Origin of the sequence: Micromonospora sp. NPDC050784 (assembly GCF_044456765.1) — a bacterium.
Lineage (GTDB): Bacteria > Actinomycetota > Actinomycetes > Mycobacteriales > Micromonosporaceae > Micromonospora > Micromonospora foliorum.
Genome location: NZ_JBITGG010000005.1, coordinates 109,799 through 166,474 on the forward strand (window position 1 = coordinate 109,799; position 56,676 = coordinate 166,474).

The 56,676-nt window shown below is 71.5% G+C and carries 50 protein-coding genes, 1 tRNA gene and 1 other RNA gene (1 of these 52 running past the window's edge); 17 read left to right on the forward strand and 35 right to left on the reverse strand.

Annotated elements, in window-relative coordinates:
• The 3 genes from ACIBD9_RS08740 to ACIBD9_RS08750 form a co-directional block, all read right to left on the reverse strand.
• A protein-coding gene (locus ACIBD9_RS08740) for a medium chain dehydrogenase/reductase family protein (protein WP_396715858.1) crosses the window boundary here: on the reverse strand, positions 1–375 show its beginning. The gene continues 657 nt to the left of window position 1, outside the view; the window shows 375 of its 1,032 coding nt (coding positions 1–375); its start codon is at positions 373–375; the stop codon falls past the left edge of the window.
• An 88-nt stretch (positions 376–463) separates the two neighbouring features.
• Positions 464–1,006 carry a TetR/AcrR family transcriptional regulator gene (locus ACIBD9_RS08745; RefSeq protein WP_396715860.1) on the reverse strand — a complete coding sequence of 181 codons (543 nt, stop codon included), beginning with the start codon at positions 1,004–1,006 and terminating at the stop codon, positions 464–466.
• Between the two features lie 58 nt (positions 1,007–1,064).
• Positions 1,065–1,946: a helix-turn-helix domain-containing protein gene (locus tag ACIBD9_RS08750; protein ID WP_396715862.1), complete on the reverse strand. Its 882-nt coding sequence runs from the start codon at positions 1,944–1,946 to the stop codon at positions 1,065–1,067.
• Positions 1,947–2,100: 154 nt separating this feature from the next.
• Between ACIBD9_RS08750 and ACIBD9_RS08755 the strand changes: the two genes are divergently transcribed.
• Complete coding sequence (locus ACIBD9_RS08755) at positions 2,101–2,967, forward strand: oxidoreductase (RefSeq protein ID WP_396715864.1); 867 nt, start codon at positions 2,101–2,103, stop codon at positions 2,965–2,967.
• Between the two features lie 40 nt (positions 2,968–3,007).
• On the opposite strand, the gene ACIBD9_RS08760 is transcribed toward ACIBD9_RS08755, so the two are convergent.
• On the reverse strand, positions 3,008–4,477 hold the full coding sequence (locus tag ACIBD9_RS08760) for an MFS transporter (protein ID WP_396715866.1): 1,470 nt from the start codon (positions 4,475–4,477) through the stop codon (positions 3,008–3,010).
• Positions 4,478–4,703: 226 nt separating this feature from the next.
• Between ACIBD9_RS08760 and ACIBD9_RS08765 the strand changes: the two genes are divergently transcribed.
• Both ACIBD9_RS08765 and ACIBD9_RS08770 read left to right on the forward strand, forming a co-directional pair.
• Positions 4,704–5,183, forward strand: coding sequence for a winged helix-turn-helix transcriptional regulator (locus ACIBD9_RS08765; protein WP_396715868.1), 480 nt, complete (start codon positions 4,704–4,706; stop codon positions 5,181–5,183).
• A 316-nt stretch (positions 5,184–5,499) separates the two neighbouring features.
• A complete protein-coding gene (locus tag ACIBD9_RS08770; protein WP_396715870.1) occupies positions 5,500–6,750 on the forward strand; it encodes a DUF222 domain-containing protein in 1,251 nt (416 codons plus the stop codon).
• Between the two features lie 256 nt (positions 6,751–7,006).
• Here the strand turns inward: ACIBD9_RS08770 and ACIBD9_RS08775 are convergent, their stop codons facing one another.
• The gene (locus ACIBD9_RS08775) at positions 7,007–7,813 is read right to left on the reverse strand and encodes a serine/threonine protein kinase (protein ID WP_396715872.1); all 807 of its coding nucleotides are present in this window, start codon (positions 7,811–7,813) and stop codon (positions 7,007–7,009) included.
• A gap of 222 nt (positions 7,814–8,035) precedes the next feature.
• Between ACIBD9_RS08775 and ACIBD9_RS08780 the strand changes: the two genes are divergently transcribed.
• Complete coding sequence (locus tag ACIBD9_RS08780; protein ID WP_396715874.1) at positions 8,036–11,062, forward strand: S8 family serine peptidase; 3,027 nt, start codon at positions 8,036–8,038, stop codon at positions 11,060–11,062.
• 97 nt (positions 11,063–11,159) lie between these two features.
• Positions 11,160–13,610, forward strand: coding sequence for an ATP-binding protein (locus ACIBD9_RS08785; protein ID WP_396715876.1), 2,451 nt, complete (start codon positions 11,160–11,162; stop codon positions 13,608–13,610).
• A gap of 331 nt (positions 13,611–13,941) precedes the next feature.
• On the opposite strand, the gene ACIBD9_RS08790 is transcribed toward ACIBD9_RS08785, so the two are convergent.
• From ACIBD9_RS08790 to ACIBD9_RS08820, 7 genes are all read right to left on the reverse strand, one after another.
• On the reverse strand, positions 13,942–14,700 hold the full coding sequence (locus tag ACIBD9_RS08790) for a MerR family transcriptional regulator (protein WP_396715878.1): 759 nt from the start codon (positions 14,698–14,700) through the stop codon (positions 13,942–13,944).
• A gap of 50 nt (positions 14,701–14,750) precedes the next feature.
• Positions 14,751–17,006, reverse strand: a complete 2,256-nt coding sequence (locus ACIBD9_RS08795) for a putative bifunctional diguanylate cyclase/phosphodiesterase (RefSeq protein WP_396715880.1) — start codon at positions 17,004–17,006, stop codon at positions 14,751–14,753.
• A gap of 316 nt (positions 17,007–17,322) precedes the next feature.
• Positions 17,323–17,556, reverse strand: coding sequence for a zinc-ribbon domain-containing protein (locus tag ACIBD9_RS08800; protein ID WP_396715882.1), 234 nt, complete (start codon positions 17,554–17,556; stop codon positions 17,323–17,325).
• A 212-nt stretch (positions 17,557–17,768) separates the two neighbouring features.
• Positions 17,769–18,638, reverse strand: coding sequence for an SRPBCC family protein (locus tag ACIBD9_RS08805; protein ID WP_396715884.1), 870 nt, complete (start codon positions 18,636–18,638; stop codon positions 17,769–17,771).
• Complete coding sequence (locus ACIBD9_RS08810) at positions 18,631–19,188, reverse strand: ArsR/SmtB family transcription factor (RefSeq protein WP_387167313.1); 558 nt, start codon at positions 19,186–19,188, stop codon at positions 18,631–18,633. Before ACIBD9_RS08810 ends, ACIBD9_RS08805 begins: the two co-directional genes overlap by 8 nt.
• Positions 19,189–19,288: 100 nt before the next feature.
• Positions 19,289–20,632: a class I SAM-dependent methyltransferase gene (locus tag ACIBD9_RS08815; RefSeq protein WP_396715886.1), complete on the reverse strand. Its 1,344-nt coding sequence runs from the start codon at positions 20,630–20,632 to the stop codon at positions 19,289–19,291.
• Entirely contained in the window at positions 20,629–22,026 is a 1,398-nt protein-coding gene (locus ACIBD9_RS08820) for an FAD-binding oxidoreductase (RefSeq protein ID WP_396715888.1), read from the reverse strand. Before ACIBD9_RS08820 ends, ACIBD9_RS08815 begins: the two co-directional genes overlap by 4 nt.
• A 93-nt stretch (positions 22,027–22,119) precedes the next feature.
• Between ACIBD9_RS08820 and ACIBD9_RS08825 the strand changes: the two genes are divergently transcribed.
• Both ACIBD9_RS08825 and ACIBD9_RS08830 read left to right on the forward strand, forming a co-directional pair.
• On the forward strand, positions 22,120–22,590 hold the full coding sequence (locus tag ACIBD9_RS08825; protein ID WP_387167304.1) for an aminoacyl-tRNA deacylase: 471 nt from the start codon (positions 22,120–22,122) through the stop codon (positions 22,588–22,590).
• Between the two features lie 64 nt (positions 22,591–22,654).
• The gene (locus tag ACIBD9_RS08830; protein ID WP_396715891.1) at positions 22,655–23,368 is read left to right on the forward strand and encodes an RICIN domain-containing protein; all 714 of its coding nucleotides are present in this window, start codon (positions 22,655–22,657) and stop codon (positions 23,366–23,368) included.
• Between the two features lie 19 nt (positions 23,369–23,387).
• On the opposite strand, the gene ACIBD9_RS08835 is transcribed toward ACIBD9_RS08830, so the two are convergent.
• Positions 23,388–24,743 (reverse strand): MFS transporter, encoded by a 1,356-nt coding sequence (locus ACIBD9_RS08835; protein WP_396716185.1) that lies wholly within the window; start codon positions 24,741–24,743, stop codon positions 23,388–23,390.
• 1 nt (position 24,744) lies between these two features.
• Here ACIBD9_RS08835 and ACIBD9_RS08840 point away from each other — a divergent pair, with 1 nt between their 5' ends.
• The gene (locus ACIBD9_RS08840; protein WP_396715893.1) at positions 24,745–25,752 is read left to right on the forward strand and encodes a GlxA family transcriptional regulator; all 1,008 of its coding nucleotides are present in this window, start codon (positions 24,745–24,747) and stop codon (positions 25,750–25,752) included.
• A 128-nt stretch (positions 25,753–25,880) separates the two neighbouring features.
• Here the strand turns inward: ACIBD9_RS08840 and ACIBD9_RS08845 are convergent, their stop codons facing one another.
• From ACIBD9_RS08845 to ACIBD9_RS08880, 8 genes are all read right to left on the reverse strand, one after another.
• Positions 25,881–26,345, reverse strand: coding sequence for a hypothetical protein (locus tag ACIBD9_RS08845; protein ID WP_238662235.1), 465 nt, complete (start codon positions 26,343–26,345; stop codon positions 25,881–25,883).
• Between the two features lie 28 nt (positions 26,346–26,373).
• Entirely contained in the window at positions 26,374–28,326 is a 1,953-nt protein-coding gene (locus ACIBD9_RS08850; RefSeq protein WP_396715895.1) for a VWA domain-containing protein, read from the reverse strand.
• 2 nt (positions 28,327–28,328) lie between these two features.
• Complete coding sequence (locus ACIBD9_RS08855; protein WP_396715897.1) at positions 28,329–29,789, reverse strand: magnesium chelatase; 1,461 nt, start codon at positions 29,787–29,789, stop codon at positions 28,329–28,331.
• A gap of 56 nt (positions 29,790–29,845) precedes the next feature.
• Positions 29,846–30,922: a hypothetical protein gene (locus ACIBD9_RS08860; protein ID WP_396715899.1), complete on the reverse strand. Its 1,077-nt coding sequence runs from the start codon at positions 30,920–30,922 to the stop codon at positions 29,846–29,848.
• 76 nt (positions 30,923–30,998) lie between these two features.
• Entirely contained in the window at positions 30,999–31,649 is a 651-nt protein-coding gene (locus ACIBD9_RS08865; RefSeq protein WP_238666568.1) for a response regulator transcription factor, read from the reverse strand.
• Entirely contained in the window at positions 31,646–32,890 is a 1,245-nt protein-coding gene (locus ACIBD9_RS08870) for a sensor histidine kinase (RefSeq protein WP_396715902.1), read from the reverse strand. Before ACIBD9_RS08870 ends, ACIBD9_RS08865 begins: the two co-directional genes overlap by 4 nt.
• 55 nt (positions 32,891–32,945) lie before the next feature.
• Positions 32,946–33,443: a hemerythrin domain-containing protein gene (locus tag ACIBD9_RS08875; protein ID WP_396715904.1), complete on the reverse strand. Its 498-nt coding sequence runs from the start codon at positions 33,441–33,443 to the stop codon at positions 32,946–32,948.
• 5 nt (positions 33,444–33,448) lie between these two features.
• Entirely contained in the window at positions 33,449–34,429 is a 981-nt protein-coding gene (locus tag ACIBD9_RS08880) for an aldo/keto reductase (protein ID WP_396715906.1), read from the reverse strand.
• A gap of 70 nt (positions 34,430–34,499) precedes the next feature.
• On the opposite strand from ACIBD9_RS08880, the gene mgrA reads away from it, so the two are divergent.
• Entirely contained in the window at positions 34,500–35,495 is a 996-nt protein-coding gene (gene mgrA / locus ACIBD9_RS08885) for an L-glyceraldehyde 3-phosphate reductase (RefSeq protein WP_091393918.1), read from the forward strand.
• A 27-nt stretch (positions 35,496–35,522) separates the two neighbouring features.
• On the opposite strand, the gene ACIBD9_RS08890 is transcribed toward mgrA, so the two are convergent.
• Positions 35,523–36,443: a lytic polysaccharide monooxygenase gene (locus tag ACIBD9_RS08890; RefSeq protein ID WP_396715908.1), complete on the reverse strand. Its 921-nt coding sequence runs from the start codon at positions 36,441–36,443 to the stop codon at positions 35,523–35,525.
• 124 nt (positions 36,444–36,567) lie between these two features.
• On the opposite strand from ACIBD9_RS08890, the gene ACIBD9_RS08895 reads away from it, so the two are divergent.
• Positions 36,568–36,690, forward strand: coding sequence for a 50S ribosomal protein L36 (locus ACIBD9_RS08895; protein WP_030490864.1), 123 nt, complete (start codon positions 36,568–36,570; stop codon positions 36,688–36,690).
• An 87-nt stretch (positions 36,691–36,777) separates the two neighbouring features.
• On the opposite strand, the gene ACIBD9_RS08900 is transcribed toward ACIBD9_RS08895, so the two are convergent.
• Entirely contained in the window at positions 36,778–37,119 is a 342-nt protein-coding gene (locus ACIBD9_RS08900) for a VOC family protein (protein WP_396715910.1), read from the reverse strand.
• 722 nt (positions 37,120–37,841) lie between these two features.
• Between ACIBD9_RS08900 and ACIBD9_RS08905 the strand changes: the two genes are divergently transcribed.
• The 6 genes from ACIBD9_RS08905 to ACIBD9_RS08930 all read left to right on the forward strand — a co-directional run bounded on the left by ACIBD9_RS08905 (position 37,842) and on the right by ACIBD9_RS08930 (position 44,780).
• Positions 37,842–39,590 carry a carbamoyltransferase N-terminal domain-containing protein gene (locus ACIBD9_RS08905; protein WP_396715912.1) on the forward strand — a complete coding sequence of 583 codons (1,749 nt, stop codon included), beginning with the start codon at positions 37,842–37,844 and terminating at the stop codon, positions 39,588–39,590.
• Positions 39,580–40,905 (forward strand): MFS transporter, encoded by a 1,326-nt coding sequence (locus ACIBD9_RS08910; RefSeq protein WP_396715914.1) that lies wholly within the window; start codon positions 39,580–39,582, stop codon positions 40,903–40,905. The genes ACIBD9_RS08905 and ACIBD9_RS08910 overlap by 11 nt, the downstream gene beginning before the upstream one ends.
• On the forward strand, positions 40,895–42,115 hold the full coding sequence (locus ACIBD9_RS08915) for a hypothetical protein (RefSeq protein ID WP_396715916.1): 1,221 nt from the start codon (positions 40,895–40,897) through the stop codon (positions 42,113–42,115). The genes ACIBD9_RS08910 and ACIBD9_RS08915 overlap by 11 nt, the downstream gene beginning before the upstream one ends.
• Before the next feature lie 50 nt (positions 42,116–42,165).
• Positions 42,166–43,131 carry a sulfotransferase domain-containing protein gene (locus ACIBD9_RS08920; protein WP_238662816.1) on the forward strand — a complete coding sequence of 322 codons (966 nt, stop codon included), beginning with the start codon at positions 42,166–42,168 and terminating at the stop codon, positions 43,129–43,131.
• Positions 43,124–44,428, forward strand: coding sequence for an acetyl-CoA carboxylase biotin carboxylase subunit family protein (locus ACIBD9_RS08925; RefSeq protein ID WP_396715918.1), 1,305 nt, complete (start codon positions 43,124–43,126; stop codon positions 44,426–44,428). The genes ACIBD9_RS08920 and ACIBD9_RS08925 overlap by 8 nt, the downstream gene beginning before the upstream one ends.
• 91 nt (positions 44,429–44,519) lie before the next feature.
• Positions 44,520–44,780 carry a YciI family protein gene (locus ACIBD9_RS08930; protein WP_396715920.1) on the forward strand — a complete coding sequence of 87 codons (261 nt, stop codon included), beginning with the start codon at positions 44,520–44,522 and terminating at the stop codon, positions 44,778–44,780.
• A 145-nt stretch (positions 44,781–44,925) separates the two neighbouring features.
• Here the strand turns inward: ACIBD9_RS08930 and ACIBD9_RS08935 are convergent.
• Positions 44,926–44,998: transfer RNA gene (locus ACIBD9_RS08935), tRNA-Ala, on the reverse strand.
• Positions 44,999–45,086: 88 nt separating this feature from the next.
• Positions 45,087–45,677 carry a YqgE/AlgH family protein gene (locus ACIBD9_RS08940; protein WP_112582369.1) on the reverse strand — a complete coding sequence of 197 codons (591 nt, stop codon included), beginning with the start codon at positions 45,675–45,677 and terminating at the stop codon, positions 45,087–45,089.
• A 322-nt stretch (positions 45,678–45,999) separates the two neighbouring features.
• On the opposite strand from ACIBD9_RS08940, the gene mdlC reads away from it, so the two are divergent.
• Positions 46,000–47,595, forward strand: a complete 1,596-nt coding sequence (gene mdlC / locus ACIBD9_RS08945; RefSeq protein ID WP_396715922.1) for a benzoylformate decarboxylase — start codon at positions 46,000–46,002, stop codon at positions 47,593–47,595.
• An 11-nt stretch (positions 47,596–47,606) separates the two neighbouring features.
• Here mdlC and ACIBD9_RS08950 read toward each other — a convergent pair whose 3' ends face one another.
• The 10 genes from ACIBD9_RS08950 to pruA form a co-directional block, all read right to left on the reverse strand.
• Entirely contained in the window at positions 47,607–48,560 is a 954-nt protein-coding gene (locus ACIBD9_RS08950) for a hypothetical protein (RefSeq protein ID WP_396715924.1), read from the reverse strand.
• Positions 48,561–48,605: 45 nt separating this feature from the next.
• Positions 48,606–49,115, reverse strand: coding sequence for a hypothetical protein (locus ACIBD9_RS08955; RefSeq protein WP_396715926.1), 510 nt, complete (start codon positions 49,113–49,115; stop codon positions 48,606–48,608).
• 168 nt (positions 49,116–49,283) lie between these two features.
• Entirely contained in the window at positions 49,284–49,961 is a 678-nt protein-coding gene (locus ACIBD9_RS08960; RefSeq protein WP_396715928.1) for a hypothetical protein, read from the reverse strand.
• Between the two features lie 82 nt (positions 49,962–50,043).
• Positions 50,044–50,419: a transfer-messenger RNA gene (ssrA, locus tag ACIBD9_RS08965) on the reverse strand.
• A gap of 104 nt (positions 50,420–50,523) precedes the next feature.
• Positions 50,524–51,003: an SsrA-binding protein SmpB gene (gene smpB, locus ACIBD9_RS08970; RefSeq protein ID WP_387167238.1), complete on the reverse strand. Its 480-nt coding sequence runs from the start codon at positions 51,001–51,003 to the stop codon at positions 50,524–50,526.
• Positions 51,004–51,221: 218 nt separating this feature from the next.
• Positions 51,222–52,097 carry a permease-like cell division protein FtsX gene (gene ftsX / locus ACIBD9_RS08975; RefSeq protein WP_334497951.1) on the reverse strand — a complete coding sequence of 292 codons (876 nt, stop codon included), beginning with the start codon at positions 52,095–52,097 and terminating at the stop codon, positions 51,222–51,224.
• Between the two features lie 67 nt (positions 52,098–52,164).
• Complete coding sequence (ftsE, locus tag ACIBD9_RS08980; RefSeq protein ID WP_030331491.1) at positions 52,165–52,845, reverse strand: cell division ATP-binding protein FtsE; 681 nt, start codon at positions 52,843–52,845, stop codon at positions 52,165–52,167.
• Between the two features lie 118 nt (positions 52,846–52,963).
• A complete protein-coding gene (gene prfB, locus ACIBD9_RS08985; protein WP_396715930.1) occupies positions 52,964–54,085 on the reverse strand; it encodes a peptide chain release factor 2 in 1,122 nt (373 codons plus the stop codon).
• A 64-nt stretch (positions 54,086–54,149) separates the two neighbouring features.
• Complete coding sequence (locus ACIBD9_RS08990) at positions 54,150–54,665, reverse strand: PadR family transcriptional regulator (protein WP_091393967.1); 516 nt, start codon at positions 54,663–54,665, stop codon at positions 54,150–54,152.
• Positions 54,666–54,841: 176 nt separating this feature from the next.
• The gene (gene pruA, locus ACIBD9_RS08995; protein ID WP_396715932.1) at positions 54,842–56,470 is read right to left on the reverse strand and encodes an L-glutamate gamma-semialdehyde dehydrogenase; all 1,629 of its coding nucleotides are present in this window, start codon (positions 56,468–56,470) and stop codon (positions 54,842–54,844) included.
• Positions 56,471–56,676 lie beyond the last annotated feature (206 nt).

Sequence of the window (56,676 nt, forward strand, 5' to 3'; positions counted from 1 at the left end):
GGTCTCGGCCGCAGCGGGGTCCAGACCCACGGGTACGGGGGCCAGGACGTCGATGTCGACAAGCGCGTACGTGGCCCAGGCACCGGTCTTGGTGACCGCCGCCACCCGGGTGCCGACCAGCGCGCCGTCGCCGCCGGGACCGACCGCCCGGACGGTGCCGACGAGGTCGTAGCCGGGCACGAACGGGAACTTCGGCTGGCCAGGGTAGAGCGCGTGGCGCATCTGCTGCTCGGCGAAGGAGATGCCGGTGGCCTCGACCTGGACGAGCGCCTGCCCCCGGGCGGGGACGGGCATCGCGCGCCGGTGCAGCAGGAGGCCGTCGGGCTCCACCACGCCGGGCAGTACCACTTCGGTGATCGTCGTGTCGGTGGTCATCGGAGCACTCCCTTGTTTGTAAGTGTGCACTCACACACTTATCGGGCTCGAAAAGTGGGCCGCCGAAGCGGCCCGGCAACGGGGTCGGTCAGGGGTGGCGAATGCCGGCGGTCAGGGCGCGAGCCCAGGGCTCCGGAACCTGCTCCAGGCCGGCGGTCACGATCAGGTGACACAGCTGGCCGTACGCGAAGAACTGCTGCACCTGCGCGTCGCTGGCACCGGCCCGACTCTGCACGAAGGTCGCCACCCGCCGGTAGCCGGCCCGCACCGCCTCGGCGACCTCCGGGATGTCCGTGACGGCCTGCGCCTGCACCTGGAAGAGCAGCAGATCGCGATCGGCGATCAGCTTCGCGTAGGCACCGCCCATGGCGTCGAGGATCTCCTCGGGACTGTCACCCTCGGCGCGCTCCGCACCCGCCTCGATCGCGTCGGCGATCCGGTCGAAACACGCTCCGGCTGCCGCCACGAACAAGCCGAGCTTTCCGGAGAAGAGCCGGAAGACGTACGCCTCGGAGATGCCGGCGGCGGCGGCCACGGCGGTGACCGGGGTGGCGTGGAAGCCGGCGCGCGCGAACACCGACACGGCGGTGTTCAGGACGGTGACCCGGCGGGCCTCGGCGGTGGATCGCATGTTTGTAAGTGTGCACTCACAAACAAACGTCGTCAAGCCCACCGCTCAGCTGTCCCGCTCACTCCAGCGGATAGAGGCGGGCCGGGTCACCGGGTCGGAGGCTGTCCGACGCGTCGTCCGCGGCACTGGCGGCGATCGAGCCGAGCAGCGCCAACGAGCGGGCGGACTCCGTACCGGGCTCGGCGTGGTAGATCACCAGAAGCTGCCCGTCGGCGCCCGCCACCGCGAGCTTGTCGCAGTACAGGTCGAGGTCGCCCACCTCGGGGTGGTGCAGCCGGCTGACCACGCCCTCCCGGCGACGCACCTCGTGGCGCGCCCACAGCTGTCGAAAGCAGTCGCTCTTGAGGGACAACTCCCCCACCAGCGCCGCCAATCGTGGGTCGTCGGTGGCCGCGACCGAGTCGGCGCGCATCTGCCCCACCACGCTCTGCATCGCCTGCCGCCAGTCGCGGAACAACTCCCGCTCCGCCGGGTCGAGGAACACCGCGCGCAGTCGGTTTGCACCCGGGGCGAGATTGGGCGACAGCGCCCTCGCCATCGGGTTCGAGGCCAGGATGTCGAGGTAGCGATTCTGCACGAACGCCGGCATGGAGAGCTCCCGCAGCAGGTGCAGGATGCTGGCCGGCACCCGCTCGGCGGCCGGTCGGGCCGCCCGGCGCGACCGCGCACGGCTCAACCCGATCATGTACGCGGTCGCCTCCGGGTCCAGCCCCAGCACCCCGGCGAGGGCATCGAGGACCTGCACCGAAGGGTGCCGCTCACGACCCTGCTCCAACCGGAGGTAGTAGTCGGCGCTGATGCCGGCCAGCATCGCCACCTCCTCGCGCCGCAGCCCCGGCACCCGGCGCAGGCCCACGCCCGGGCCGAGCCCGACGTCCTCGGGCCGGGTCTGCTCCCGGCGGGCACGCAGGAAGTCGCCGAGCGGGTTCGTTGCGTCCATGCCACGACGGTAGATCGCCGGGCGGCCCGGTGACTGGCTGTGTCACTACCAGGAACAGCTCGCCCTGTCGCCCGGGCGGATGCCGGCGCACAGTCGTCGGAGGGCCGGTTCCGAGCGGCCCCGGATGTCACGACGACGACGGACAGAGGATGACATGAGCGAGAACCTTCCCGGCGGTGCCCTCACCCCCGCTGACGGCCTCACCCTGAGCCGGATGGGCTACGGGGCGATGCAGTTGGCCGGCCCGGGTGTCTTCGGCCCGCCCCGCGACCCCGAGCAGGCGCTCGCCGTGCTCCGCGAGGCCGTCGACCTGGGCGTCCGGCACATCGACACCAGCGACTTCTACGGACCTTTCGTGGTCAACGAGCTGATCCGCGAGGCGCTCCACCCGTACCCCCAGGGTTTGCACCTGGTCACCAAGGTCGGTGCGCGCCGCGGCGCCGACCGCTCCTGGATCCCGGCTCTGGAGCCGGACGACCTCAAGGCCCAGGTCCGGGAAAACCTGGAACACCTCGGCCTGGACGTGCTCGACGTGGTCAACCTGCGGGTAGGCGTCGCGGAGGGCACCAGCGGCGAGCCGCTCGGCGCGCAGTTCACCGCTCTGGCCGAACTGCGGCAGGAGGGCCTGATCCAGCACCTCGGGCTCAGCAACGTCACGCTCGACCAGCTCACCGAGGCCCAGGCCATCGCGCCGGTGGTCACGGTGCAGAACCTCTACAACGTCGCCAACCGGCAGGACGACGCCCTGGTCGACAGGTGCGCGGCGGAGAACATCGCGTTCGCGCCGTTCTTCCCGCTCGGCGGGTTCACGCCGTTGCAGTCCGACACGCTCGACAGCGTGGCCGCCCGGCTGGGCGCCTCGCCGCAGCAGGTCGCCCTCGCCTGGCTGCTCCAGCGCTCCCCCACCATCGTGCTGATCCCCGGCACCTCCAGCGTGGCGCACCTGCGGGAGAACATGGCGGCGGCCGACCTGAAACTGCCGGCCGACGCCATCGAGGAGTTGGATGGGCTGGCTTCCTAGCTAGTGCTGGTGCGGCCTCGCAAGTGCTGGTCCGGCCTAGCTAGTGCTGGTGCGGCCGGTTGCGGATGAGGGTGAGCGCCAGCACTGCGGTGACGAGGAAGACGACGCCGTTGATCCGCAACCCGGCCTGGACACCGGAGGTCAGCGCCTCGGCGATCGCCGCCCGGACCGGGTCGGGCAGCGGTTGGTCGCCGTTGGCGCCGGAGGCCACCGCCGCCCGCACTGCGGTACTGGTGGGTTCGCCGACCCGGTGCGCGGCGAGCCGGTCCGGCAGGTCGGCCACCATCGTGGTGGTGAGCAGCGTGCCGAGCAGGGACGAGCCGAGCACCGAGCCGACCTGGCGTGCGGCGTTGACCGCACCGGAGGCCATGCCGGCCTGGGCGGGCGCGACGCTTGCCAACGCCGCCGCCGTCGCCGGGGCCACCACCAGACCGCTGGCCGCGCCGAACAACGCGAACAACGCCCAACGGTGACCGAACGACGTGGTCGGCCCCTGGTTCGCCAGCGCGAAGCTAGCGACCGCACCGACGACCAGGCCGAGGGTCAACGGCAATTTGAATCCGGTACGACGGATCGCGCGCCCTGCACCGAAGGCGACAAGCACGTAGGCGCCGAAGAGCACCAGCATCCGCCAGCCGGTGTCCAGCGGGCTGAGCGCCTGCGCACGTTCGTGGAAGAGGACCAGCAGGATCGCCACGCCGGTGAAACCGAACAGCGACACCGCGCCGACGACCATGACAGCGCTGAACGATGCGGACCGGAACAGCCGTACGTCGAGCATCGGCGCGCTGGTCCGCAGCTCGACCAGGACGAACGCGACAAGTGCGACGATCGCGACGGCCCAGGCCGTCGACACCACCGGGCTGGTGTAGCCGACCTTGCCGCCCTGGATCAGCGCGTAGACGGCGGCCGCGATGGCGACGGTGCCCAGCAGCAGGCCGGGCACGTCGAGTCGGGCGGCGTTCGGGCGGGACTCGGCTACTCCGACGATGGCGACAACGAGGGTGACCAGGCCCAGCGCGATCGTCGACAGGTAGACGCTGTGCCACTGGTAGTGCCGCAGCAGGGTGCCCGCGATGAGTGGGCCGATCGCGAGCCCGATGCCGGACGCGGCCGACCAAGCGGTGATGACCTCGGTCCGTCGGTGCGGGTCGGTGAAGGTCGCGCCGAGGATCGCCAGGCTGTTCGGCAGGATCAGGGCCCCACCGAGACCGGCCACCAACTGCCCGACGATCACCCAGGCCACGGTCGGAGCGCCGGCCACGACGCCTGCGCCGACGATCATCGCGACGACCCCGGCGCCGAACATGCGCTTACGCCCGTAACGGCTGCCCAGGGTGGCCGCGGACAGCACGACGCTCGCCACCATCAGGGTGTAGGCACTAGGGATCCAGACCACTGTGGTCGGGTCGACCCGCAGGTCCCGCTGAATCGTGGTCAGCGCGGAGACCGTCGCGGTGATCTGCAGGAACGTGATCATCGCGCCCAGACACATGGCGATCAGGGTCACCGGGCGGGAACCGCGCAAGGATGAGCGGGCTGTGCCGGCGGGTCCGGGTGCTGCCGGTCCGGGTGCTGCCGGTCCGGGTGGGGTCGTGCCCGGTGGAGTCGGGGCTGTGGCGCTGGTGGTCACTGAAGATCCTTCAGGGTGATGGTCTGACTTGCGTTTGCTGAAGTCAGCACGTCCCAGTGAAGCACCTGGCTAGCCCTCACGCAAGTCAGGTACGCTGGACGGCATGGAGGACCTACGAGACGACCGCGAATCCTGGACGAGCGAGAACTGCTCGGTGGCTCGGGCGATGGACATCGTGGGCAGCCGGTCGACGGTCCTGATCATGCGCGAGGCCCTGCTCGGCACGCGCCGCTTCGACGACTTCGTCCGCCGGGTCGGCGTCGGCGAGCCCGCCATGGCCGCCCGACTCAAGGAGATGGTCACCGCCGGGCTGCTCGAACGAATCCCCTACCGGGAGCCCGGGCAGCGCACCCGCCACGAGTACCAACTCACCCGCAAGGGCCGCGAACTCCTGCCCGTCATCACCGCACTGCGCAACTGGGGCGACACCTGGGCCACCACCGACACCGGCCCCTCCATCGTCGCCACCCACCACGACTGCGGCGAGCCGATCCGCGCGGTGCTCCGCTGCGCCGCCGGCCACGAGATCGCGGACGGCGACATCGACATCATCGCGGGCCCGGGCCTCGTCCGGCGCGACTGACACTCCAGTTCACGGCCGGGAGCGGCGCCCCTGCTCACCCAGGTCGCGCGGTAGCCCCACGTCCGACAGTTCTGCCTGACCACGCATCTTCGCCGCACCCGCCCGCCCCGGGAGCACGCCGCCTCGCGGGAACGTTTGCCGTAGGGCTGCCCGAAGCCGTAGCGGAAGGGCCGAGCGGTGACGGCATTCACCTGCGGCCAATCGCCGAAGCCGAACTCCCGGCATATCCCCCACCCGGCCAACTCAACGTCGGCCACCGCCAAGCCAATCGATCATGGCGACTGGAATTGTCGTACACCTGTTCTAGTCTCGGGTCATGGTCGAAGAGTTGGCGCTGGCAGAAGACGCGGTCGCCGCCTGCGTCGACGCCCCCGCCTGGGCCCTACCGGAACACGAGCTGATCGCCGCGCTCGACGTCGCGCACCGCCTTCAGCAACGCCTCGCCGCCGTCACCCTCACCCTCATTCGCGAGCTCGACGGTCGCGGCACCGCCCGCACCCAGGGCGCCTCCTGCACCGCGGTGTGGCTCCGCGAGCGCCTGCGACTCACCATCCCCGCCGCCCGCCGGCTGATCGACCTCGCCACGGCTCTCGACGCCGGCAACCCGGGAATACGACAAGCGCTAGCCGACGGGCACATCACCCCCGACCAGGCCCGGGTCATCTCCGACACCGCCACCACCGTCCAGACCACCGCTGGCACCGAAGCCGCCGACAAGGCCGTTGGTGTGCTCACCGACTGGGCCCGGCAGTTCGACCCCACCCTGCTGCGCAAACTCGGCACCCGCATCCTCGACCACGTCGCCCCCGACATCGCCGACGCCGCCGCTCAGGCCGCCCTCGAAGCCGAAGCACGCCGCGCCACCCGCGACCGGCACCTCACATTGTCCGAGCAGACCGATGGTCGCCTGCGCCTCACCGGCACCCTCGACGCGGAGGCCGCCGGCCTGTTCCGCGCCGCCATCGACCCACTGACCTCCCCGTCCGGACCGGACGACTCCCGGTCCCCCGGTCAGCGACGCCACGACGCCCTCGCCGAGGTGTGTCGACTCGCCCTCCGGACAGGCGAGCTGCCCGACAGTGGTGGCGACCCGGCGCAGATCGTCGTCACCACCACCTATGACGCGCTCACGGCAACGCTCGGCGCCGGCACCCTCGACACCGGCCTCCAGCTCACTCCGGAAACGGTGCGTCGACTCGCCTGCGACGCCACCCTGCTGCCCGCCGTCCTCGGCGGCGCTGGCCAGGTCCTCGACGTCGGCCGACAACGCCGCCTCATCACCGGACCACTGCGCCGCGCCCTCGTCCTGCGCGACCGCGGCTGCGCCTTTCCCGGCTGCGACCGCCCGCCCCGCTGGTGCGACGCCCACCACATCCGCCACTGGGCCGACGGCGGCCCGACCAGCCTCACCAACGCCGTCCTGCTCTGCGGCCACCACCACCGCCACCTGCACCACAGCGACTGGACCGTCCAACTAGCCGGCGACGGCCACCCCGAATTCATCCCACCCGCCTGGCTCGACCCCGAACAGGTCCCCCGCCGCAACCACTACCACCGACGAACGTAGGAGCAGCCAGCCGATGCGGCCAGCCCCTCACGCCGGGCAACCACATCCGCACGTTGTTCCGAGTTAGAGGGCTTGCTCCCAGATTGCCGGGCCTGGACCGGCGCTGCGCTCGGTCTGCTCGACGGGGCACATGGGTTGCTGCGCCTGCTCAGCGACTCGCAACGCTCCGGGAGCTCCGCGGCGCCCGAAGCTGCCCGACGCCCGCCCGCCGAAATCCGACGTAACTGCACGCCTGGGCCACCTGGCAAACGCGCCACTACCCGTTTCGGGGCGTCGCCAGCCGCCAGGCGCGGACCAGTGCCGGCACGTTGGGGTACCGGGCGGCCGGCACCAGCCTCGTCGCTCGCTCCACGACCCGACGCTGGTCGCTGGTGCCCCGCCACGCCCCCGCCGCATCACGCCGGCGCTTGGGGGCATCCCCTGCGGCGTGCGGCGAATCGAGCAGGTGGTGCAGGGTACGGCCGAGGGCGTGCACGGTGGTCCGTTCGTCGATGACCGAGCCGCGGGTGAACTCCTCCGGTGCCATGTAGCGACGCGACCCGGGCAGCCGATCCGCCGCAAGTACGAACGGACCGGGGCGGTACTCATCGAGGTCGATCAGCCGCATCCGGCTGGCGGCGAAGTCGTACAGGAAGCAGCCGTCGTAGAGGTCCACCGCGACCAGGCCGGCGGCGCTGACGGCGAGGTGGGCGTCGAGGATCGCGTCTAGTGCCACCTCGACCTGCGGGACCGGCAGGTGCTGGAACCGGGTCAGCCCGCTGCGGTCCGCGCCGTGCACGGTGGCGTGGTTCAGGACGGTGCCTTCGTGCCAGGGGTAGAGGAGAGTCGGACCAGCCGCGCCGTGGATCGTCCGGTTGGGACGGACGATGGCCGGATGGCGGACGGCGGCGTGCACCGCGACTGCCCGGTCGAGGGATGCTTGGCCCTCGACTGTGGCGGCCGTCTTGACGAGCCAGCGGCGGCCCGCCTCCTCGACCCCGTAGGACAGACATCCGGAATCCTGGGCGTCGAAGACCACGAAGGCCGACTCGACCGACGGCACGGGCAACCGACCAAATGGCATGGATCCCCCAGGTCGACGCTCCCAAATGACGCGCAAAGTACCCGTTGTGTTACGAGCTTGTTTCCAAGATGACAGTCAGGTTACGGGTGCTTCTCGATGATCGGTACCGATCCTAGGTTTCGGCCACCGTCATCAGTCGTGGCGGCCGGCACCGAACGTGGAGGCAACGACGTGCCACAACCGAACGCACATCGGACCGGACGGGCCAGGTACGGGGTCAGCATGCTGGCCGCCGTGGCGCTGACCGCGGCCGGCCTGACCAGCCTGCCTGCCAGCGCCACCGCTGCGCCGGCAGGCAGTGGGCCGACGGCCCGATACCTCGTCCAGCTCGCCGAGGAGCCGCTGGCCACCTACACCGGCGGGGTTCCCGGGATCGCGGCGACCAAGCCGGCCGACGGGGCCAAGCTGAACCGCACGTCCGGCAACGCCAACGCGTACCGGGATCACCTGCGCCGGCAGCGTAAGTCGGTGCTGGACCACGTCGGTGTGCCAGCCGAGCGCACCCGCGTGACCATGGAGACCGCGTTCAACGGCTTCGCCGCCGACCTGACCGGGCCGCAGGCCGCCCGGCTGCGCGCCACCAGCGGTGTCCGAGCGGTGTACGAGAGCCAGAAGGTGCACGCCGCCACCTCACACACCCCGGACTACCTGGGCCTGACCGGCCAGGGCGGGGTGTGGAAGAAGGAGTTCGGTGGAGACTCCCACGCCGGTGAGGGCGTGATCATCGGGGTCATCGACAGCGGTTACTGGCCGGAGAGCGCGAGCTTCGCGCCGCTGCCCAGCCCGCGCCCGGACCAGGCCATCATCGACGCCAAGTGGAAGGGCACCTGCGACGTCGGCGTCGAAGCGCCGGTCACCTGTAACAACAAGGTGATCGGGGCGCGTTGGTACAACGACAGCGGCATCGCCGAGGCGTTCCCGGACGACTACTCCTCGCCGCGCGACCGCAACGGCCACGGCACCCACACCGCCAGCACCGCGGCCGGCATCCACGGCGTGCGGGCCACGTCGGGCACCCAGGACCTGGGCATGATCTCCGGCATGGCGCCGGCCGCGCGGTTGGCGATCTACAAGGCGCTGTACGACAACGGTGCGGGCGGAGCGACCGGCACCGACATCGACATCGTGCACGCCATCGACGATGCGGTCGCGGACGGCGTCGACGTGATCAACTACTCGATCGGTGACGACACCGAGCGGTTCGGGACGGTCGACGCGACGTTCTTCAACGCGGCCGCCGCCGGGGTGTTCGTCGCCGCCGCCGCGGGCAACTCCGGCCCGTTCGCCAACACCGTCGACAACTCGACGCCCTGGCTGACCACTGTGGCGGCGAGCACGACCGACCGGCAGAACACCCGGAAGCTCACCCTCGGCAATGGCACCACCATCGCCGGTGTGGGCATGGGCGAGACCGGTGTCGGGCCGGCCCGACTGGTCTTCGCGAAGGACAGCGCAATCGACCCGGATGGCGCCTACGGTGCCGGCCTCTGCGCCGACGACACGTTGGATCCGGCCAAGGTCAAGGGCGCGATCGTGCTCTGCCTGCGCGGCGAGATCCCGCGTACCGACAAGAGCATCGAGGTGGCGCGGGCTGGCGGCGTCGGCATGGTGCTGTACAACGACGAGCTGAACTCCCTGAACGCCGACGTGCAGGCCGTGCCGACCGTGCACATCAACGAGGTCGACCTGGCCACGGTCACCGCGTACGTCGCCAAGGGCAACGCCACGGCGACCATCTCGCCGAGCGAGCTGGAGACGGTCGAGGCGCCCGCGGTCGCCGCGTTCTCCTCGGCGGGCCCGTCGAACCTCAACGCCGGTGAGCTGCTCAAGCCGGACATCAGCGCGCCCGGTCAGGACATCGTGGCCGCGTTCTCCCCGTCCATCGGCGGCAACGACTTCGCGCTGGAGTCGGGCACCTCGATGGCGGCACCGCACATCGCCGGCATCGCCGCCCTGCTGCTGGCCAAGCACCCCGGCTGGTCGCCGGCGGCGGTCCGCTCGGCGCTGATGACCAGCGCGGTGGACAAGACCGACAAGGGCAACCCGATCAAGATCGGCACGTACGACGCGACTCCGCTGAACTACGGCGCCGGCCAGGTCGAGCCGGGCAGCGCCTTCGACCCGGGCCTGGTCTACGACTCCAACCAGCAGGACTGGATCCAGTACCTGTGCGGGGTGTCCGCCGACCGTGGCAGCGACTACGGACTCGGCGACCTGGACGGCTGCGACACGGCCGGCGCGATCGACACGGCACAGCTCAACTACCCGTCCATCTCGCTGGGCCGGATGGTGGGCAAGCAGACGGTGACCCGCACGGTCACCAACGTCAGCGACAAGACCAGCACCTACTCCTCGTCGGTGCAGGCCCCGCCGGGCTACCAGGTCAAGGTCACCCCGAAGAAGCTGCAGATCCGGCCGGGCAAGAGCGCCCGTTTCACCGTTGAGGTCACCAACACCGGTGGCGCGTTCGACACCTGGGCCGACGGTTCGCTGACCTGGCGCGACCAGTACAAGCACGCGGTACGCAGCCCGCTGGTCGTGCACAACTCCGGGCTGGTCGCCCCCGACGCCATCACCGGCAAGGGCACCTTCGGCAGCGTCCGGATCGCCGCCGAGGTCGGCTACCAGGGTCAGCTGATCTCCCAGCTCTCCGGCCTGACCTCGGGCACCAGCAACGTGGTCACCCTCCAGGGCGACGGGCCGAGCTGGGACTGGAGCACGTCGAACAACCTGCCGGTGCCGCTTCCCGCGTCGATCAGCAAGACCACCCTGCACGTGCCGGCCGGGACCCGCAGCCCTCTCGTCCAGGTGACGTCGCAGCGGCCCACCTGCTCCCACATCGACTGGGACGACGAGGAGGGGGTGATGGAGTGCACCGAGTTCAGCCTCAACGTCTACGACAAGTTCGGGAAGTTCGTCACCGCCACGGCCAGCGGCCGGGACGGCGCCAAGGTGACCCTGCCGGACGGCGCCGGGGACTACATCGTGGTCGTCGAGCAGGAGTTCACCGAGAACATTCAGGACGGCGCTAACGCGTACACCGTGACCAGTTACCTGCCGGGCGCGCCGAACACCTCCACCGGCCGGTTCACCATCGACCCGAAGCAGCGCAGCGTGCAGCCGGGCGCGACGGCGAACCTGACCCTGCGGTGGTTCGGTCTCGCCCCGGGTCAGCGCTACCTCGGGGTGCTGGAGTTCCGCAACGGCGACGGCTCGCTGAAGACGGTGCCGGTCACTGTCCAGTCCTGACCGTGTAGATGGGCCGGCGGTCCGGCTTATGACCCAGGTCACCGCCGGCCCGCCGGACCACAGCCGCGCTGGACAGAGGTGATCTGCTCGGCCCACGGTGATCGACGGCGACGAGGACAAGAGACGGGGCGGCGGGAGCCCAACTCCCGTCCGCCCCGAACGTCTGCGCGGGCCGGTCGAGTTCGTCGGCCGAGCGGCGGAGTTGGCCCAGCTACGCCGGCTCGTCGCAACCCCACCCTGCCTGATCCTGCTGGAGGGTGAGCCCGGGATCGGCAAGAGCCGACTCGTCGCCGAACTGCTCGCCGAACTTCCCGGCCGGCACCTCATCGGCGAGTGCGACGACGTGCCCGAGCCCTTCCCACTCGGCGTGCTGCTGGACGCGATCCGGGGCGGCGCCGACCAACTCGGTCCGCTCAGCCCGGTGGCTGGCGCCCTCGCGCCACTGCTGCCCGAACTGGCCGACGTACTGCCGGACGCGCCGCCCCCGTTGACCGACCCGGCGGCCGAGCGACACCGCCTGCTCCGCGCCGTCGCGGCGGTGCTCGCCGCGCTGAGCCCCGCCACCCTTCTGCTGGAGGATCTGCACTGGGCGGACCCGGCGACCTGCGAACTCCTCCGTTACCTGAGTACCCACCCGGTGGAGGGGCTGGCCGTGGTGCTGACCGCGCGTACGGCGACGCCGGGAAGCAGTACGCCGATCCACGACGCCCTGGCGCGGACTCCCCCGTGGAGCGTCACGCGCGTTGCGCTCAGCCCGCTGGACGCCGACGACGTACGCCGGCTGGCGGCCCGCACCCTGCGCCTCGATGATCCGCCGCAGCAGCTGACCGCCACCCTGCTCGACCGCACCGCCGGCATCCCGTTCGTGGTGGAGGAGGTGCTGCGGACGCTCGCCGAGCGTGGCGGCGACCCGTTGGCCGACGACAGCGTCCCGTTCCTCCTCCGTGACGTGCTGCTCTGGCGGCTGCGCCCGCTCGACGAGGCCACCCGGGAGGTGCTCGGCGCGGCGGCCGTACTGGGGATGGCGCCCGATCAGCGCATCCTTGCCTCGGTGCTCAGCCTGGACCGGGTGGCGATCGGCGCCGCGTTGACCACCGCGCACCGGGCGGGCCTGCTGCACGACGCCGGGGACGGCCTGCGGTTCCGCCACGACCTGGCCCGACAGGTGGTGTACGACCTGGTGCCCCGGGAGAACCGGGAGTGGCTGCACCTGCGGGTGGCGCGAGTGCTGGAACAGGAACTGCCGAGGCCGGTGGCCCAGCTGGCGCACCACTACCGTCGGGCCGGCAGCGGGGCCGACTTCGTCCGCAATGCCGAGGCCGCCGCCGACCTGGCCACCGAGCGCGGCGACGACGCGACCGCCGCCAGCTTCCTGCTCCAGACGATGGACATCGCCGAGCTGCCCCGACCGGTACGGGTTCGGCTCGCCGCGAAGCTGGGCCGGTCGGCCATCGACGGGCTCAGCCAGGCCGAGGCGATCCCGGTGCTGGAACGGCTGCTCGCCGATCGACGGCTGCCGCCGGGCGCCCGAGGTGAGCTGGGTCTGGTGCTCGGGCGGATGCTGCGCCAGCAGGGCGAGGCGCTGCGCGGGTACACCGAGATCGAGCGTGCCGTGCCGTACCTGCGCGCGCCGCGCCGCAAGGCCCCGGCGCTCGCGGTGCTGGCGGCCCCCGACACCGTCGTCGGCCGGCACGTCGACGACCACCTGGCCCGGTGCGCGGAGGCGGAGACCGCCGCGGCGGCCAGCGGGGATCCGGCGGCGCACCTCGCGGTCCGCATCGCCCGAGCCTCGCTGCTGCTGGAGTTGGGCGACCCGGCGGCCTGGGCGATCATCTCCGAGCTGCGCGCGTCCGCCGAGTTGGCCGACCGGCCCCGCGAGCATGCGCGGGCCTGCCTGAACTGGGCACAGGGCGCGCTGCACGCCGGCCACCCGGAGCAGGCCGACGCGCTGCTTGCGGCCGGTCGGGCGCTTGTCGACGAGACCGGGTACGAGCGGCTGACGTCCCTGGTGGAGGCGACCGAACTGTCACTGGACCGGGCCGCCGGCCGACTGGACGGGCTCGCCGAACGACTCAGCCGTTTGGTCGCCACCAGCGAGCGGATGCCGGTCACCCTGCTGGACGCGCGGGTCGAACTGGCGACCGTGCTGGCCCGTACCGCCGGCACCGCAGGCGGCGGCAAGGCCGAGGGGCGCGACGAGGTGGAGGTGGCCGAACGGGCGCTGCGGGAGGTGGTGGCCGATGCCCGGCGGGTCGGTGCGATCTGGCCGCTGGTGCAGGCGCTCTCGGCGCTGGCCCGGCTCACCCTGGCCGGGCGTCCGGACGAGGCCACCCGGCACGCGGCGGAGGCGCTGACGCTGGTACGCGGAAAGGGCATCCTGGCGTGGGCCGCCGAGGCCGTGTTGGTGCTGGCAGAGGCGGCGGCCGCAGCCGGTGATCCGGAGCGGGCCGCGGGAGCGGTAGCCGAACTGGAGGCCGGGATCGCGGGCCGGGACGCGCCGCTGGCCCAGGCTGCCCTGCGCCGATGCCGGGAACTCGTCCCGGCCTGAACCAGGCTGACCAAGTGGCGGGGGGGGGGGGGGGGGGGCCGCCCCCCCCCCCCCCCCGGGGGGCGGGGGGGCCCCGGCGGCGCCCCCCCCCCCCCCCCCCCCCCCCCCCCCGCGGGGGGCGGGGGGGGGCCCCCGCGGCCCCCCCCCCCCCCCCCGGGCCGGCCCCCGGCGGCTACCGGTTGGTGGGGGGGGGGGCGGGGCCCCCCGGGGGGGGGGGGCCGGCCCCCCCCCCCCGCCCCCCCCGCGCCGCTGTTCCGGGTCGGCCTCCCGGCCGCTGCTGTTCCCGGTCGGCCTCCCGGCCGCTGCTGTTCCCGGTCGGCCTCCCGGCCGATCAGGCCCGACTGATCGCGTTGGCGTGGATCGCCTCGTGCAGATACTCGGCCAGCCCCGGCGCGATGTTCTCGTAGTACGCGGTGAACCGCTCGTCGGCCAGGTACATGTCGGCCAACCCGGTCTGCACCTCGTACGAGCACTCGTAGAACCAGCGGCTGATGAGCTGCCGGTGTTCCTCGGCCAACTCCATCGCCTCCGGGCTGTCCGCCGGTGCGCCCGAGGCCATCAGCGCGACGATCCGCCGGCCCCAGTCCTCGTTCTCGGCCTTGATCCGCAGCCAGTCGTCCTTGGTGTAGCGGGAGGCCCGCCGGTTCGACTCCCGGTACGCGTCGGTGTCGCCCCACCGCCGCTCCGCCTCGGCCTCGTGCTCCTCCGGGCTGAAGTCGCCGAAGACCTCGAACCGCTCCTCCGGTGTGAGTTGGATGTTCAACTTGCTCGCCTCCATCGCGAACTCGATCGCCGCGACCATCTCCTGCAACCGCTTGAGCCGTACCGTCAGCAGTTCGTGCTGTCGGCGCAGGTGCGCGGCCGGATCGGCCGCCGGGTCGTCGATGATCGCGGTGATCTCCTCAAGCGGGAAACCCAGCTCCCGGTAGTACAGGACGAGCTGCAACCGTTGCAGGTCCGCGTCGTCATAGCGGCGGTAACCGGCCGAGGTGCGCCCGCTGGGCGAGAGCAACCCGATCTCGTCGTAGTGGTGCAGCGTCCGCACCGTCACGCCGGCGACCTTCGCCACCTGACCCACCGTGTACGCCATGGTTCCCCTCCCTTCCGGGAACCAGGCTCCTGCCTGCCGTTACGTGAGAGTCAACTCCGATTCTGGCCCACCATGGCGGGGCCGTCCGGCCGCCCGTACAGATAGCCCTGGCCGCGTGGGCAGCCGATCGCGGTGACCGCCTCGTGCTGACGCTCGGTCTCCACCCCCTCGGCGACCACCGCCAGGTCGAACGCGCCGGCCAGGCGGGTGACCATCTCCACCGTGGCGTACGCCCGGTCATCGGTGCCCAGCCGGGCCACGAACGACCTGTCGATCTTCAGCTCGGTGGCCGGGATGCGGTGCAGGTAGCTCAGCGACGAGTAGCCGGTGCCGAAGTCGTCGATGGCGATCCGGATGCCCAGCTCCCGGAGCTGGTGCAGCCGCTCCAGCACCGCCTCGGTGCCCTCGATCAGCGCCGACTCGGTCAACTCCAGGGTCAACGCCCGCGGCGCCAGGCCGGCGGCGCTGGTGGCCGCGGTGACCGTGGCGATCAGGTCCGGCCGACGCAGGTGCGCGGCGGCGATGTTCACCGCGACGGTCGCCTCCGGCACCCGGCCCCGCCAGGTCGCGGCGGCCCGGCACGCCTCGTGGATCACCCAGCGGTCGATCGGCAGGATCAGCCCGGTCTCCTCGGCCAGCGGCAGGAACCTCGCCGGCGGCAACATCCCCAGCCGGGGGTGCCGCCAGCGCACCAGCGCCTCGGCGCTGCGCACCGCACCGGTGGCCAGGTCGACGATGGGTTGGAACTCCAGGTGCAGCTGGTCCTCGTCGACCGCGCGGCGCAGGTCGGCGATCAGCTCGGCGCGGGAGACGGCCGACTCCCGCAGCGCCGGCGTGCACGTGCGGTACGCGGACTTCCCGGCCGCCTTGGCCGCGTACATGGCGATGTCGGCGTCGCGCAGCAGGTCGGTGTGGGAGGCGTGCTGCGGGCCGAACTCGGCGATACCGATGCTCGCCGACGGGTGCACCCCGACGTCCTCCTCGTCGTCGGAGGGCCGCAACGCGTCCAGCAGCCGCTCCGCGAGCCGTTCGGGAGACACCGGCCCGTCGCCGTCGACCAGCACCGCGAACTCGTCACCGCCGAGCCGGGCGATGGTGCCGTCGCCGTTCACGGCGGCGTGCATCCGGGCCGCGAGCCCGGTCAGCAGGGTGTCGCCGGTGGCGTGCCCGAACCGGTCGTTGACCTGCTTGAACCCGTCCAGGTCGAGCAGCAGCACGGCCACCGATCGCCCGTCACGCAGGGCCAGACGCAACCGCCGGTTGAACAACAGCCGGTTGGGCAGCCCGGTGAGCTGATCGCCGTACGCGAGTCGGCGCAGCCGGGCCACCAACCGGAGGTTCTCGTTGGCGGCCAACCCCTGGCGGACGGCGAGGGCCCCCAACAACACCATCATGGTCACGAACACCAGCTGTGGGGTCTGCCCGGTGGGCCGACGGGCCAGCACCACCGCGATGATCGCCCCACCCACCGGCAGGTACGGCAGTGCCACCCGCCACCAGGGCGGCAGCGGCGACTCGGCGGTGTCGTCGGTGCCGTCGCAGTCCGGTGGCGGCGGGTTCCGGGTGGCCAGGCCGATCAGCAGGTAGCTCAACGGCCAGCACAGGTCGATCGGGTGACCGGCGGCGTAGTCGGCGCGGGCGACCAGCGACACGTAGACGACGTCGGCGACGACCCGCAGGGTGAGACTCGCCGCCAGGATGGTCATCGGCCGCCACATCGGCCGGGCCGGACCGGAGACCGCGACCAGGATGGTGAGCTGCATCAGGTCGAACATCGGGAAGAGCAGCCCCAGCGTGCGCGCCGGGTCGGCAAGCTCGGCGGCGGCGACCCCACGGAAGACCAGCACCCAACCGATCGGCACCAGGGCCAGGGCGACGATCACCCCGTCCAGCAACGTACGGGCCCGCCCGACCGCGGTCCGTGGCGCGGACGGTGAGCTGAGCAGCGCGGCCGTGCCGGTGAGGATGCCGGCGGTGAAGACCACCCCGACCACCGGCGTGTGCGGCAGGTCCCCGCCGACGAGCCGCTGCACCGTCCAGATCGCCCGCCCGATCGCGGCGAGCGCCATGGTGACGGCGAGCAGCGTCCAGAACCGGCGCAGCGGCACCGGATGCCGACGGGCCACCCCGACGCACGCGAGCGTCGCCCAACCGGCGACCAGCATCGCGCCGACATCGCTGACCAGCGCGGCACCGGGCAACGCGGCGACCAGCCAACCCGCCTCCAGCAGGATGACCGCAGCCGCGACGAACGCACCAGCGGGGTTCAGCGTCCCCGCAGCCTGCTTTCCGTCCTGTCGGGACACGGTCGCTCCGGCTCTTTCGTCGTGCGTGCACCCTCGGCAGCACCGGTCCACGGCAAACCCCGAAAGCCTAACCAGCGCTCAGAAACGCCGCCAGAGCCGAACGTGCACGCCGTCCCCGACCCCGGCCCCGGGTCAACGACCCGCGGATCGGTTCCAGGGTGAACGGGGCAGCGCGGTGCCGGCCAGCGGACGGCGTGCGCGCCGGCGTCTGCGCCGGCCAGGAGTGCAGGGCGGGCGGGCCACGGTGTGCACCGCCACGTCGGCCGAGGACGTCGGTCGGCCGATCAGCCAGCAGAGGAAGCGTTCCATCGTCGGATCAGCCGACCGGGAGGCGCTCGGCGTCGGACTTGGAGATCTCGTACTCCGCCCCGCAGAACGTGCACTGCTGGGCGTACCGGGTGCGGATCGGAATGAGGGGAATGAAGAAGAGGGTGAATTTCGTCGAACGGCGGGTGACCACCTGGGCGGCCTGGTTGCCGCAGTGGCGGCAGACCTGCTGCACGACACCGGACCGGTCGACCTTGGTACGCAGACCAAAGATGAAGAACATCGCCCGCCAGTACCCACTCAACCGCGAAAAGTCACCAAATCCCGCCAGCGGATCAGGACAGGTCCGCCCCGCACGCATGCACTAACGCTCGCTCGCACGCACGCACGCACGCACGCACGCACATACAAGATCGTGCTCGATCCAGGATGTAGTGGCCTCCGGGGTGGACGAGGCCACTACATCCTGGATCGAGCACGATCAAGGCGAGACGATCAGCTGGCCGGCGCGGGCTCCAGGCCGGGGATCTCCTCGGAGATCCAGATCGGCTGCCAGTTCGGCACCTCGTGGAAGCGGCGCAGCTCGAACAGCCCGGCAACCGACCCGCTCCAGGCCCCGTACGGCGGGTTGGCCTCGTCGAAGCCGCTCTGCACGAAGGTCAGCGTGGTCTTGCCACCGGACTCGGCCAACTCCCAGTTCGTCACGCCGGTGGGGCCCCAGTCGACGGACATCCGCCGGCCGGGCTCCAGGTCGACGATCTTGGCGGCGTAGCCGTTCTCGAAGCCGCCCATGGCGTACCGGCCGCCGACCCAGGGCTCGATGCCGATCGGGTAACCGAACCAGGCGCTGGCCTGCTCGGAGTCGGTCAGCGACTCCCACACCTTGTCGGCGGGGGCGGCGATGACCAACTCACCGCGCAGGTCGGCGGAGGTGAAGTCGGTGCGGGGCAGCAGCGGCTTGCCCTCCAGGTGGGCGGCCAGGTTGGCGATGGACAGCGCCCAGTACGTCTGGAGCACGCCCCGGATGCTGGAGCCGCTCATCGCCTCGGCGAAGTCGAAATGGCTCTGCGTCAGCGTCAGCACGGTGGCGTCGGTGCCCTCGGCGGTCAACTGGAGCTCGGTGGTGGTCTCCACCCCGTCGAGCAGCCAGCTGAAGCGCAGCGTGTCGTCGTCGGCGTGCAGCAGCCGCTGGTGCGGGGCGTCACCCTCGGGCGTGTAGCGGCCCCAGAACTCGTACCGCTGCGGCAGCTCGACCTCGGCGTGCTCGGCCAGCCAGAGACGCAGCTCGGCCGGGTCGGTCAGGGCCTGGCGGACGCGCCCCACGGGCGCGGAGAGACGGGCCTGCACCTTCATCGGCTCACTCATTGTCGTTCCCTTTCGGATAGCAGGCGACGGCCAGCTTGAAGGCATCTCCTTCGCTGCCGCCGTAGCGGGTGAACAGGTCCTGAAGTGCGGTTTGCAGGTCGTGCAGGAACTGCTGGCGCTGCTCGGCCGGCACCCGGATCTCGCCGGAGACCCCGATCGAGGGCAGCTCGGGTGCCGCCCGGTCCAGGCCGGCGATGTCGGCCTGGACCTCCTCCATCAGGTCGAGCAGGTAGCCGAGGCTCAGCTCGTCGCGGGCCCGGCGCAGGCCGATCCGGCCGACCAGCCGCGGGGAGAGCCAGTAGGACCGGGCGGCGGCCTGGTAGATGCCTTCGGTGATGCCGCGGACCTTGCGTTCGTTGACCAGCTCGACGAGGCCGGCCGCGACGAGCTGCTTGACGTGGTAGTAGACGCGCTGTGGCGTCTGGTCGAGTCGGGCCGCGACCTCGGTGCAGGTGCGCGGCTCGGCCAGTTGCCGCAGCACCTCGACGCGCTGCGGCTTGAGCAGGGCTTCGGCCTGCTCAATCTGCTCCAGGTACAGGACTTCTCTCATGGCAAAATCAGTTTGTACGTACAAAACTTCTTTGTCAATCGCTTCGCGAGAAGCCGCGCCGACTTTTTCGACGCGGCTTCAGGCGGCGTTCAGCAGGTGATCAGGGCAACCAGTCCGGCCGCAGCGGGTAGCCGCTCACACCGTTCGGGCCGTTGTGGGTGGCCAACACCTGGTGCAGCTGGATGCCGTTGCGTTCGAACGCCATCCGCGACCCGGCCATGTAGAGCCCCCACACCCGGGCGGTGCCCGCGCCCACCTCGGAGACGCAGAAGTCCCAGTGCTCGACCAGGTTGCGGCACCAGGCGGCCAGCGTCAGCGCGTAGTGCTGGCGCAGGTTCTCCTCGTGGTGCACCTCGAACCCGGCGTCGTGCACCTCACTGATCAACCGGCCCGGGCCGGCCAGCTCACCGTCCGGGAAGACGTACCGGTCGATGAACGCGCCCGAGCGGTGCGGCGCCCGGTTGTCCGCGCGGGTGATGCAGTGGTTGAGCAACCGCCCGCCCTGCCGCAGCCGGCTGCGCAGCGCCCCGAAGTAGGCCGGGTAGTTGCGCACCCCGATGTGCTCGGTCAACCCGATCGAGGAGATGGCGTCGAACTGCTCGGCCGGCGCGTCCCGGTAGTCGAGGTGGCGCACCTCCGCCAGCTCGGTCAACCCCTCCCGCTCGATCGCGGCCTGCGCCCACTGTGCCTGCGCCTTCGACAGCGTCACGCCGAGGGCCTTGACGCCGTACTCGCGCGCGGCGTGGCGCACCATGCCACCCCAGCCGCACCCGACATCCAGCAGCCGCATCCCCTTCTTCAGCGCCAGCTTGCCGGCGACCAGGTCGTACTTCGCCGCCTGGGCCTGCTCCAGCGTGTCGTCCGGAGAGCGGTAAACCGCGCAGGTGTACGTCATCGACGGGCCGAGCACCTTCTCGTAGAAGGCGTTGGAAACGTCGTAGTGGTGCGAGATGGCCGTGCTGTCGCGCACCCGCGAGTGCCGCAGCCCGTTCATCACCCGCTTCCAGCGGGGCTGCGCCTCCTGCGGCGGTGCCGGCGGCGGCATCAGCCGCTCCCAGCCCAGCCCACGGACCAGCGCCAGCCCCTCGGCCAGCGACGGTGGGCGTAACCGCAGCTCGTCCTTGAGCACCCGCAACGCCTCGTACGGGTCACCCGGGTGCACGCCCTGCAACGCCAGGTCACCACTGACGTACGCCCGGGCCATGCCCAGGTCGCCGGGAGCGGTGAGCAGGTACGACAGCCCACGCTCCGATTGGATCGCCAGGGTGATGCCGGCGTCGGACGGGCCGACGGCGCTGCCGTCGTACCCGGTGATCCGCACCGGCAACGGCCCCGTGGTGACCGCGCGGATGACATCCGCGACGGTCGGACCCGTGTGCCGGCCCCCCGCCGGCGGGGTGGCGGGGACGCTCGCCGCCCCCTGATCTCTGTCGGTCAGGCTCATGCTCGTGCTACCGCCTTTTCGTACAGTCCCGTCAGCCGGTGGTCCGGGTCGTAGCGGTCTTTCACCGCGCGCCACGTGTCGCCGCCGTAGAGGCGATCGAAGGCGTCCCGGTCGTAGTACGCGTCGGAGTAGAGCGACTTGTGCCCGCCCAACTCCGACACCCTGCGTTCGATCGTGCGGTTGACGTCGCCGTCGGCGGCGCCCGGCGCGATCGGCACGCTCCCCCAGAACCCGATGTTGACGTAGTCCTGCCCGGGCCGCAGCGGATACAGCGGCCACGACCGCGCCGAACCGGGCCCCGCCGGCTCACGCAGTCGCAACGGGCACAACCACACCGGGTTCATCCCCACCGCGCCGGCGAACCAGCGCAGGAAGTCAGCCGTGCGGTCCAGCGGGATCTCCACGTCCTGCACGACCCGCTCCCGAGCCGGTTGCTTGCGCAGCCGGTCGATCCGGGCCGCCACCTGGTGGCGGTGCTCCAACCGGACCAGTCGGTGGTAGAAGTCGCTGCGCCGGTAACGCGCCGGCCAGAGCCTGCGCACGACCGGGTGCTGCGCGCCGAACGCCGCCGAGCACCAGAACCAGTCGGTGTCCCAGCGCCACAGATAGTCGTACGCGGTGAGCACGTCGCGGGTGCGCTGGCGCAGCGACCGGTAGTAGATCGCCTGACCGGTGTAGTCGCTGGGCGGGTCGGCCGCGTCGGTGAACGTGGCGAACACCAGGTACGCCTCGCCGGGGCTGAACATCACCCCGTCCATCGCGTCCACCGGCTCGCCGGCCCAGGACCGGGTGGCGGTCACCTCCGCGATCGCGTCGGTCAGCGCCTCCAGTTGGGTGAACCGGACGTTGCGCAACGCCACGTACCGGCCGACCGGTTGCAGCTCGATGCGCAGCCGGGTGGCGTAACCGAGGCTGCCCAGCGAGTTGGGAAACGCGGTGAACAGGTCGGCGTGCTCGCCGTCGGGTCGGGCGGTGACGATCTCGCCGGAGCCGGTGAGCACGTCCAGCTCCCGGACCGACTCGTGCGGCAGGCCGTTGCGGAACGAGGTCGACTCGATCCCGAGGCCGGTCACCGCGCCGCCCAGCGTGATGGTGCGCAACTGCGGCACCACCAGCGGCATCAGCCCGTGCGGCAGCGTCGCGTCGACCAGGTCCTCGTAGGTGCACATGCCCTGCACGTCGGCGGTGCGGCCGGCCGGGTCGACCGACAGCACGCCGTTCAGGCCACTCACGTCGAGCCCCGGGGTCCGGGGAGCGGACCGGGGGCGGAACAGGTTGGAGGTGCGTTTGGCCAGCCGGACAGGCTCGCCCGTGGGCACCGCGGCGTACGACCGCCGCAGCGTGTCCACCGCTTGATCATGGTCAATCGGTTGATCCACACGCTCAGCGCGCATGTGATCACCTTACGCTCGCCGTTTGGAAACGGTGGGATGTCGGCGCCGGCAGTTTCCCGTCCGGTGGCACGCCCGACGGCTACCGTGGCGGGCATGCCATCGCCAGCGATCACCGCCCTGGACGCCGCCCAACTGCCGTATCGGCTGGTCAGCCACGGTGCGGTCGGCAGTCTCGCGGAGGCCGCGGCCGCCCGGGGCGTGGCCGTCCCCGACGTGGTCAAGACGATCGTGGTCCGCCGCAGTGAAGCCGATCACCTGTTCGTGCTCACCCCCGGCGACCGGGTCATCTCCTGGCCCAAGCTGCGCGCCCTGCTCGGGGTGCACCGGCTCTCCATGCCGGACGCGGCGGGCGCCCTGGCCGCCACCGGCTACGAACGCGGCACCATCACCCCGTTCGGCGCGAGCACGGCCTGGCCGGTGGTCGCCGACGAGCGACTGCGCGGCCGGGAGATCACGCTGGGCGCCGGCGAGCGTGGTCTCGCCATCGCGATCGACGCCGACGCCGCGATCGCCGCCCTCGACGCCACCGTGGCCGACGTCACCGACCCGCAGCCCACCCGCTGAACCGCGGCGACCGTCGCACCGCCGGGCTGGCTCCGGCGCGACGTCGTGGGTGAGGATGGCGCGTATGTCCGCGCCCGAGGAACGCCCCGACCCCGCCGGCACCGTCTACGGCGGTCACCGGGCACCGCGCTCCGGCCCGCTGGCCGATCCGTTGCTGCGGGTCGCGTTGGCGGTCGGGGTCGTCGGCGTACTCCTCGGGGTCGTCTTCGCCACCGGGCTGCTCGACGGCGACGACGAGCCGGCCGTGCCGGCGTCGGTCGGTACGCCGTCCAGCGCAGCCCAGCCCAGCGACCCGGCCGGCGAGCCGAGCCCGACCGCATCGGCCGAGCCGTCACCGACCCCTTCGGCGAGCACGCCAGCCGCTCCACCCACCGGGCCCCGGGTGCTGCGCGCCGCCTCGGGCCTCTGCCTGGGGCTCGACGGTGACGGTAAGGAGGCCGAGGCCGAGTTGGCCGTGTGCACCGGCGGCCCGGAGCAGCAGTGGGTGGTCAACCCGGCCGGAGCGGACGTGCTGACGTTGACCAACGCCGCGTACGGGCAGTGCCTCGACGTCGAGGGTGGCAGTCGGGACGACGGCGCGCGGTTGCTCCAGTACCCCTGCCACGGTGGGGCCAACCAGCAGTGGCGGTTCGGTGGGACCGGCACCAGCGCGGTGCTGCTCGTCGCCGCGCACAGCAACAAGTGCGCGCAGGCCGACGACGACGCCGTAGAGGCCGGCGAGGCCATCCGGCAGCGACCCTGCGACGGCCGGCCGGCCCAGCAGTGGACCCTGGGCTGACCGGCCCACGCGCCGCCGTTCAGCCCCGGAAGCTCCACGCCCTGGGCGCGGTCGCGACGACCAGCACGGCCTCCGGCACTCCTCGGCCCGGCCGGCGGCGCAGCAGCAACGACAGCCCGGCGGCGCCGATCGACAGCGCGCCCGCCACGTACCAGGCCATCGCGTAGTCGCCCAGCCGGTCCCGGACCAGCCCCGCACCGGTGGCGGCGACCGCCGCGCCGAGTTGGTGCGCGGCGAACACCCAGCCGAACACCACCGCCCCGGCGCCACCGAAGTACTCCCGGCACAGCGCCACGGTCGGCGGCACGGTGGCCACCCAGTCCAGGCCGTAGAAGACGATGAACACCAGCATGCTCGGCTCGGCGGTACCGGAGAACAGGCTCGGCAGCACCAGCAGCGACAACCCGCGCAGCGCGTAGTACATGCCGAGCAGCAACCGGCTGTCCACCCGGTCGGTGAGCCAGCCGGAGGCGATCGTGCCGACGATGTCGAAGAGCCCCACCAGGGCGAGCAATCCGGCCGCGGTGGTCTGGGCCATGCCGTGGTCGTGCGCGGCCGGCACGAAGTGCGTACCGACCAGACCGTTGGTGGTCGCCCCGCAGATCGCGAACCCTCCGGCGAGCAGCCAGAAGGGTCGGGTCCGGGCCGCGGTGGCCAGCGCGCCGAGCGCCCGGGTCGCCGCGCCGCCGGTCGCCGGCGGCGCCGCGACGACCTCGGTCGCGCCGTAGGCGGGCAGGCCGAGATCCGCCGGGTGCTCGCGCAACAACCACACCACCAGGGGTACGACCGCCAGCGCCGCCGCGGCCACGACGAGTGCGGCGGTACGCCAGCCGTGGTCGCGTACCAGGATGGCGATCAGTGGCAGGAACACCAACTGTCCGGCCGCCCCGCCTGCGGTCAGCACTCCGGTGACCAGGCCCCGCCGGTGGACGAACCAACGTCCGGTGACGGTGGCCACGAACGCCAGCGCCATCGAACCGGTGCCCAGCCCGACCAGCACACCCCAGCAGAGCAGGAGCTGCCAGCTGGCGGTCATGAAGACCGTCAACCCGCTGCCCGCGGCGACCAGCAGCAGTGCCACCGAGACCACCCGGCGGATGCCGAACCGGTCCATCAGGGCGGCGGCGAACGGCGCGGTGAGCCCGTAGAGCAGCAGGTTGACCGAGACGGCCGCGGAGATCGTGGCCAGCGGCCAGCCGAACTCCTCGTGCAGCGGGTGCAGCAGCACCGACGGGGTGGCGCGGAAGCCGGCCGCGCCGACCAGCGCCACGAAGGCGACGGCGGCGACCAGCCAGGCGGGATGCAGACGGCGGTTCTTGGTCACGGGACAAGTCTGAGCTGGCCCACTCACCTCGACGAGTGGCCGGAAAGCCATCATGCGCAATAATCGGGCCATGACCGCTCGCCCGCACCGGATCGCCGTACTCGCTCTGCACCAGGTGGTTGGCCTGGACCTCGGCACCCCGTCCCAGGTCTTCAGCACCGCCCGGGCCACCGACGGGACACCGTTCTACGACGTCCGGGTGTGCACCCCGGGCGGGCAGCCGGTGCGTAGCACCGCCGGTTTCCAGGTGGTCCCCGACCACGGTCTGGAGCTGCTGGACACCGCCGACACGGTGATCGTCCCGGGCATCCACGACGGCACCCCGTTGACCTCGGGCACCGTCGAGCCGGAGGTGACCGGGGCGCTGCGCGCGGCGTACGAGCGGGGTGCCCGGATCATGTCGATCTGCACCGGGGCGTTCGTGCTCGCCGCCGCCGGGCTCCTCGACGGGCGGAGGGCGACCACCCACTGGGCGTACGCCGAGCGGTTCCGCCACCTGCACGCCCGGGTGGACCTCGACCCGGGTGTGCTCTTCATCGCCGACGACCGGGTGCTCACCTCGGCCGGAGTCGCCGCCGGCATCGACCTCTGCCTGCACGTCATCCGCCTCGACCACGGCAGCGAGGTGGCCAACCGGGCGGCCCGCCGTTGCGTGATGCCACCGTGGCGGGACGGCGGCCAGGCGCAGTACATCGAGCAGCCGGTGCCGAAGGCGACCGACACCAGCACGGCGGGCACCCGGGAGTGGGCCCGGCAGCGGCTGCACGAGCCGATCGCACTCCGCGACCTGGCCGAGCAGGCGCGGATGAGCGTCCGGACCTTCACCCGACGCTTCCGGTCGGAGACCGGCCTCAGCCCGGCCCAGTGGCTGCTGCAACAGCGCACCGACCACGCGAGACTGCTGCTGGAGACGACCGACCTCACCGTCGACCAGATCGCCCACCGCTCGGGTTTCGGTACCACCGCCGCCCTACGCCAACAACTCCACCAACGCATCGGCGTGGCCCCGTCCACCTACCGCCGCACCTTCCACCCCCGCCCCGAGTTGGTCGAAACCTGATCCGCCAGCGGCCCTCGCCCTCGCCCTCGCCCTCGCCGATCTTGCACTTTGGGTTGCCCGAAAATCCCTTACGTCTATTTTTGTCGAGACAGAAAGTGCAAGATCGACGAGGGCCTCGGGGCCGCGGGTCACGAGCGGAGCAGGTGCAGTTGGGACTGGTGTTTGGGCAGGTGCACCCGGGTGTGCAGGTCCAGGGTGCGGGACCAGGGCAGCGGCTCGTCGACGATGAGGTCGAAGCCCTCGCGAAGGTGCGTCTCGACCGGGGTCTCCGCGGCCAGGCCGAGCTGGTCGACCAGCCCGCACAGCCGGTCGCTGGTGCCGTGCAGCAGCGCGGTCAGGCCACGCAGACCACCCTGCTCGGCAGCGAGCGCGTCGAGCTGCGGACGGTGAATGTCCTCTTCCAACTCGTAGTAGGCGAACGGCGACCCGGCCAACAACGCCTCGGTGGCCTGGATCATCAGCTCGTCGTTGGCGACCAGATGCGCGACGATCTGCTCGGCGCTGAGCTGCCCCTCCGGAGCCGGACCGAACCCGCCAGCGTCGACCTCCGCGAACAGGGCACCGTAAGCCCGCCGCAATCCCCCGCTCTCCATCCCCCCAGTCAACCCGCCCCGCCGGCGGTTAGCGGCGGGATTGGCGGGAGCGGAGGTAGTCGCTGACCACGTACTCGCCCAGGTCGTCGGTGTCCGGGGTGAACATGCGGCCCCGGCTGCGGCGGGCCACCGCGTCTACGAAGCGCCGCAGGCCCGGGTCGTCGCCGAGCATGAACAGGTTGAGCGTGGCGCCGTAGCGGCTCAGCCGGTCCACCTCGCGGACCGTCGCCTCGATCGTCTCCGGCAGCGGTGGCCAGTGGAACAGCGCCTCGCCGTCGTCCGGGTCCAGGTGGGCGGTCGGCTCGCCGTCGGTGACCACCAGCACGATCGGCTCGGCGTCCGGGTGGCGGCGCAGGTGCCGGCCCGCCAACCGCAGCGCGTGCTGGAGGTTGGTGCCCTGCTCCATGTCCGGCTCCACGGCCGCCAACTCCTGCTGGGTGAGCGTCATCGCCTCCCGGCCGAAGCCCACGATCTGCAGCGCGTCCTGCGGGAATCGCGTCTCCATCAGGTGTGCCAGCGCCAGTGCCGTCTGCTTCATCGGCCCCCAACGACCCTGGGAGATCATCGAGTACGACAGGTCGACGCAGAGCACCACCGCGGCCGAGGCCCGCCTCTCGGTCTCCACCACCTCGAAGTCGTCCACCTCGAGCTGCACCGGAACGGTCGGCCCGGCCCTACTGACCGCCCGGGTCAACGTCCGGACCACGTCCAACGGTTGCTCGTCGCCGTACTGCCAGGGCCTGGACGCACCGCTGACCTCGCCCGCCGCACCGGCCGAGCGCAGGTCGTGCTGGCCGCGCGGCCCGGCGGTCAGCTCGGCGAAGACCTGCCGCAGCGCGGTCCCGCCGAGCCGGCGCAGCGCCTTCGGGCTCAGGGTGAGCCCTTCCGCGTCCCGGCTCACCCAACCCTGGCGGCGCAGCTCCCGCTCCAGATCGCGCAGCCGGCGAACGTCGTCGGCCGCGTCCCGGCCCAGCGTGCGGGCCACCGCGTCGACGTCCACGTCGTCGAGGGTCGCCCCCGGGTGTTCCTGGTCGAGTTGGTCCAGCAGGTCGTCCAGATCGCCGATCTCACCCAGCGCGCCGGCCGCGTCCGCGTAGTCCAACGGCTGGTCGCCGCGGACCCGCTCGCCCCGTCCCCAGCGCAGATCGGGTCGCAGGGCCCGCAGGTTCGCGTCGAGGGCGGACAACTCCCCCGCGAGGCGGTCGCCGAGCGACTGCTGCATGAGGCCGGCCAGCTCGGCGCGCTGCCGCTCGGAGAGCGAGTTCATCAGCCGCTCACCGGCAGCCGCCCGACGGGCCAGCACGTCGATCAACTCGTCGACGGTCTCCGGCTTCTCCGGGAAGAAGTCGCCGTGCCGGCGCATGAACTCGGCGAACGCGTCGGTGGTGTCCTCCGCGCGACCGTGCCGGGCGAGCAGGTCGTTCAGGTCACCCATCATCTCGGCGAGCCGCTGCTGGGCGGCCGGGTCGGCGGAGGCGCGCACCGCGTCGCGCAGCCCGGCGAAGCGCTGACCGAGCACGTCGTCGCGGAGCTGGTCGAGGATCTGCTGGTACGAGCGGCGGGCGTCGTCGCTGACCCACTGGTAGCCGGACAGCTCCTCCACCGCCCGCGCGGTCGAGCGGGGCAGATTGTCCAGTACCGCCTCGGCGAAGCGGGCGGCCTCGTCGTCGCGACCCCGCAGCTCGTCCCGCTCGGCGGCGAGGGCCTGGTCGAGCAGGGCCTGGGCCCTGGTCACCGCGCCGTCCAGGTCGCCCCGGCGCAGCGCCTCCCGGCGTAGCCGCCGAGCCCGGGCGGCCAGGTCGTCCAGGCCACCCCGCCCCTGCGGGCCACGGCGCAACAGGTCGCGCAGCGCCTCCCGGAGGCTGCCGCCGGCCAGCACCTCCGCGCCGACCGCGTCCACCGCCTCGCGCACGTCGTACGGGGGTGCGAGCGGGTCGGGCCCGCCGTTCCACTGCCCGTAACGGAACCGGTTGCCGGCCACGGTCAGCCCCGGCCGCCGTAGACGGTGCGCCCCGAGTCGGTGACGTCCTTGCCGAGCCGGCGGGTCAGGTGCAGCCCTTCCAGCACGAACTCGACGGCCGCGGCGGCCTCCTCCGAGGTGGGCGCGTCGCCCAGGTCGAGCCGGTCCAGGACCTTCGCCAACCCGGGTACGGTGCCGACCTGGCGCAGCAGCTCGGCGGCGCTGACCAACTCGCCGGTCTCGATCGCGGCGCCGTCTTCCACCAGGGCGGTGAACCCGGACAGGTCCAGCCCGGCGAGGTGGGCGCGGAATGTCTCGGCGGTCGCGGTACGCAGCAGGTGCGCGAGGATCTCCGTCTCCCGGCCCTCCTCGCCGCTCTCGAACTCGACCTTGCCGCGCAGCGTGCTGGTCACCGACACCGCGTCACCGACGCGGGCGACAGCGGCCTCGGGGCGTCCCTCCGGGGTGCCGGAGGCGGCCAGCAGCCCGGCGCGACGCAGCGCGGCACCGGCGACCGTCTCGGCGGCGGCGATGGCGAACCGGGCGGAGACACCGGAGCGCGGGTCCACCGACGGCGACTCCCGGACGGCGCGGGCGAAGCGGGCCAGCACCTCCAGCACGTGCTCCGGTACGTCGGCGACCAGATCGGCCTCCTGACGGATCAGCGCCAGCTCCAACTCCAGGTCGACCGGGTAGTGGGTGCGGATCTCCGCGCCGAACCGGTCCTTGAGAGGAGTGATGATGCGGCCCCGGTTGGTGTAGTCCTCCGGGTTGGCGCTGGCCACCAGGAGCAGGTCCAGTGGCAGGCGCAGTTGGTAACCGCGAACCTGGATGTCCCGCTCCTCGAGCACGTTGAGCAGCGCCACCTGGATGCGCTCGGCCAGGTCGGGCAGTTCGTTGACGGCGAAGATGCCCCGGTTGGTGCGCGGTACCAACCCGAAGTGGATGGTCTCCGGGTCGCCGAGGGTACGACCCTGGGCGATGCGGATCGGGTCGACGTCACCGATCAGGTCGCCGACGCTGGTGTCCGGGGTGGCCAACTTCTCGCCGTACCGCATCGAGCGGTGCAGCCAGCCGATGGGCAGATCATCGCCGGCCTCGGCGACCTGGGTGCGGGACGCCGGGGTGAGCGGATGCATCGGGTGCTCGTTGAGCACCGAGCCGGGGATGACCGGGGTCCACTCGTCGAGCAACGCGCCCAGCGCGCGGATCAGCCGGGTCTTGCCCTGGCCGCGCTCGCCGAGCAGCACCATGTCGTGCCCGGCGAGCAGGGCCCGCTCGACCTCGGGCAGCACGGTGTCGTCGTAGCCGACGATGCCGGGGAATCGGGTCTCGCCGGAGCGCAGCCGGGCGAGGAGGTTGTCGCGGAGTTCCTGCTTGACGGTGCGGTACTGGTGACCGGCCGCCCGTAGCGCGCCGAGCGTGCCGGGCAGGTCGGCCGGTGGAACCGGGATTACCGGGGTAGGCGCAGTCACCCGACCCACGCTAGCTCACTTTCGCGGGGGTGCCCCGGGCATAAGGGGCACCCCCGCTACCACCCTCAGCCCCGGTCGCAACGCTGGCAGGCGCCGCGGCGGCGCAGGTGGTACGCGTAGGTGGCCGCCCCGAGCGCCACGCCCCACGCCGGCCAGAGCAGCATCGGCGCCCCGGTGATGCTCAAGCCGCCGGTCAGCCGCCAGAACTGGGGGTTGCTGAGCAGCCCCAGCGAGGCCGCGGTCACGGAGATGGCTACCAGGGTGGCCGGCACCACGGCCAGCTTCACCGGCACCCGCCGGCCGGCGAGCCCGAGCATCCAGCGCGGGAACCGCTCGCCCCAGCGCTGCACCAGGCCGAGGGTGAGGATCGCGCCGACGGTGGCGAACGCGGCCAGCCCGAACCCGGCCCAGACCAGCCCGGTGTCCTGCATCTCGGTCAGGAACTCGCGGGAGATGCCGAGCGGGATGCCGGCCGCCCAGGCAAACCGGGTCAGCGCGTACGTGAACGGGATGGCCGCGGCGATGCCGACGGCCCACCGACCCCAGCGGGTGGCGGCGGCCGGGGTGGTCCACCCCTGGCCGGTGTCGGCGCGGCCGCAGCCGACGCAGGCCCCGACGGTACGGCGCTGCCAGGTGAGCACCGCCCCGACCAGCAGCAGTCCGCCGGCCAGCGCCGCGAACCGGCCGAACAGCGCCCAGTTGAAGATGTCGGAGTAGTCGACCGGCGGCCAGCCGAACGGCGCACCGACGATCAGGATCGGCAGGTAACCGAGGACGATCAGCACCCGGACGTCCGGCACGACCAGGACGAGCACGAACGCGACCGCCCAGCCGTAGCCGGCGAGCAGCGTCCGCAGCGGGCCGGGTGGGCGCGCCGCCGGGCGGCTCATGGCCAGCGCGGCGACCGCGGCGGTGAGCAGTACGCCGGCGAAGAGCGGGGTGGCCACCTCCACCGGCACGAGGCGCAGCAGGCTGACGTCGCCGCCGTGGGGGTCGTTCGGGCCGAACGGGTAGCCGGCGCCGGTGAGTGTGCCGACCAGGGCGAGTACGCCCCACAGGCCGAACCATCCGGCGGCCAGTGGGGCGAGCCGGTCCGGCCAGCGGGAGCCGGCGCGGGGTCGGGAGGCAGTGATCGTTGTCATGCTCTCAGCCTGGTCCGACAGCAGGTCGGTGCCCTCCCGGCCGGCGGTGAACCCACTCCCCCGGTCGAGGGACCGATCAGCCCGACGGGGTGACGAAGCCGGACTCGTAGGCGGCGATGACCGCCTGGGTACGGTCGCGGACGCCCAGCTTGGCCAGCACGTTGCCGACGTGCGTCTTCACCGTCTCCACCCCGACCACGAGGTGCGCGGCGATCTCCGGGTTGGACCGGCCGGTGGTCATCAACCGCAGCACCTCGGCCTCCCGTTCGGTGAGCCGGGCGGCGCTCAACCGGTCGCCGCCCGCCGGCCCGTACGCCCCGACCAGCTGGCGGATCGCGGCCGGGAAGAGCAGCGACTCACCCGCCGCGACCACCCGGACCGCCTCCACCACCTCGGCGGGACGGGCCCGTTTGAGCAGGAACCCCGAGGCGCCGGCGCGCAGCGCCTCGTAGACGTACTCGTCGTTGGCGAACGTGGTGACCACCAGCACCCGGGGCGGGTCGGCGGAGGTGGCCAGCAGGTGCCGGGTGGCCTGGATGCCGTCGATGCCGGGCATCCGCACGTCCATCAGCACCACGTCGGGCCGGTGCCGGGCGACCAGCGGCGGCACCTCGGCCCCGTCGGCGGCCTCGGCGAGCACACGCAGGTCGGGTTGGGCGTCGATGATCGCCCGCAGCCCGATCCGGATCAGCTCGTCGTCGTCGACGATGAGGACGCCTGTGGTCATCGCGTCTCCTCGTAGGGCAGGCGGGCCCGGATCAGCCACCGGTCGCCGTCCGGGCCCACGGTGAGCCGGCCACCGAGCAGCAGCACCCGCTCCCGCATGCCGTCCAGACCTCGACCGCCCCGCCCCAGCCGGGCCCGGGCGGGGTGGTTCACCGCGTTGACCAGTTCCAGCTCCAACGCGTCCCGGTGCAGGCTGAGGCGTACCGTCACCGGCCCGTGGCCGTGCCGGGCGGCGTTGGTCAGTCCTTCCTGGACGATCCGGTAGCCCTCCCGGGAGACCGCCGCGGGCACCCGCGTCGGGTCGCCGGCGCGATGCGCGTCCACGGCCAGGCCGGCCGCGCGGGCGTCGGTGACCAACCGGTCCAGGTCGGCGAGGGTACGCTGCGGCGCCACCACGGGCCGGTCGCGTCCGTTCTCCCGGAGCAGCCCGAGCACGTGGTCGAGGTCGTCCATCGCGGTCCGTCCGACGTCCTCGATGGCGGTGAGTGCCCGCCGGACGAACTCCGGGTCGGTGTCGAGGACCTCGCGGGCGGCCCCGGCCTGAAGGGTGGCCACGGTCAGCGCGTGACCGACCGAGTCGTGCAGCTCCCGGGCCAGCCGGTTGCGTTCGGCGAGCCGGGTGGCCTGTGCTTCGAGGGCGGCGATCCGCTCCGCCTGGGCCGGGCCGAGCAGCACCGGCGCCATGGACCCGGCGAGCGCGCCGAGCCCGGCGACGGCGTAGCCGAGGCCGACCAGCAGGAGCACCCCGGTCAGGGTCAACCATCCGCTGTCCTGTCCGTCCAGCGGCCCGAACCGTTCCCGGCTGGTCAGCTCGGTGCCGACGCCGAACTGTTGGGCGATGAACGCCAGCGCCATCGGTAGGGCGCTGAACAGCGCGAGCATCACCAGCGCGCCGACGATGAGGTGGGTGGCGATCCAGAGCGCGCTGCGCAGCCGGGTCTCCCGGTCGCCGTGGTGCCCGGGCGCGGGTTCGGGCAGGTCGACACCGAGCAGGGCCCGGACGGCGGCGATCTCCAGTGCTCGACTGCCGTCCAGCAGCAGCGGGACGACGGCGATCAGCACCGCGATGACCAGCAGGACGTACACAAGTGGGCGCGGGATCGCCGAGTCGGCGAGCAGTTGGGCGAAGGTCACCACGAGGAGCCCGTACGGCAGCGCCAGCACGCCGCCGAGCAGCAGGAACACGCCGCGTCGCCAGGTGGTGCCGGCGACCAGCGGGGCCAGCGCCGCTCGGAGGTTCACCTCGCCATTCTGCTGCCCGGATCGGCCCCGGCAACTCCCCCGCGTCGGGGAGATGTCAGCGGTGGTCGGCGACGTACTGCTGCGGGTCCTTGTCGCGGAAGGGCAGGTTGCGGCCGTTCTTGTGCTCGCCGTAGAAGGTCAGCCAGCGTTGGCCCAGCTCGGCGCGGAGTTCGGTGCTGGCGTGCCGGCGGAAGTCGGGCAGCGCCTCGTCCTCCTCCTCGGCCAGGTGTTCGCTGTTCTCCCGGCGGGCCGTGCCGACCGCCTCCCACCACTGGTCCGAGCCGACCGGGTGCAGCTTCGCCTCGGCGATGGCGTCGCGGATCTTGTTGTGGTCACCGATCGCGTCTTCGGTCTCGTCCTCGCCGTCGTCGCCGTGCTTGACCAGGTGCGGGTAGAGGATCGCCTCCTCCGCCTCGGCGTGGATGTCCAGGTGCAGGGCGAGGGCGTCCCAGATGGCGAGCATCTCCTGCTCGTCGCGGGCGTCGTCGAGGCGGGCGAAGCCACGCCGGAAGGCGGCGTGGTCGTCCAGGATCAGCGTGGTGATGTCGTCCACTGTGCTCACTTTCCCGTTGCGTTGGCGAACCGGGCCCGCAGCATCGCGGGCATCGCGGCGAGTCCGGTCGTGGGGCGGAAGCGTTTCGCGGCCTCGGCCAGCGCCGCGTACTCGTCGTCGGCGAGGTCGATGTCGGCGGCGGCGGCGTTGCGTTCCATCTGCTCGACCCCGGACGCGCCGGGGATGGCGAGCACGTTCGGGTGGCGCAGCAGGTAGGCGAGCGCGATCTGACTGGGGGTGGCGTCGTGGGCGTCGGCGACCTGGCGCAGGGTGTCGATCAGCGCCGCGCCGCGCTCCAGGTTCTCCGGCAGGAAGTACGAGTTGGCACGCCGGACCGCGCCGGTCGGCGGGTTCTTGGCGTCGTAGCGGCCGGAGAGGAAGCCCTGCGCCAGCGGGCTGTACGCGATGACCACCCGACCGGCCTGCCGCGCGTACGGCAGCAGGTCCTGCTCGGGCGCGCGGTCCAACATGCTGTAGCGGACCTGGTTGCTGAGCACCCGCCGGCCGAGCGCCGCTTCGGCGACCTGCCAGCGGCGCAGCCCGTAGTTGCTCACCCCCACCTCGCCGACCAGGCCGACATCCTGCAGGGTTCGCATCCCGCGCATGGTGGTGTGGTCGGCGACGAGCGGGTGGGGCTGGTGCACCTGGTAGAGGTCGATGCTGGTGACGCCGAGCCGGGCCGCCGAGGCGACCGCCCGCTGCTGCACCACCGCGGCCACCGGCAGCACCGGCAGGATCTTGGTGGCGACCACCACCTTCGGTCGGTCGTCGCCGAGGGCCGCGCCGAGGATGCGTTCGCTGCGCCCGAAGCCGTAGACCTCCGCGCTGTCGAAGACCGTCACGCCCAGCTCGACGGCCCGACGGACGATCTGCGCCGCCTGCCGCTCGAAGTCCGGGCCGTACCCCCATTCCCGGGAGCCGAACTGCCAGGTGCCCAACCCGATCTTGGACAGCGGTTTGGGGGTGTCGAGCGCAATGAAACGCATGGCGTCGAAACTACCCCGATGTCCCGGTTTCCACGCCCGATCGGCAGCACGCTGGGCCGGAGCTAGGCTCATGATCGTGACCTACCTCGCCGCGGATGACCGCTACGACACCATGACCTACCGGCGCAGCGGACGCAGTGGCCTGCGGCTGCCCGCCGTCTCGCTCGGGCTGTGGCACAACTTCGGTCCGGACCGCCCGTTCGAACGGCAGCGCGACATCGTGCGCCGCGCCTTCGACCTGGGTGTCACCCACTTCGACCTGGCCAACAACTACGGCCCGCCGCCCGGTTCGGCGGAGGAGAACTTCGGCCGGATGCTCGCCACCGACCTGAAGCCGTACCGGGACGAGCTGGTCATCTCCAGCAAGGCCGGGTACCTGATGTGGCCCGGCCCGTACGGCGAGTGGGGCTCGCGCAAGAACCTGATCTCGTCGCTGGACCAGTCGCTGGGCCGGATGGGACTGGACTACGTCGACATCTTCTACTCGCACCGGTTCGACCCGGACACCCCGCTCGAGGAGACGATGGGGGCGCTCGACGCCATCGTCCGCTCCGGCAAGGCGCTCTACGTCGGCATCTCGAACTACAACTCGGAGCAGACCACCCGGGCCGCCGCGATCCTGCGCGAGCTGGGTACGCCGCTGCTGATCAACCAGCCGTCGTACTCGATGCTCAACCGCTGGACCGAGTCCGACGGCCTGCTCGACACGCTGGAGCAGGTCGGCGCGGGCTGCATCGCGTACAGCCCGTTGGCCCAGGGCCTGCTGACCGACCGTTACCTGGGCGGCATCCCGGCCGACTCGCGGGTTCGCACAAGCGTCTTCCTCAACGAGAGCGACCTCAGCGAGGAGAAGATGGCCACGATCCGTGGGCTCGGCGCGGTCGCCGAGCGGCGCGGCCAGTCGCTGGCCCAACTCGCGTTGGCCTGGGCGCTGCGTGACCCGCGGATGACCAGCCTGATCATCGGGGCGAGCAGCGTCGAGCAGTTGGAGACGAACATCGCCGCGCTGGACAACCTCGACTTCACGGCCGACGAGTTGGCCGAGATCGAGCGCCACCTCGGCTGAACGCCGCCGGGCCCCGGGCGGGCCGGGTCACCAGATCCGGCGCCGCCCGGCCCGGTGGTTGCGCACCTCGCACTGCCGGCCCACCGGTGCGGCGGCGCCGCGACGTCGCCGTCCGGCCCCGATCAGCAGCGCCAGGACCAGCACGGCGGCGGCACCGGCCAGCACCGGCCACCGGCCGCCGAGGTCGGTCACCGAGGCCACCGGCACGCCCGGGTCGGCCGCCGCCGGCGCCGCCGACTCGGTGGCGGTCGACACACTGGCGGCGGTACGCGGAGCAGCCGGCGCGCTCTTCGCCGCGCCGGCCTTCGCGGGGGTGGCGGTGGCCTTGGCACCACGGAACACCACGTCCGAGCAGGAGTAGTAGGTGTCCGGGGTGTTGGAGTTCTGCCAGATCGTGTAGATCAGGTGCCGGCCGCTGCGGCCCGCCGGCAGCCGGCCCGCCAACTGGTACGCCCCGGCCCGCACCGGCGGGTCGGTCAGCGTCAGGAACGGGCGCGACTCCAGATCCGCCCAGGTCAGCTTCTTGCGGGGGTCGTAGTCGGGCGTGGTGACGTAGAGCCGGAAGGTGCCCCGGTGCTCGATGGTGGTCCGGTACCGGAAGGTGAACGTGGCGCCGGTGGTCAGCTCGGTGCTCGGCCAGTCGGTGCGGGGCAGGTCCAACCCGCGGTACGCGGACAGCCCGCCGCTGCACAGCTCACCGTCCGGGATCCGTTCCCGGTCTCGCCCGTTGATGGCGGCGACGCGTACGTTGTCCCATTCACGCACCGCCGCGCCGGCCTGGATCGCCGCCCGGCAGGCGCTGGTGGTCGCGTAGCGGCCCTCGGGTCCGCAGGCCGCCGCGCGACTGACCGGGTCGGTCGGGGCACCGTGGGCGACGGCGGGCGTGGCGGCCAGGGGCACGGTCGCGGCAGCGACCAGTACCGTGGCGAGGAGCCGGCGTACGGGCATGAGGATGACCTCCGCCCACTGGTACGGCTGCGAGGCGGCAAAGGTTCGACGCTGACCGGCCGGGAATCCGGCGGGTGGGTGTGGCGTTTCGATACACGGAACCGCTTGCACCGAGGAGGCAGAGATGAAGGTACGTAGCTCGTTGCGTGCACTGAAGCAGAAGCCGGGTTCGGTGGTGGTCCGCCGTCGCGGCCGGGTGGTCGTGGTGAACCGCGCCAACCCGCAGTGGAAGAGCCGTCAGGGCTGATCCAGCCCTTAACGGACATACCGTCTTTAACGCCCTGACCGGGTCATCCGGTCAGGGCGTTTCGCGTGTGGCGGGTCGAGCGCCCGGTCAGGCGGGCGCGCCGCCGAAACCGATCTCGTTGCCGTCCGGGTCACGGAAGATGGCCTTGCGGACGCCGTTGTCGTAGGTCTCGCGTTCGGTCGGCTTCAGGCCGCGCTCGGCGATCTGGGCGAGCCGGGCGTCGAAGTCGTCGACGAAGATGGTGTGCAGGGCGTGCCCGGCGTGCTCGTGCCGCACCTCGATGAAGACGTACCGGTGCTCGGCAAGCTCCCACACCGCCTCGGTGTCGTTGGGCAGGAACGCCGGCGGGGCACCGAGTAGTTGCTCGTACCAGGCCGCTGCCGGGCCGTAGTCGTGGACGGGGATACCCGCGAAGAGGTCAATGGCCATCGGGCCATGGTAAGGGCGCGGACCGACGCACCGGCCCGGACAATGAAAAGACACGGACAGGTGCTTTTCTTGACCCGAAACCGCTGGTGGCGCGTGCCCGATGCGGGACGCCTAATCACGCCTGTTCATTGTTGCCGCGACGGCACGATGGACGGCTTGAGCAATTGTCGGATCGGAGAATCTGGCTCTCGCGACGCGCTCGGCGCGCCGCAGTTCCGAGCCGAGTCGGAGTGGATGCGTCGATTGCAGGATATCCCGTATCCATCGCTCAAGATCCGCTTCGTCCACCGGGAGGCTCCCGGACCGCGCGGCACCCCCGGTCGAACATAGACGCCAACTGGCCTCATCGCCACTCATTAATCCCCCATGCACGTCACAGCCACACTGAGCTGCTGAGATGCCGCCCGAGACAGCGCAGGCGGCGATCGGGCTCGCCACCAACCCTGGCAGCCGGCATCGCTGAGTTACCAACTCGTAACACGCGAATTTCAGATGACGGAAATTCCATATCCCATTACGCCGATAGGCATTGCGGGATCTCGGGGATGGCTCTCGACAACCCCTTCCTGGCATGACGCCGGTGACGCACCACATCGATCGACACCACTCCTCTTCGCCCAGCCGACGGCCACCCTGACCGGTGTCGGCAATGGCCGAGGGGTTGACTTGCCGGTGGAACATCGATAGGACTTTGACGTCGCCAAAAACGGGGAGAGGCATCTATGCGTATTACGTGCGGAGTAAAGCTCACCCAGAGCGGGGGCGTTGCTCTCTTCCAGGACGACGTGTTGGAGTTCAACGTCGAGGCGCAAAAGCTGGAGAACAACCGCCGATACAGCGACGTGGACGACCTCACGCTGATCGCCCGGATCCTGGGCGACTTCGGGTACAAGATCTCCGACGTCGACCAGTGGGCACTGGACGGCTGGGACGGCGCCATCCACGGGCAGGCCCACCGGCTCAACAACGGCAGCCCGGTCGACGTCCGCCTGGCGCCCTACCGGGAGACCGAGCGGGTGCCGAATCCGGCACAGCCGGGCCACCGTGGCGAGTTGCCCATCGGCGACGCCACCGTCCCGTACGTCAGCCACGTGCACGTGGCGAGCCACCTCGCCGCCGCGTACAGCACCAGCCCCTTCGCCCGACGGGGCGAGCCGAGTCTCGTCCTGGTCTGGGACGGCGGTTGCTTCCCCCGGCTCTACTCGGTGGACAAGGACGGCCGCATCGAACCCGGCGGCGAGGTCTTCCCGCTGATCGGGCACTTCTACTCGATGGCCTCGCAGCACTTCGGGCCGTACCGCCGCGACAAGCTGTCCCGCAACGTCGACGACCTCTCGGTGGCCGGGAAGCTGATGGCCTACATCGCTCTCGGCACCGCCCGGGAGCCGATCAAGCAGGTCCTCGGGGAGCTGTTCCACGAGCACTTCGAGGCCAACAGCCCGGCCGTCCGCAAGTACCGGGAGGAGATCATCGGCTGCGGCAGCACCGGCGAACCCTCCCACGCCTACGTCCACGCCTATCTGGAGGACGTCCGTCGGCGCACCGACCAACTGGGCGTCTCCGACGACGACGTGCTCGCCAGCGTGCACGAGTTCATCGAGGAGTTGCTCGTCGAGCGGCTCGTGGCCAAGGCCCAGTCCTGGAAGGGCGACGGCCCCTGGAACCTCTGCTTCGCCGGCGGCTGCGCCCTGAACATCAAGTGGAACAGCGCCATGCGGGCGCACAAGGCCATCCGCGAGATGTGGGTGCCGCCCTTCCCGGACGACTCGGGTTCGGCCGTCGGCACCGGCGCCATCCTGGTCAGCGGAGAGCAGCGATTGGCGCCCATCTCATGGAACGTCTTCGCCGGCCCCGACCTCGTGCACAACTCGCACGTACCGGCGGGCTGGACGGTGGCCCCCTGTCGACCGGAGGAGCTGGCCCGGCTGCTGCACCGCACCGGTAAGCCGGTGGTGGTCCTGCACGGCCGTGCCGAGTTGGGCCCTCGCGCCCTCGGCGCGCGCAGCATCCTCGCCCCGGCGGTGGACCCGGCGATGAAGGACGAGCTCAACCGGATGAAGCGTCGCGAGAACTACCGGCCGGTCGCCCCGATCTGCCTGACCGATCACGCTCCGACGGTCTTCGACCCGGGCACTCCGGACCCGTACATGCTCTTCGACCACCGGGTGCGCCCGGACTGGGTGGACCGGATTCCGGCGGCGATCCACCTCGACGGGACCGCCCGGTTGCAGACGGTCAGCGCGGAAGACAATCCGATGCTCGCGGCCGTCCTGCGTGAGTACCACAAGTGGAGCGGGATCCCGGTGCTCTGCAACACCAGCGCGAACTACAACGGCCGCAGCTTCTTCCCCGACGTGGTGTCGGCGATGGAGTGGGGCCAGGTCGACCTCATCTGGAGCGAGAACGCGCTGTACCGCAGAGTCACCTCATCGGACGCGTCAGCGAGCGTCGCCGGCACCGGTGTCAGCTGACATCCGGCGCCTGCCCGAGGGTACGGACGTCGGCGCACCGCCGCGCCCGCCGCTGCGGGAGCCCGCCTTCCGTACCCTCTGGCTGGGCGACCTGGCCGCCCGGTCGGCACATCAGATCACCGCCTTCGGGCTGCCCCTGCTGGTCGTGACGTTGCTCGCCGGCAGCGGCACCCAGGTGGGGTTGGTCGGCGCGGCCCAGTTCGTGCCGGTGCTGGCGTTCTCCCTACTCGTGGGCACCTGGACCGCCCGTACCTCGTTGCGCTGGATCCTGGTCACCGGCAACGCGGCGCGCGGCGTCGTGCTGTTCGGCATCGGGGCCCTGGCCGCCACCGACCGCCTGGTCTTCACCGCGCTGTTGGTGGGTGCGTTCCTCATCGGCTCGGCGGCGGTGCTGCACGACATCGGGTCCCAGGTCACCGCCCCCCGGTTGCTGACCGGCGACCGCCTGGTGGCCGGCAACGGTCTGTTGCAGGCCACCACGTCGGTGACCCAGATGGCCGGGCCGGCGGCGGCGGGGTTCATCGTGCAGTCCGCCGGCGCGTCCTGGGCCGCGGTGGTCACCGGGGCACTGTTCTGCGCGGCGGCGATGGCGATGGCGGCCCTGCCGGCGCGGGCGCTGCGGCCGGCGACCGACCGGGGCGACGCGCCCACGATCCGGGCCGGGCTGGCCTACGTCTGGCGGAGTCGACCAATCCGGGACCTGTGCGTGCAGTCGGCCCTGTTCAACCTGCACGAGCAGGCCTTCGCGACGGTCTTCCTGGTGTACGGCGTGCGAACCCTCGGGCTCTCCGGTGGCCTGATCGGCCTGGTCATCGGGCTCGGCAGCGTCGGGGCGCTGGTCGGCTCCCTCGTCGCCGGGCGGGTCGGGGCCCGACTGCACCTCGGCCGGGCGCTGACCGTCTCGATCACGGTCGCCGCGCTCGGGTTGCTGCTGGTGCCCGGGCTCGCCGCGGCCGGCACGGCGACCCTGCTGCTCGGGGCGGGCTTCGTGATCAACGGCGCGGCTCTGGCGGTCTACAACGTCCTGGCGGTCACCGTGCGCCAGCAGGTTCCGCCTCCGGTGCTGCTCGGCGCGGTGACCGCGAGCTACCGCATCGCGGCCTTCGGTTCGCTGCCGGTCGGGGCGCTGCTCGGCGGGGTGTTGGCCGACGTGGCCGGGGCGACCACGGCGGTCTGGGTGGTGGCCGTCTCGCTCACCGTCTCCTCGCTGCTGCTGTACGCCTCTCCGCTGCGTACGGCGGCCCAGATATCCGAGGTGCAGGCCCTCGCGGACACGACGACCCGGAAGGAACGGTCCACCCGGCATGGCGACTGACGTGACCGACGGCATCGCCGCCGTCGACGAGGAGACCTGGGCCCGGCTCGCCGCCGACGCCGAACCCGACGCGGCCCATGGCTACCTGCTGTTCCGCGAACGGCTGGAGCCGGGCACCGCGGTGCTGGTCACCGCCGACGACGACCGGGGGCCGGTGGCGGCGATCCACGCGGTCACCGCCGTCGCCGGGACGGGCCTGTTCAGCCACCCGTGGAAACTCCTCACCGAGGAACAGTTCCTCCGGCTCACCCCGGACGACGACGCGACCCGGATCCGCGCCGAGCACCGGGCCCTGCTCGGCGCGCTCGGCCCGGACGTACCGGAGTCGGGCGATCTCGCGGACTGGCTCACCACCACCGTCGGTGAGCCCCTCGTCGTCCGTACCTACGACCGCAGCCCGCTGTTCACCGCCCCCGACGTCGACACCGACCGTCGACGGCAGGCCGGCCGGGAGGCGGTGGCGGCCCTGCAGGAGCTGGTCCGGCAGGGCCGGGCGGGAGCGGTGGTCCTCCCGTACGTGGCCACCGACGACGACCTGCTGCGGGGCCTGCTGGAGGCCGCTGGCTTCGTCCGGGGCTCGGTCACCGCCGCGTCCGCGCTGCACCTGGCCGGCTACCCCACCTACCAGGCGTTCCTGGACGGGCAGAACGCCGAGACGCGCCGCAACTACCGGCTGGCCGAGCGCGAGGTGACCCGCGCCGGGCTCCAGGTCCGCGAGGTGCCGCTGGCCGAGCACGTCGACCGGATCGTGGACCTGGAGGCCCGCACCGGCGAGCGCAACGGCGCGGCACCGAACCGGCCCCAGCTGCGGGCGGCCCGCGCGTACCTGGCGGCGGTGCTCCCCGGGGCGATCCGGGTGGCCGTGGCGGGCCGTTCCGACGCGGAGGTCCTCGCCTGCACCGTGCAGATGTACGGCCGGCACGGCTGCTGCACCCTCGGCTACGGCAGCGACTACGACGTCACCGGTACCAGCGTCGCCTACCACCACCTGGTGTTCGGGCAGCCGGTCGAGTCGTGCATCCGGGCCGGCGTACCCCGGTACCGCCTCGGGTTCGAGGCGTTCGCCCCGAAGTTCCGCCGGGGTGCCCGGGTCGCCAAGCGGGAGCTGTGGCTGTGGACACCCGATGAGCGACGGCGGGAGTCGTTCGCCCGGCTCCTCCGATTCCTCGACGAGCGCACCACCGGCCACCTGGCTGCCTTCGTCCGCTGATTCCCCTTCACTCCGCGTCGCATCCGACGCACGACCACCGGGAGACCGACATGCCGCTGGCCCCTCGTGCCATGGTGATCTCGCTGCAGAAGACCGGCACCCACCTCATGCAGGGTCTGATGACCAATCTGGGGTACAAGATGGCCGGGGTTCCCAGGCCGACCCCGCGCAACACCCCTGAGTTCACCGACGCGCAGCGGCGTCAGATCGCCGCGCTCACCCTGTCCAAGTCCGACTACGACGAGCTGCTGGAGCTGGAGGGCACGGAGGAGTACCTGCTCCGCACCCAGGAGGCCTGGTCCGCACTGGGCTGGCACTGGCAACGCCGGCTGGGCCAGCACGTCGTCAACCGGTACGGGCAGACCCGGTTCGACTTCGCCGACTCGGTGATCACCAACCCGCACCTGCCGTACTCCCGGTTCGCGGACACCCCGGCCGGGCTCTGCTGGATCTTCCACGAGCTGGACATCAGCAAGGTGGACGGGTCCTTCTTCGCCGAGTGGGTGGAGACCGCCACCCCGCCGCTGGTCTACAACTACCGCGACCCCCGGGACGCCCTGGTTTCCATGGTCAACTTCCTGGAGGGGCGGACCCGCGAGGGGTACGGCAACTTCTACGAGTTCGACATCTTCCACCGCATCCTGACCTCCCTGCCGACCTGGGAGGAGAAACTCGACTACGCGATGCGTGACACCTCCTTCCTGGGCCGCGACCAGTTCGAGAGAGGGCTGTGGCTGTTGCGCCACCCCGACGTGTGCAAGGTCAGCTACGAGGATCTCGTCGGCGAGCGCGGCGGCGGATCCCGGCAACGCCAGCTCGAGGCCGTGGACCGGTTGCTGAGCCACGTCGGGTCCACCGCGGACGCCGAGGAGGTCGCCGGCAAGGTCTACGACCAGGGTTCCTGGAGTTTCTTCCGGGGCACCACGGGCACCTGGCGGGAGCGGTTCACCAAGCGGAACGAGGCCCGCTTCACCGAGCTGTTCGGCGACATCCTGGAGCAGTACGGCTATGAGTGAGGCCCGTGCCTTCCTGCTGCTCGGCGGCTACCGGGTGATCGCCCGCAACTGGGGCTTCCTCGCCGACCTCGCCGGTCGAGGGCTGCGGATCCTGCTGATCACCTCGGAGCATTGGCGGGCCGACACGACGGCCGCCATGGCCCGGGGCGAGGGCCCCGGGACGTACCTCACCGACGCGGCCTTCGTCACCGGTGAGGTCGGCATCGAGGGGAGCTTCACCTCCGGTGTGGTCGCCCACGTCCAGCGCTGGCAACAGGAGTACGACATCGTCGGGGTCTACGCCGCAGGCGAGATGCTCGTCGAGCAGACCGGGATCGTGGCGGATGCCCTCGGCCTGCCCGGGCCGGGGGTACGCGCGGCGCGGGTGTGTCGCAACAAGTACCTGCAACGGTTCTACCTGGCGCAGTGGAGCCCCCGGCTGGTCGTCGTCCCACCGCAGGGGCGCGCCGGGCTCGACGTGGGTTCGGTGCGGTTCCCGGCGGTGCTGAAACCCTCGGGCCGGCGGTCGAGTTCCGGGGTCCAAGCGGTGCGCGACCCCGCGGCACTGCCCGCGCTGCTCACCGAGTATCCGGCGGCGGAGACCCTGCTGGTCGAGGAGTACGTCACCGGCGCCGAGTACTCGGTGGAGGCGGTCGTCCAACACGGTCGGGTCATCTTCGAGTCGGCGACCCAGAAACGGACTACCGAGGACGACTCGGACTGGTTCGTCGAGATGGCCCACACCGTGCCCGCACCGCCCGGCGCGGAGCACGAGAGGTTGCTCGCCGCCAACCGCGACATCGTGGGCCGGCTCGGTCTCGTCGCCGGCATCGTGCACACCGAGCTTCGCCTCGACCGGGACGGCCGGCCGGTGCTGATGGAGGTGGCCGCCCGTACTCCCGGCGATGGCATCATGCCGCTCTACCACCTGGCGACCGGTCGGGCGCTGGAGCAGACGATCATGGAGGTGGCGCTCGACGAGCCGGCGGCGCACCCCGCACCCCGGCGGTACGCCCGCCAGGTCTACCTGCCCCAGCCGACCGGAGTGTTGCAGGACGTGAAGCTGCGCTGGCCGGGCGTGGAGCCGCAGTGGGTGCCGGAGGGGCAACCGTGGCCGGTCATCACACCGGGCGAGGCCGACGACCCGCCGGCCCTGCGGCACGTCATCGTGCTCAAGGAACGCGGGGCCCGCCTCGGTGAGCTGCGCGAGTCCGGTGACCGCGGGGTGACGTTCCTGATCGACGCCCCGACCCTCGACGACCTCGACGAACTGGAGCGCCAGGTGAGCGCGGCGATCGACGTCATCGTCGATCCCTGACCACCGCCGACGGGCGTCCGCGACAAGACGGTGGTGACGCTCCGGTTCGACTAGGGTGCTTCGAGAGATCGCCCCCGATGAGGAGGAATTGGTGTTCATCTTGGAGTTGTCCTTCGGCGACGAACCCGACCGGCTCGCCGCCCGACCGGCGCACCGGGAGCGTCTCCAGGCCCTGCACCAGGAGGGCCGGCTGGTCATGGCCGGGCCATTCGCCGACGACTCCGGAGCACTGCTGGTCTTCGACGTCCCGGACGCCGAGGCGTTCGCCGCGATCGTCGCCGACGACCCCTACTACCGCACCCCCGGCGTGACGATCGCCAGCCAGCGGGAGTGGTCACCGATCGTTCGGTAGCCAGGCGATCTCATGATCGTGGTGGTCGGCACCCCGGGACTGCGGGGTGCCGGTCCACCGACGGCCGCGGGGACGCTCTGGACGGCACCGCCAGCAACAGCAAACGCCCTGGTCGGATTATCCCGACCAGGGCGTTTCTCAAGGGTGGAGCCGAGGGGACTCGAACCCCTGACCCCCACACTGCCAGTGTGGTGCGCTACCAGCTGCGCCACGGCCCCTTGCTGTCGTCCCGGTCGCCCGGGCACTGGGAAACTATACACAGACCGGCCCGCATGGTCATCTCGCGGGGTCCCCCGCCGAGCCGGGTCAGTTGAGCGCCACGTCCGGCGGGAAGTGCGCGACGGCGGCCATCATCCCGCCCTGCCGGCGCAGCACCATCGGCCACAGGTCGTCGGGCCGGTCGACGAAGGCGTCCCCCGGCAGCCCGTCCAGCACGAACCAGGACCCGTCGGCGATCTCCTGCTCCAACTGGCCGCTGCCCCAGCCGGAGTAGCCGGCGAAGACCCGGATGCCGCCGATGCTCTCCCGCAGTCGTTCCGGGTCGACCGAGAGGTCGATCGTGCCGACCGCCCCGGAGACCTGGTGGAAGCCCTTCACCCGGCGCATGGGGTGCCGCATCCGGGCGAGGCAGATGGCCGAGTCGGGCTGCACCGGGCCGCCCTCGAAGAGCACCGCCGGGTGGCGGGCCAGGTCGCTCCAGTCACCGAGCACCTCGGCCACCGGCACCTCGGTGGCCCGGTTCAGCACCACGCCGAGCGCGCCGCCCGGCTCGTGGGCGACCAGCAGCACCACCGTACGGTCGAAGTTGGGGTCCTTGAGCGCCGGAGTCGCGACCAGCAGCCGCCCGGTCATCGACTCCATCGCTCGTCCGCCGATCGCCTGGCCCTCTCCCTGCATGCCACACACCCGTCAACCGTGAGCCCGCGCCGGGGGCCGGTCATCGACCGGATCCGCCCGGCGCATCGGGTTCAGCCGCGCTGTCAACGCCATGCCTGGCACCATAGCCTGCGTCCTGGGTGCTGGCTAAGGTCTGACCGGCGGGTGATCGGACAGTTAAGAAGAAGGGCCGATACACCCGGCGACAGACCTCCCGGTGATCGACGGGTCGGGACCACCGACGGCTGGGAAACGCCCGAAAGGTCCGTCACATCCCGATAGATTCGGCTGATCGGGAGGGCGACCGCGGTCGCCCCTGCCCGCGACACGGAGGCGGGTGGCGATGGCAACTGTCCGGGACGCGACGTACGACGTGCTCCGCACCCTCGGTATGACCACTGTCTTCGGCAACCCCGGCTCCACCGAGGAGCCGTTCCTCCAGGACTTCCCCGCCGACTTCCACTACGTCCACGCGCTGCACGAGGCGACGGCCGTCGCGATGGCCGACGGCTACGCCCAGGCCGGCGGAGTGCCCGCCCACGTCAACCTGCACACCGCCCCGGGGACCGGCAACGGCATGGGCAACCTGGTCACCGCCTGGCACAACAAGACTCCGCTGATCGTCACCGCCGGCCAGCAGACGCGGGAGATGCTGCTCCTCGAACCCCGGCTGACCAACCGCCGACCCACCGAGCTTCCGCAGCCCTACGTGAAGTGGGCCTACGAGCCGGCCCGGGCGCAGGACATCCCCGCGGCGGTGCTGCGGGCGTACGCGACGGCGGTGCAGCCACCGGCCGGGCCGGTCTTCCTCTCCCTGCCGATGGACGACTGGGTCCAGCCAGCCGACCCGCCGCCCGCGCCGCGAACGGTGGCCACCCGGTTCGCACCGGACCCCCAGCGGTTGGACGAGTTCGTTCGGGTGCTCGCCGGCAGCCGTAACCCGGTGCTCGTGTACGGGCCGGGGGTGGACCGCTCCACGAGTTGGCCGGCCGCGGTCGCGCTGGCGGAGCAGCTCGCCGCGCCGGTCTGGTCGGCTCCCGCCCCCGAGCGGGCGGTGTTCCCCGAGGACCACCCGCACTTCCGCGGCGTGCTGCCGTACGCGATCGGTCCGCTCGCCGAGGCGCTGCGCGGGCACGACACGGTGCTGGTCATCGGCGCCCCGGTGTTCCGCTACTACCCGTACGTGCCGGGCGGGCACCTGCCCGACGGCGCCCGACTGCTGCACGTCACGGACGACCCGGACGAGGCCGCCCGAGCCCCGGTCGGTGACAGCCTGCTCAGCGACCCGGGGCTGGCCCTGGCCGCGCTTGTCGAACGGGTGCCGCCGAGCGACCGGCCGGCACCCCCGCGCCGGGACGCACCGCCACCGCCGGAGGTCGGCACCCCACTGAGCGCCGACGCCCTGTTCGCCGCGCTGGCCGCACACTGGCCGACCGACGGCGTGCTGGTCCAGGAGTCACCATCCAATCTGTCCGCGCTGCGTCGTCAGCTGCGGATCACCCGCCCGGCGTCGTACTTCACGATGGCCAGCGGTGGACTCGGCTACGGCCTGCCGGCGGCGGTCGGCGTCGCGCTGGCCGAGCGGGACACCGGGCGCGGTCGCCCGGTGGTGGCGGTGATCGGCGACGGTTCCTTCCACTACTCGGTGCAGGCACTCTGGACGGCGGCGCGCCTGGCACTGCCGGTGGTGGTCGTCGTCCCGGTCAACCAGCAGTACGCGATCCTCAAGGCGTTCGCCGAACTGAAGCACACCCCCGGGGTTCCCGGCCTGGACCTGCCGGGGTTGGACATCATCGCGATCGCGGCCGGCTACGGCTGCGCCACGGAGGTGGTGCAGACCCCCGACCAGCTCGGCGCGGCGCTCGCCACCGGGCTGCGCGCCGACCGTCCCACGGTGTTGCCGATACCGATCAGCACCGAGGTGCCCAGCCTCCTCTGAACCGGCTCCGGTCAGCGCGGTGCGATCGACAGCGGGGCACCGGTGAAGACGTCCAGCACCGGCCGGGTGCCCAGCGGCGCCGCGAGGGTGACGGTGACCGGCTCCAGCTTCAGCAGGTCGATGCATTCGCCGGTGGCCCGGGTGACGCTTCCACCGACCACCACGACGTCCGGCCGTTCCCACACCAACGGCGTGATCCCGGTGTCGCACGCACCGACGCCGAGCCGCACGGTCAGCCGGGCGCCGTCGACGGCTGCCAGGTTCTGGGCCGCCACCAACCCGTCCGGTAGCGGCCGGGCCGGCGCGGTGGGCTCCGGGACGGGGGTGACCGCCGTCGGCGCGACGGCGAGCCGGACCACCGGGGTGGCCAACTCCTTGGTGGTGAACAGCCAGGCCGGAACCTGCGCCACACCCCGGCTCGTCCGGACCGGCACGGCACCGAACGTGACAGCGGTGACGGTGAGCGGGAGACAGGCGGTCTGCGTGCTGCTCGTGGCCCACCCGTCCGGTCCCGGTTCGACGGTGGGGCCGCCGGGGGTGGGCCGGCCGGGCCGCTTCGGCCGCCCCGGGCAGGGCAGCGGGTCACCCTGGTCGAGCTGCTGGTACGCCTCCGCGGCGCTGACCAACGGCAGCCTCAGCCGACCGTCCGGGAATTGGATCTCGCCGCCGACCCGGGTGGGCGGTATCCCGACCTGCTCGCGGTACCACCCGGCCCGGAAGGCCGCCTCGGTCTCGGGAGTGAAGCCCGGGTCGCCGGTGAGCAGGGTCGGCCCCTCCAACGGTACGTAGCCCGTGCGCCACTCGGGCCCGGGCCGCCACGCCTCGGCGACCTGACCGGCCCGCTGGTCGAACGCCTCCGCGCCGCGGGTGGGGCTGCGCGGGCCGCCGGCCGGACCGGCGTCGGTCGCGGCGCAGCCCGCCGCGAGCAGCAACGGGAGTACGAGCAGCAGGCCGGATCGACGCATGTACGGTTCGACGCGTCCGTCGACCGGCCGGTTCCCGACCTGGGCTCAGGTCTCGCCACCCAGATCCGTCTGGTACGCCTCCCAGAGCAGGTCGGCGCCGCGCCGCCGATGCCGGGCCAACCTCCGCAGCAGGTGCCCGGCCCGATGCCGCAGCTCGTCGGGGTGCGCCTCGGGCCGCTCGGCGATCTGCTGGACCGCCAGGATCGCGGCGACGATCGCCGTGTGTTCCCGGGTCAGCAGCCGCACGCCGTGGTCCAGTCGCGGCGACTGGGTGAGCAACTCCCGGTAGAGGCCGGTGGGGCCCTCGGTGGCCCGGACGTGCTCGGCGAAGCCCTTGCGCACCGGACCAAGCCGAAGGAGAACGTCTTCGCGCCAGCGCGGCTCGGTGCTGGCCGCCGCGACGGCCCGGCCGAGGGCGTGCACGTCGCCGGCGAGGCCGGCCGGGCGCGGCTCGCCGGGTAGACCGTTGGTATGTGGGTCGGCGGGGAGCCCTGCCGGATGCGCGACGCGCGGTCGGGCGACGAGTGACGGCTGCTGGACCGGACCGGCGACCATGGCACCTCCCGCGCGGCGCTGTTACCCCATACCGCGATGGTGCGGCTGCCCCGCGCGCCCTGTCCAGGGCCCTGGTTCGCCTCATCTGCCCCGTTGGACCCACTGACCCCACCAGCCGCACTGGTACGGCCCTGGGCGCCGCACAGACCCCCTGGAAGGTACGCCGGCTCAGTCGGTCGACCGGAGCTCCGCCAGGCGGCGCAGCTGGTCGGCCACGGCGTGCGCGTCGCCGTCCCGCCCGTCGGCCGGTCGACCGGTCGCGATCGCCTCGGCCAGCGCCCGCAGCTCCGACGGTGGCAGGGTGGGCAGCCCCATGCCGCGCAGCGGGATGGTGGCCCCCCGGGTACTCCCCGGGTCGGTGGCGAGGATGGCCCGCGGCTGCGGTCCGCCGGCCGGGCCGTCGTCGTCCGCCTCGCGGTACGACACCGCGCCGGACTCGATCCGGGCGGTGGCGAGGTCGACGGTGCGGGTGCGCAGCGCACCGCGTACCCGCGCCCGGCTGCCGTCCAGCCAGGCGGCCGTGCGGAGCACCCGCAGCACGAGGTAGAGGCCGAGCAGGACGAAGGGCAGGCCGCACAGGCCGATGAACGGGCTGGGACCGGACTGGTTCGGGTCGGCGGAGTCGCGGAGCCCGGGCGGCAGCAGCCCCGGTGGCAGGTCGCGAGCCTCCTCGTAGGAGGCGAACGCGTCACCCGGACCGGTCAGCCGACGCAGCAGCCCGTCGGCGACGAGGGGCAGCGCCACGAACGCCGCGCCGACGGCCGCGAGGAGGACGCCGGCCACCACCGCCGTGACGCGCTGGCCGGGCGACGCGCCGACCGACAGGCGCAGCTCCTGGTTGGTCACAGGGGGCAGCGTAGGCGAGTCGCGTCGCCGCCCGTGAACAACGAAGCGCCCCGGCTGGTGGGCCGGGGCGCTTCGTTCGAGGTGGTGGAGGTGCCGGGAATCGAACCCGGGTCCTTCGCCGGTTTGTCAGGGCTTCTCCGAGCGCAGCTCGCTGTGCCTCTACTCGGCCCCACCGCTCACGCGAGCAAGTTGGTGTGACGGGCCCAGTCGCTGATTAATCTCGCCGCACGGACCCCGCGACCGGGTCCGATTGGCCAGCCTCCTAGCTGATGCCGGCTACTGGGACGAAGGCGTTCCCAGACCGACAGACTTAGCTACTCGCCTCAGGCGGCGAGAGCGAAGTCAGCGCGTTGGTTATTGGCGCTTATAAAGTTCCGACGACCGATTCTCGAGACGACGTCGGCTTCCTCGGCTCGCTTCCCCTGTCGCTGCGTACGAAGTCGAAACCAGTCACCCCCTCGACAGGCCGCCGATGTGGCGGCACTGACAAGCCTAACGCCTGGCGCAACAGCTTTCATCCCGAGCCCCGGGCCGGCACGCCGACCCGGACAAATGGGACGAACTAGTCGTCCATCCCCTTGCCACGACGACCGGACACCCGGGCGATCTCCCGGTCCGCGTCGCGCTTGGCGAGGTCCTGACGCTTGTCGTACGACTTCTTACCCTTGGCCAGGGCGATCTCGACCTTGGCCCAGCCGTCCGAGAAGTAGACCTGCAACGGGACGATCGTGAAACCGCCCTCGCGGGTCTTGCCGACGAGCTTGTCGATCTCGACCCGGTTGAGCAACAGCTTGCGGGTACGCCGGGGCTCATGGTTGGTCCAGGTGCCCTGGGTGTACTCCGGAATGTGCATCGAGTGCAGGTACAACTCGCCGTCACGTTCCTGTGCGAACGCGTCGACAAGCGACGCTCGCCCGGCCCGCAACGACTTGACCTCGGTGCCGGTCAGCGCCATGCCCGCCTCGTACGTGTCGAGGATGGCGTAGTCGTGGCGCGCCTTCTTGTTGGAGGCGACCACCTTGCGCCCCTTTTCCCGTGGCATCGGTGCCACCCCCTCTCCCAGGTCCGTGGCCGGGGTTCACCCCGGCCGGACAACCGATCATGCTACCCGAATGAGGCTTATTCGGGCTCTCGCCGCCGAGCAGGCCGTGCCATCGTCAGGGCCGCCCGAATAAGCCTCATTGACAAGGACCCTCCCGCGCCGTTTATTTCCGGCCGCGGGAGGGTCCCCGGGAGACGACGGGACGACCCGTACGGTGCCTAGACCCGCAGGTAGAAACGCAGGGTGATCCAGGCGGTGCCCGCGCTGACCAGACCACCGACGCCGGCCATCAACGGGAAGATGAACAGGATGTCGCCCCAGGTGATCGGCGAGAGCAGACCCTGCAACGCGCTCAACGAGCCGTCGAAGAGCAGATACTTCGCCGCGACCAGGGCCACCAGACCGAGCAGTGAACCGATCAGGCCAGCCACCACGGCCTCCAGCACGAACGGCGCCTGGATGAACCAGTTGGACGCGCCGACCAGCTTCATGACCGCCACCTCACGCCGCTTGCTGTACGCGGCCACCTGAATGGTGTTCGCGACCAGCAGCAGGGCGGCGATCGCCATCACGATGGCGGCGGCCAGGGCGATGTTCTGGATCGAGGTGAGAATGTTGAAGATCTTGTCGAGCAGTCGACTCTGGTCGATGATCTCCTCGACGCCCGCCGTGTCCTTGTACTGGTCGTAGACGTCCTTGTACTGCTCCGGGTTGTTCAGCTTGAGCCGGAACGCCTCGGGCAGTTGGTCGGGCTTGACCGCGTTCACCAGGTCCGGCGCGTCCTGGTACATCTCCTTGAAGCGCTTGTACGCCTCGTCCTTGTTGACGTAGAGGACGTCCTTGACCAGGGGGTCGCTGTCGAGCTTGGTCTGCAGGTCGGTGCGCTCCTGCTCGGTCACCTCCTGGGTCAAGAAGATCGAGACTTCGATGTTCTTGTAGTAGAGGTCCTTCATGTCGTCGACCTGGCGGTACATGAGACCGCTGGCGCCGAGCATGGTCAGCGAGACCGCCATCGTGATGATCATCGCGATGGACATGGTCACGTTGCGCCACAGTCCGACCAGTACCTCGGACAGGACGTATTTCACGCGCATCGGGATTTCCTCCGGGTCTCCGGCATGAGGTGTTCGTCGTCAGGCTGCGCAGGGGTGGAGCGCCGGCTCACCCGTAGACGCCGCGGGCCTGGTCACGCACGATGCGACCGCTCTCAATCTCAACGACGCGGCGGCGCATCTGGTTCACGATGTTGGAGTCGTGGGTGACCATCACGACGGTCGTGCCGGTGCGATTGATCCGGTCCAGCAGACGCATGATCTCGATCGAGGTGTCCGGGTCCAGGTTTCCGGTGGGCTCGTCCGCCAGCAGGATCAGCGGACGGTTCACGAACGCCCGGGCGACGGCGACCCGCTGCTGCTCACCACCGGAGAGCTCGTGCGGGTAGCGGTGCTCCTTGCCACCGAGCCCGACCAGCTCCAGCACCTCCGGCACGACCCGGCGGGCAACCGCCTTCGTCTTGCCGATCACCTCGAGGGCGAACGCCACGTTCTCGTAGGCGGTGCGGTTGGGCAGCAGCCGGAAGTCCTGGAAGACACAGCCGATCGAGCGCCGGAAGTGGGGTCGCTTCCAGGAGCGCATCGACGTGACGTCCTTGCCGTTGACGACGACGCGCCCCTTGTTGGGGGCCACCTCGTGCAGCAGCATCTTGATGATCGTGGACTTGCCGGAGCCGGATGGACCGATGAAGAAGACGAACTCGCCCTTCTCGATCGAGACGGACACGTTGTCGAGCGAAGGCCGGGACGCCTTCGGGTACGTCTTCGTCACTTGCTCAAGCTGAATCACGGGTGGTGAGTCTACGCGGTGTAACAACTGAGCCAAGCCCCACGCCCCGCCGAACCGGCGCGAGTCGTCGAATCAGGCTTCTACCTGGAGATCGATGACGCGCTCCGCCCGCGCCCCGTCACGCACCGTCGCCGGAGAGCTGCCGCTGCTTGCGCCAACGGATGCCCGCCTCGATGAAGCCGTCCAAATCGCCATCGAAGACCGCGCTCGGATTGCCGGTCTCCTGCTCAGTTCGGAGATCCTTCACCATCTGATACGGGTGCAGGACGTACGAGCGCATCTGGTCGCCCCACGAGCCCGCCGCGTTCTCCTTGAGCCCTTCGAGCTTGGCCTGCTCCTCCTGGCGCTTGCGCTCCAACAGTCGAGCCTGGAGCACCCGCAGCGCGGAGGCCTTGTTCTGCAGTTGGGACTTCTCGTTCTGGCAGGTCACCACGATGCCGGTCGGGATGTGCGTCAGCCGCACCGCCGAGTCGGTGGTGTTGACGCTCTGCCCACCCGGGCCGGAGGAGCGGTAGACGTCGACGCGTACCTCGTTCTCCGGGATGTCGATGTGGTCGGTCTGCTCGGTGACCGGCAGGACCTCGACACCCGCGAAGCTGGTCTGCCGACGGCCCTGATTGTCGAACGGGCTGATCCGGACCAGCCGGTGGGTGCCCGACTCGACGCTGAGCGTGCCGTACGCGTACGGCACCTTGACCGCGAAGGTGGCCGACTTCAGGCCCGCCTCTTCGGCGTACGAGGTCTCGTAGACCTCGGTCGGGTAGCCGTGCCGCTCCGCCCAGCGCAGGTACATCCGCAGCAGCATCTCCGCGAAGTCCGCGGCGTCCACGCCACCCGCGCCGGCCCGGATGGCGACCAGCGCCTCCCGGGAGTCGTACTCACCGGAGAGCAGGGTGCGGACCTCCATCTCCTGGATGGCCTTGGTCAGCCCGGTGATCTCCGATTCGACCTCGGTCAGCACGCCCGGGTCGGCCTCGGCCTCGGCCAGCTCCAGCAGCACCTGGGCGTCGTCGAGGCCGGAACGCAGGCTGCCCAGCTTGCTGATCTCGCCGTTGACGTACGACAGCTGCGAGGTCACCTGCTGGGCCTTGGCCTGGTCGTCCCAGAGGTCGGGGGCGGAGGCCTCCTGCTCAAGGCGGGCCTTGTCCTCGTGGAGACGGTCGATGTTGAGGACGGCCTCGATGTTTCGCAGGGTCGCGTCGAGTTCCTTGAGCTGTTCGGCGTAATCGGCAGCGGTCACGACAGACAAGCGTACTGTGCCGCAGGCTGCGCAGCTCGTTGTGGATGCGCGAACTGGCCGGAGGTCACCCGACGGGGGCGGACTTCAACCACGACAGGGCCGCCCGGTGGTAGGCGACGGCGAACTCCAGCGCGCTGGCGTCGTACGTCTCGCCGTCCCGTTTGGCGTTCTTCACCTGTTCGCGGACCTGGGCGAGGGCCTCGGTGTGGTATTCGTTGGCCGAGGCGTACAGGCCCTTGAGCTGGCTGGCCGAGTGCAGATTGCCGAAGGCCATCCGCAGCGCTATCGGGTTGCGGATGGTGTCCCGCCCCGGGTTCTCCGCGAGCCAGCGGGAGAACGTCCGTTTTCCGCTGGCGGTGAGCGCGTACGGCTGGCTCATCCGCGGACCCGGCTTGCCGAGCCGCACGAAACCCCGCTCAGCCAGCACCGGCAACTCGCGGTACACCTGACTGCGGGTCATCGACCAGTACGGCGCCAGACGGCGCTCAGCGGCGGCCATCAACTGACCGCCTGTCATCGGGCCCTCATGGAGGAGGCCGAGAAGGGCCGCCGCCGTAGGGTTGACTCCGGAATCCGCCATGCCCACTACGCTGCCACTTTGCGCACGCGGCGTCCAGGATTTGCCAGTTTGCCACCCAACAGGACTTCCTAAGTGCACTGTCGGCGACAGACTGTCCGTTGAGGACTATCGATGGATTGCGACATTCCGGGCGCCCGCCGGCGGCGCCACGCGCGCCGCCGGCGGGTCGTCGCCGGTCAGCCCATGTGGGGGTACGTGTGGTCGGTCGGCGGCACGAAGGTCTCCTTGATCGTCCGCGGCGAGATCCAGCGGACCAGGTTGAGCCAGGAGCCGGCCTTGTCGTTGGTGCCGCTGGCGCGGGCGCCACCGAAGGGCTGCTGCCCGACCACCGCGCCGGTCGGCTTGTCGTTGATGTAGAAGTTGCCGGCCGCGTACCGCATGCGCTCGCCGACCGACTCGACGACCCGACGGTCGGTGGCGAACACGGAGCCGGTCAGCGCGTACGGGGCGATCGACTCCGCCTGCGCGACCACCTCGTCGAAGCGGGCGTCGTCGAACACGTGCACGCCCAGGATCGGCCCGAAGTACTCGGTGGTGAAGGTCTCGTGGGCGGCATCGCCGCACTCGAAGAGCGTCGGCCGGACGAAATACCCGACCGAGTCGTCGGCGGTGCCACCGGCCAGCACCCGGCAGGTGTCGTCCCCGCCGATCAGCTCCAGCGCGGCGGTGTGCCGGGAAAACGCCTTGTCGTCGATCACCGCGCCACCGAAGTTGCCGAAGTCGGCCACGTCGCCGTAGGTGAGCGAGTCGGTCGTGGCGGCCAGCCGGTCCCGCAGCCCGCCCTCCCAGATCGAGCGCGGCACGTACGCCCGCGAGGCCGCCGAGCACTTCTGGCCCTGGTACTCGTACGCGCCACGGATCAGCGCGGTGTGCAGGGCGTCCACGTCAGCGCTGGTGTGCGCGACGACGAAGTCCTTGCCGCCGGTCTCGCCGACCAGGCGCGGGTAGCCCCGGTAACGGGCGATGTTGTCGCCCACGGTCCGCCACAACTGCTGGAAGACCTTGGTCGAACCGGTGAAGTGGATGCCGGCCAGGTCCGGGTCGGCGAGCACGACATCGGAGACCTCCTCGCCCCGGCCGGTGACCATGTTGATCACGCCGGGCGGCAGGCCGGCGGCCTCGAACAGCCGCATGGTGAAGTGCGCGGCGAACTGCTGGGTCGGGCCCGGCTTCCAGACCACCGTGTTGCCCAGCAGGGCCGGCGCCGACGGCAGGTTGCCGGCGATGGCGGTGAAGTTGAACGGGGTGACCGCGTAAACGAAGCCCTCCAGCGGGCGGTGGTCGAAGCGGTTCCAGACGCCGGGCGAGGACGCCGGCTGCTCCTCGAGCAGGCGACGCGCGAAGTGCACGTTGAACCGCAGGAAGTCGATGAACTCGCACGCCGCGTCGATCTCCGCCTGGATGGCGGTCTTCGACTGGCCGAGCATGGTGGCGGCGTTGAGGGTGTCGCGCCAGGGACCGGCGAGCAGCTCGGCGGCGCGCAGGAAGATCGCGGCGCGCTCCTCGAAGGGCAGCGCACGCCACATCGGCGCGGCGTCCTTGGCCGCCTTGGTCGCGGCACGGGCGTCGTCGTGGGTGGCGTGCGCGGTCACACCCAGCACGTGGGCGTGCTTGTGCGGCTGCACCACATTGATCGGGTCACCGCCGGCCATCCGCTGCTCACCGCCGATGGTCATCGGCAGGTCGATGCGCTCGGCGGCGAGCTCGGTCAGCCGCCGCTGGAGCCGGTCCCGGTCGGGGCTGCCCGGCTCGTAGTTGCGAACCGGCTCGTTGCGCGGCTCGGGAACGGAGAACACGGCATCCATCAAGGCTCCTGGCGATCTCGACAGCAGTGGCGAAACCGGACCCGCGGGCACCGACCGGACGGCCGGACACCGGACGCCGCACGGGAGGCCGAGCAGCGGCGGGACCTCCCGTGATTCTCCCACGACGGGCCGCACGACCCACCTCGGCCACCGGCCCTGCGCCAAGGACCGCCCCACCCCTCCTCCCCTTACCGACCGCCCTCGAT

What these genes read in the sequence shown, in the direction of transcription:
- ACIBD9_RS08745 (WP_396715860.1), bottom strand. Translation starts at nt 1,006, where the DNA reads ATGCGATCCACCGCCGAGGCCCGCCGGGTCACCGTCCTGAACACCGCC.
- ACIBD9_RS08750 (WP_396715862.1), bottom strand. Translation starts at nt 1,946, where the DNA reads ATGGACGCAACGAACCCGCTCGGCGACTTCCTGCGTGCCCGCCGGGAG.
- ACIBD9_RS08755 (WP_396715864.1), top strand. Translation starts at nt 2,101, where the DNA reads ATGAGCGAGAACCTTCCCGGCGGTGCCCTCACCCCCGCTGACGGCCTC.
- ACIBD9_RS08765 (WP_396715868.1), top strand. Translation starts at nt 4,704, where the DNA reads ATGGAGGACCTACGAGACGACCGCGAATCCTGGACGAGCGAGAACTGC.
- ACIBD9_RS08770 (WP_396715870.1), top strand. Translation starts at nt 5,500, where the DNA reads ATGGTCGAAGAGTTGGCGCTGGCAGAAGACGCGGTCGCCGCCTGCGTC.
- ACIBD9_RS08775 (WP_396715872.1), bottom strand. Translation starts at nt 7,813, where the DNA reads ATGCCATTTGGTCGGTTGCCCGTGCCGTCGGTCGAGTCGGCCTTCGTG.
- ACIBD9_RS08780 (WP_396715874.1), top strand. Translation starts at nt 8,036, where the DNA reads ATGCTGGCCGCCGTGGCGCTGACCGCGGCCGGCCTGACCAGCCTGCCT.
- ACIBD9_RS08790 (WP_396715878.1), bottom strand. Translation starts at nt 14,700, where the DNA reads ATGGCGTACACGGTGGGTCAGGTGGCGAAGGTCGCCGGCGTGACGGTG.
- ACIBD9_RS08800 (WP_396715882.1), bottom strand. Translation starts at nt 17,556, where the DNA reads ATGTTCTTCATCTTTGGTCTGCGTACCAAGGTCGACCGGTCCGGTGTC.
- ACIBD9_RS08805 (WP_396715884.1), bottom strand. Translation starts at nt 18,638, where the DNA reads ATGAGTGAGCCGATGAAGGTGCAGGCCCGTCTCTCCGCGCCCGTGGGG.
- ACIBD9_RS08810 (WP_387167313.1), bottom strand. Translation starts at nt 19,188, where the DNA reads ATGAGAGAAGTCCTGTACCTGGAGCAGATTGAGCAGGCCGAAGCCCTG.
- ACIBD9_RS08815 (WP_396715886.1), bottom strand. Translation starts at nt 20,632, where the DNA reads ATGAGCCTGACCGACAGAGATCAGGGGGCGGCGAGCGTCCCCGCCACC.
- ACIBD9_RS08820 (WP_396715888.1), bottom strand. Translation starts at nt 22,026, where the DNA reads ATGCGCGCTGAGCGTGTGGATCAACCGATTGACCATGATCAAGCGGTG.
- ACIBD9_RS08825 (WP_387167304.1), top strand. Translation starts at nt 22,120, where the DNA reads ATGCCATCGCCAGCGATCACCGCCCTGGACGCCGCCCAACTGCCGTAT.
- ACIBD9_RS08830 (WP_396715891.1), top strand. Translation starts at nt 22,655, where the DNA reads ATGTCCGCGCCCGAGGAACGCCCCGACCCCGCCGGCACCGTCTACGGC.
- ACIBD9_RS08835 (WP_396716185.1), bottom strand. Translation starts at nt 24,743, where the DNA reads ATGGCTTTCCGGCCACTCGTCGAGGTGAGTGGGCCAGCTCAGACTTGT.
- ACIBD9_RS08840 (WP_396715893.1), top strand. Translation starts at nt 24,745, where the DNA reads ATGCGCAATAATCGGGCCATGACCGCTCGCCCGCACCGGATCGCCGTA.
- ACIBD9_RS08845 (WP_238662235.1), bottom strand. Translation starts at nt 26,345, where the DNA reads ATGGAGAGCGGGGGATTGCGGCGGGCTTACGGTGCCCTGTTCGCGGAG.
- ACIBD9_RS08860 (WP_396715899.1), bottom strand. Translation starts at nt 30,922, where the DNA reads ATGACAACGATCACTGCCTCCCGACCCCGCGCCGGCTCCCGCTGGCCG.
- ACIBD9_RS08865 (WP_238666568.1), bottom strand. Translation starts at nt 31,649, where the DNA reads ATGACCACAGGCGTCCTCATCGTCGACGACGACGAGCTGATCCGGATC.
- ACIBD9_RS08880 (WP_396715906.1), bottom strand. Translation starts at nt 34,429, where the DNA reads ATGCGTTTCATTGCGCTCGACACCCCCAAACCGCTGTCCAAGATCGGG.
- mgrA (WP_091393918.1), top strand. Translation starts at nt 34,500, where the DNA reads ATGATCGTGACCTACCTCGCCGCGGATGACCGCTACGACACCATGACC.
- ACIBD9_RS08890 (WP_396715908.1), bottom strand. Translation starts at nt 36,443, where the DNA reads ATGCCCGTACGCCGGCTCCTCGCCACGGTACTGGTCGCTGCCGCGACC.
- ACIBD9_RS08895 (WP_030490864.1), top strand. Translation starts at nt 36,568, where the DNA reads ATGAAGGTACGTAGCTCGTTGCGTGCACTGAAGCAGAAGCCGGGTTCG.
- ACIBD9_RS08900 (WP_396715910.1), bottom strand. Translation starts at nt 37,119, where the DNA reads ATGGCCATTGACCTCTTCGCGGGTATCCCCGTCCACGACTACGGCCCG.
- ACIBD9_RS08905 (WP_396715912.1), top strand. Translation starts at nt 37,842, where the DNA reads ATGCGTATTACGTGCGGAGTAAAGCTCACCCAGAGCGGGGGCGTTGCT.
- ACIBD9_RS08915 (WP_396715916.1), top strand. Translation starts at nt 40,895, where the DNA reads ATGGCGACTGACGTGACCGACGGCATCGCCGCCGTCGACGAGGAGACC.
- ACIBD9_RS08920 (WP_238662816.1), top strand. Translation starts at nt 42,166, where the DNA reads ATGCCGCTGGCCCCTCGTGCCATGGTGATCTCGCTGCAGAAGACCGGC.
- ACIBD9_RS08925 (WP_396715918.1), top strand. Translation starts at nt 43,124, where the DNA reads ATGAGTGAGGCCCGTGCCTTCCTGCTGCTCGGCGGCTACCGGGTGATC.
- ACIBD9_RS08940 (WP_112582369.1), bottom strand. Translation starts at nt 45,677, where the DNA reads ATGCAGGGAGAGGGCCAGGCGATCGGCGGACGAGCGATGGAGTCGATG.
- mdlC (WP_396715922.1), top strand. Translation starts at nt 46,000, where the DNA reads ATGGCAACTGTCCGGGACGCGACGTACGACGTGCTCCGCACCCTCGGT.
- ACIBD9_RS08950 (WP_396715924.1), bottom strand. Translation starts at nt 48,560, where the DNA reads ATGCGTCGATCCGGCCTGCTGCTCGTACTCCCGTTGCTGCTCGCGGCG.
- ACIBD9_RS08955 (WP_396715926.1), bottom strand. Translation starts at nt 49,115, where the DNA reads ATGGTCGCCGGTCCGGTCCAGCAGCCGTCACTCGTCGCCCGACCGCGC.
- smpB (WP_387167238.1), bottom strand. Translation starts at nt 51,003, where the DNA reads ATGCCACGGGAAAAGGGGCGCAAGGTGGTCGCCTCCAACAAGAAGGCG.
- ftsX (WP_334497951.1), bottom strand. Translation starts at nt 52,097, where the DNA reads ATGCGCGTGAAATACGTCCTGTCCGAGGTACTGGTCGGACTGTGGCGC.
- ACIBD9_RS08990 (WP_091393967.1), bottom strand. Translation starts at nt 54,665, where the DNA reads ATGGCGGATTCCGGAGTCAACCCTACGGCGGCGGCCCTTCTCGGCCTC.
- pruA (WP_396715932.1), bottom strand. Translation starts at nt 56,470, where the DNA reads ATGGATGCCGTGTTCTCCGTTCCCGAGCCGCGCAACGAGCCGGTTCGC.